Origin of the sequence: Salinicoccus sesuvii (assembly GCF_042648145.1) — a bacterium.
Taxonomy (GTDB): domain Bacteria; phylum Bacillota; class Bacilli; order Staphylococcales; family Salinicoccaceae; genus Salinicoccus; species Salinicoccus sesuvii.
In genome coordinates, this window is the sequence record NZ_JBHRWV010000012.1 from 1 (window position 1) to 57,671 (window position 57,671).

General features: G+C 44.5%; 54 protein-coding genes (1 of these 54 running past the window's edge). 31 read left to right on the forward strand and 23 right to left on the reverse strand.

Features of this window, described 5'->3' with window-relative positions; genetic code table 11:
* Window positions 1-130: 130 nt before the first annotated feature.
* The 4 genes from ACFOJ8_RS12345 to ACFOJ8_RS12360 form a co-directional block, all read right to left on the reverse strand.
* Complete coding sequence (locus ACFOJ8_RS12345; protein WP_380656021.1) at window positions 131-1,810, reverse strand: glycerol-3-phosphate dehydrogenase/oxidase; 1,680 nt, start codon at window positions 1,808-1,810, stop codon at window positions 131-133.
* Window positions 1,811-1,875: 65 nt separating this feature from the next.
* Window positions 1,876-3,387 (reverse strand): glycerol kinase GlpK, encoded by a 1,512-nt coding sequence (gene glpK / locus ACFOJ8_RS12350; RefSeq protein ID WP_380656018.1) that lies wholly within the window; start codon window positions 3,385-3,387, stop codon window positions 1,876-1,878.
* 59 nt (window positions 3,388-3,446) lie between these two features.
* Window positions 3,447-4,265: an MIP/aquaporin family protein gene (locus ACFOJ8_RS12355; protein WP_380656014.1), complete on the reverse strand. Its 819-nt coding sequence runs from the start codon at window positions 4,263-4,265 to the stop codon at window positions 3,447-3,449.
* A 166-nt stretch (window positions 4,266-4,431) separates the two neighbouring features.
* Window positions 4,432-4,977, reverse strand: a complete 546-nt coding sequence (locus tag ACFOJ8_RS12360) for a glycerol-3-phosphate responsive antiterminator (RefSeq protein WP_380656010.1) — start codon at window positions 4,975-4,977, stop codon at window positions 4,432-4,434.
* Between the two features lie 205 nt (window positions 4,978-5,182).
* Here ACFOJ8_RS12360 and ACFOJ8_RS12365 point away from each other — a divergent pair, with 205 nt between their 5' ends.
* Complete coding sequence (locus tag ACFOJ8_RS12365; protein WP_380656004.1) at window positions 5,183-6,271, forward strand: NAD(P)H-dependent flavin oxidoreductase; 1,089 nt, start codon at window positions 5,183-5,185, stop codon at window positions 6,269-6,271.
* A gap of 56 nt (window positions 6,272-6,327) precedes the next feature.
* On the opposite strand, the gene ACFOJ8_RS12370 is transcribed toward ACFOJ8_RS12365, so the two are convergent.
* Window positions 6,328-6,525 carry a YjzD family protein gene (locus ACFOJ8_RS12370; RefSeq protein WP_380655998.1) on the reverse strand — a complete coding sequence of 66 codons (198 nt, stop codon included), beginning with the start codon at window positions 6,523-6,525 and terminating at the stop codon, window positions 6,328-6,330.
* A 478-nt stretch (window positions 6,526-7,003) separates the two neighbouring features.
* Between ACFOJ8_RS12370 and ACFOJ8_RS12375 the strand changes: the two genes are divergently transcribed.
* The 7 genes from ACFOJ8_RS12375 to fabF all read left to right on the forward strand — a co-directional run bounded on the left by ACFOJ8_RS12375 (window position 7,004) and on the right by fabF (window position 15,560).
* On the forward strand, window positions 7,004-8,053 hold the full coding sequence (locus tag ACFOJ8_RS12375; RefSeq protein WP_380655991.1) for an ABC transporter ATP-binding protein: 1,050 nt from the start codon (window positions 7,004-7,006) through the stop codon (window positions 8,051-8,053).
* Entirely contained in the window at window positions 8,050-8,979 is a 930-nt protein-coding gene (locus ACFOJ8_RS12380) for an ATP-binding cassette domain-containing protein (protein WP_380655985.1), read from the forward strand. The genes ACFOJ8_RS12375 and ACFOJ8_RS12380 overlap by 4 nt, the downstream gene beginning before the upstream one ends.
* A 7-nt stretch (window positions 8,980-8,986) precedes the next feature.
* Complete coding sequence (locus ACFOJ8_RS12385) at window positions 8,987-9,949, forward strand: ABC transporter permease (protein ID WP_380655982.1); 963 nt, start codon at window positions 8,987-8,989, stop codon at window positions 9,947-9,949.
* A 15-nt stretch (window positions 9,950-9,964) separates the two neighbouring features.
* Window positions 9,965-11,086 (forward strand): ABC transporter permease, encoded by a 1,122-nt coding sequence (locus tag ACFOJ8_RS12390; RefSeq protein WP_380655979.1) that lies wholly within the window; start codon window positions 9,965-9,967, stop codon window positions 11,084-11,086.
* A gap of 294 nt (window positions 11,087-11,380) precedes the next feature.
* Window positions 11,381-13,246, forward strand: coding sequence for an oligopeptide ABC transporter substrate-binding protein (locus ACFOJ8_RS12395; protein ID WP_380655976.1), 1,866 nt, complete (start codon window positions 11,381-11,383; stop codon window positions 13,244-13,246).
* Between the two features lie 117 nt (window positions 13,247-13,363).
* On the forward strand, window positions 13,364-14,326 hold the full coding sequence (locus ACFOJ8_RS12400) for a beta-ketoacyl-ACP synthase III (RefSeq protein WP_380655973.1): 963 nt from the start codon (window positions 13,364-13,366) through the stop codon (window positions 14,324-14,326).
* Complete coding sequence (fabF, locus tag ACFOJ8_RS12405) at window positions 14,319-15,560, forward strand: beta-ketoacyl-ACP synthase II (RefSeq protein WP_380655970.1); 1,242 nt, start codon at window positions 14,319-14,321, stop codon at window positions 15,558-15,560. Before ACFOJ8_RS12400 ends, fabF begins: the two co-directional genes overlap by 8 nt.
* A 115-nt stretch (window positions 15,561-15,675) precedes the next feature.
* Here fabF and trpS read toward each other — a convergent pair whose 3' ends face one another.
* Window positions 15,676-16,674 (reverse strand): tryptophan--tRNA ligase, encoded by a 999-nt coding sequence (trpS, locus tag ACFOJ8_RS12410; protein WP_380655968.1) that lies wholly within the window; start codon window positions 16,672-16,674, stop codon window positions 15,676-15,678.
* A 297-nt stretch (window positions 16,675-16,971) separates the two neighbouring features.
* On the opposite strand from trpS, the gene spxA reads away from it, so the two are divergent.
* The 3 genes from spxA to pepF all read left to right on the forward strand — a co-directional run bounded on the left by spxA (window position 16,972) and on the right by pepF (window position 20,342).
* Window positions 16,972-17,370, forward strand: coding sequence for a transcriptional regulator SpxA (spxA, locus tag ACFOJ8_RS12415; RefSeq protein WP_380655965.1), 399 nt, complete (start codon window positions 16,972-16,974; stop codon window positions 17,368-17,370).
* A gap of 168 nt (window positions 17,371-17,538) precedes the next feature.
* Entirely contained in the window at window positions 17,539-18,183 is a 645-nt protein-coding gene (locus tag ACFOJ8_RS12420) for an adaptor protein MecA (RefSeq protein ID WP_380655962.1), read from the forward strand.
* 359 nt (window positions 18,184-18,542) lie between these two features.
* Window positions 18,543-20,342, forward strand: coding sequence for an oligoendopeptidase F (gene pepF / locus ACFOJ8_RS12425; protein ID WP_380655959.1), 1,800 nt, complete (start codon window positions 18,543-18,545; stop codon window positions 20,340-20,342).
* Window positions 20,343-20,763: 421 nt separating this feature from the next.
* On the opposite strand, the gene ACFOJ8_RS12430 is transcribed toward pepF, so the two are convergent.
* The 3 genes from ACFOJ8_RS12430 to ACFOJ8_RS12440 are packed head-to-tail and all read right to left on the reverse strand — an operon-like array spanning window position 20,764 to window position 22,523.
* Entirely contained in the window at window positions 20,764-21,555 is a 792-nt protein-coding gene (locus ACFOJ8_RS12430; RefSeq protein ID WP_380655956.1) for a DsbA family protein, read from the reverse strand.
* A gap of 13 nt (window positions 21,556-21,568) precedes the next feature.
* The gene (locus ACFOJ8_RS12435) at window positions 21,569-21,937 is read right to left on the reverse strand and encodes a globin domain-containing protein (RefSeq protein ID WP_380655953.1); all 369 of its coding nucleotides are present in this window, start codon (window positions 21,935-21,937) and stop codon (window positions 21,569-21,571) included.
* Window positions 21,921-22,523 carry a CYTH domain-containing protein gene (locus ACFOJ8_RS12440; RefSeq protein ID WP_380655951.1) on the reverse strand — a complete coding sequence of 201 codons (603 nt, stop codon included), beginning with the start codon at window positions 22,521-22,523 and terminating at the stop codon, window positions 21,921-21,923. Before ACFOJ8_RS12440 ends, ACFOJ8_RS12435 begins: the two co-directional genes overlap by 17 nt.
* Before the next feature lie 119 nt (window positions 22,524-22,642).
* Here ACFOJ8_RS12440 and ACFOJ8_RS12445 point away from each other — a divergent pair, with 119 nt between their 5' ends.
* From ACFOJ8_RS12445 to fabI, 6 genes are all read left to right on the forward strand, one after another.
* A complete protein-coding gene (locus tag ACFOJ8_RS12445) occupies window positions 22,643-22,987 on the forward strand; it encodes a UPF0738 family protein (RefSeq protein WP_380655948.1) in 345 nt (114 codons plus the stop codon).
* Between the two features lie 27 nt (window positions 22,988-23,014).
* A complete protein-coding gene (locus tag ACFOJ8_RS12450; protein ID WP_380655945.1) occupies window positions 23,015-23,638 on the forward strand; it encodes a GTP pyrophosphokinase in 624 nt (207 codons plus the stop codon).
* 28 nt (window positions 23,639-23,666) lie between these two features.
* A complete protein-coding gene (locus ACFOJ8_RS12455) occupies window positions 23,667-24,461 on the forward strand; it encodes an NAD kinase (RefSeq protein WP_380655942.1) in 795 nt (264 codons plus the stop codon).
* Window positions 24,462-24,538: 77 nt separating this feature from the next.
* Window positions 24,539-25,912, forward strand: coding sequence for a magnesium transporter (gene mgtE, locus ACFOJ8_RS12460; RefSeq protein ID WP_380655940.1), 1,374 nt, complete (start codon window positions 24,539-24,541; stop codon window positions 25,910-25,912).
* 10 nt (window positions 25,913-25,922) lie between these two features.
* The gene (locus tag ACFOJ8_RS12465; protein ID WP_380655937.1) at window positions 25,923-27,782 is read left to right on the forward strand and encodes a cation:proton antiporter domain-containing protein; all 1,860 of its coding nucleotides are present in this window, start codon (window positions 25,923-25,925) and stop codon (window positions 27,780-27,782) included.
* A 173-nt stretch (window positions 27,783-27,955) separates the two neighbouring features.
* The gene (fabI, locus tag ACFOJ8_RS12470) at window positions 27,956-28,723 is read left to right on the forward strand and encodes an enoyl-ACP reductase FabI (protein WP_380655934.1); all 768 of its coding nucleotides are present in this window, start codon (window positions 27,956-27,958) and stop codon (window positions 28,721-28,723) included.
* A 104-nt stretch (window positions 28,724-28,827) separates the two neighbouring features.
* Here the strand turns inward: fabI and ACFOJ8_RS12475 are convergent, their stop codons facing one another.
* The 5 genes from ACFOJ8_RS12475 to ACFOJ8_RS12495 form a co-directional block, all read right to left on the reverse strand.
* Window positions 28,828-29,757 (reverse strand): IS3 family transposase, encoded by a 930-nt coding sequence (locus ACFOJ8_RS12475; protein ID WP_380659939.1) that lies wholly within the window; start codon window positions 29,755-29,757, stop codon window positions 28,828-28,830.
* Entirely contained in the window at window positions 29,706-30,239 is a 534-nt protein-coding gene (locus ACFOJ8_RS12480) for a helix-turn-helix domain-containing protein (protein WP_380655931.1), read from the reverse strand. Before ACFOJ8_RS12480 ends, ACFOJ8_RS12475 begins: the two co-directional genes overlap by 52 nt.
* An 80-nt stretch (window positions 30,240-30,319) precedes the next feature.
* A complete protein-coding gene (locus tag ACFOJ8_RS12485) occupies window positions 30,320-30,832 on the reverse strand; it encodes a YjcG family protein (protein WP_380655929.1) in 513 nt (170 codons plus the stop codon).
* 64 nt (window positions 30,833-30,896) lie between these two features.
* Window positions 30,897-31,622 (reverse strand): alpha/beta hydrolase, encoded by a 726-nt coding sequence (locus tag ACFOJ8_RS12490; RefSeq protein WP_380655927.1) that lies wholly within the window; start codon window positions 31,620-31,622, stop codon window positions 30,897-30,899.
* A gap of 66 nt (window positions 31,623-31,688) precedes the next feature.
* On the reverse strand, window positions 31,689-33,248 hold the full coding sequence (locus ACFOJ8_RS12495) for an alanine/glycine:cation symporter family protein (protein ID WP_380655923.1): 1,560 nt from the start codon (window positions 33,246-33,248) through the stop codon (window positions 31,689-31,691).
* Window positions 33,249-33,419: 171 nt separating this feature from the next.
* Here ACFOJ8_RS12495 and ACFOJ8_RS12500 point away from each other — a divergent pair, with 171 nt between their 5' ends.
* Both ACFOJ8_RS12500 and ACFOJ8_RS12505 read left to right on the forward strand, forming a co-directional pair.
* Window positions 33,420-34,520, forward strand: a complete 1,101-nt coding sequence (locus ACFOJ8_RS12500; protein WP_380655919.1) for an AI-2E family transporter — start codon at window positions 33,420-33,422, stop codon at window positions 34,518-34,520.
* Between the two features lie 113 nt (window positions 34,521-34,633).
* A complete protein-coding gene (locus ACFOJ8_RS12505; RefSeq protein ID WP_380655913.1) occupies window positions 34,634-35,368 on the forward strand; it encodes an MBL fold metallo-hydrolase in 735 nt (244 codons plus the stop codon).
* A gap of 66 nt (window positions 35,369-35,434) precedes the next feature.
* On the opposite strand, the gene ACFOJ8_RS12510 is transcribed toward ACFOJ8_RS12505, so the two are convergent.
* From ACFOJ8_RS12510 to ACFOJ8_RS12520, 3 genes are read right to left on the reverse strand one after another with little or no spacing between them, the layout of a single operon-like run.
* Complete coding sequence (locus ACFOJ8_RS12510) at window positions 35,435-36,997, reverse strand: ABC transporter permease (RefSeq protein WP_380655907.1); 1,563 nt, start codon at window positions 36,995-36,997, stop codon at window positions 35,435-35,437.
* The gene (locus ACFOJ8_RS12515; protein ID WP_380655900.1) at window positions 36,994-37,884 is read right to left on the reverse strand and encodes an ABC transporter ATP-binding protein; all 891 of its coding nucleotides are present in this window, start codon (window positions 37,882-37,884) and stop codon (window positions 36,994-36,996) included. The genes ACFOJ8_RS12510 and ACFOJ8_RS12515 overlap by 4 nt, the downstream gene beginning before the upstream one ends.
* Window positions 37,881-38,510 (reverse strand): TetR/AcrR family transcriptional regulator, encoded by a 630-nt coding sequence (locus ACFOJ8_RS12520; protein WP_380655895.1) that lies wholly within the window; start codon window positions 38,508-38,510, stop codon window positions 37,881-37,883. The genes ACFOJ8_RS12515 and ACFOJ8_RS12520 overlap by 4 nt, the downstream gene beginning before the upstream one ends.
* Before the next feature lie 122 nt (window positions 38,511-38,632).
* Here ACFOJ8_RS12520 and ACFOJ8_RS12525 point away from each other — a divergent pair, with 122 nt between their 5' ends.
* Window positions 38,633-39,424, forward strand: coding sequence for a M23 family metallopeptidase (locus ACFOJ8_RS12525; protein WP_380655892.1), 792 nt, complete (start codon window positions 38,633-38,635; stop codon window positions 39,422-39,424).
* 116 nt (window positions 39,425-39,540) lie between these two features.
* Here the strand turns inward: ACFOJ8_RS12525 and ACFOJ8_RS12530 are convergent, their stop codons facing one another.
* A complete protein-coding gene (locus ACFOJ8_RS12530) occupies window positions 39,541-39,948 on the reverse strand; it encodes a hypothetical protein (RefSeq protein WP_380655888.1) in 408 nt (135 codons plus the stop codon).
* A gap of 81 nt (window positions 39,949-40,029) precedes the next feature.
* On the opposite strand from ACFOJ8_RS12530, the gene ACFOJ8_RS12535 reads away from it, so the two are divergent.
* From ACFOJ8_RS12535 to galU, 4 genes are all read left to right on the forward strand, one after another.
* A complete protein-coding gene (locus ACFOJ8_RS12535; RefSeq protein WP_380655885.1) occupies window positions 40,030-40,818 on the forward strand; it encodes a gluconate 2-dehydrogenase subunit 3 family protein in 789 nt (262 codons plus the stop codon).
* Window positions 40,818-42,551, forward strand: a complete 1,734-nt coding sequence (locus ACFOJ8_RS12540) for a GMC family oxidoreductase (RefSeq protein WP_380655882.1) — start codon at window positions 40,818-40,820, stop codon at window positions 42,549-42,551. Before ACFOJ8_RS12535 ends, ACFOJ8_RS12540 begins: the two co-directional genes overlap by 1 nt.
* Window positions 42,552-42,562: 11 nt before the next feature.
* A complete protein-coding gene (gene tatC / locus ACFOJ8_RS12545) occupies window positions 42,563-43,432 on the forward strand; it encodes a twin-arginine translocase subunit TatC (RefSeq protein ID WP_380655879.1) in 870 nt (289 codons plus the stop codon).
* Window positions 43,433-43,558: 126 nt separating this feature from the next.
* Window positions 43,559-44,446: a UTP--glucose-1-phosphate uridylyltransferase GalU gene (gene galU / locus ACFOJ8_RS12550; RefSeq protein WP_380655876.1), complete on the forward strand. Its 888-nt coding sequence runs from the start codon at window positions 43,559-43,561 to the stop codon at window positions 44,444-44,446.
* 58 nt (window positions 44,447-44,504) lie between these two features.
* On the opposite strand, the gene tatC (ACFOJ8_RS12555) is transcribed toward galU, so the two are convergent.
* The 3 genes from tatC (ACFOJ8_RS12555) to ACFOJ8_RS12565 form a co-directional block, all read right to left on the reverse strand.
* Window positions 44,505-45,323 (reverse strand): twin-arginine translocase subunit TatC, encoded by an 819-nt coding sequence (gene tatC, locus ACFOJ8_RS12555; protein ID WP_380655873.1) that lies wholly within the window; start codon window positions 45,321-45,323, stop codon window positions 44,505-44,507.
* Between the two features lie 84 nt (window positions 45,324-45,407).
* Entirely contained in the window at window positions 45,408-47,126 is a 1,719-nt protein-coding gene (locus ACFOJ8_RS12560) for a GMC family oxidoreductase (RefSeq protein WP_380655870.1), read from the reverse strand.
* Between the two features lie 18 nt (window positions 47,127-47,144).
* Entirely contained in the window at window positions 47,145-47,918 is a 774-nt protein-coding gene (locus ACFOJ8_RS12565; protein WP_380655867.1) for a gluconate 2-dehydrogenase subunit 3 family protein, read from the reverse strand.
* Window positions 47,919-48,013: 95 nt separating this feature from the next.
* Between ACFOJ8_RS12565 and ACFOJ8_RS12570 the strand changes: the two genes are divergently transcribed.
* Window positions 48,014-48,445, forward strand: a complete 432-nt coding sequence (locus ACFOJ8_RS12570; RefSeq protein ID WP_380655864.1) for a hypothetical protein — start codon at window positions 48,014-48,016, stop codon at window positions 48,443-48,445.
* 124 nt (window positions 48,446-48,569) lie between these two features.
* Here ACFOJ8_RS12570 and ACFOJ8_RS12575 read toward each other — a convergent pair whose 3' ends face one another.
* Both ACFOJ8_RS12575 and ACFOJ8_RS12580 read right to left on the reverse strand, forming a co-directional pair.
* Window positions 48,570-49,715 (reverse strand): CapA family protein, encoded by a 1,146-nt coding sequence (locus tag ACFOJ8_RS12575; RefSeq protein ID WP_380655861.1) that lies wholly within the window; start codon window positions 49,713-49,715, stop codon window positions 48,570-48,572.
* Window positions 49,716-49,823: 108 nt separating this feature from the next.
* Entirely contained in the window at window positions 49,824-51,017 is a 1,194-nt protein-coding gene (locus ACFOJ8_RS12580; RefSeq protein ID WP_380655858.1) for an MFS transporter, read from the reverse strand.
* Window positions 51,018-51,176: 159 nt separating this feature from the next.
* On the opposite strand from ACFOJ8_RS12580, the gene ACFOJ8_RS12585 reads away from it, so the two are divergent.
* The 6 genes from ACFOJ8_RS12585 to ACFOJ8_RS12610 form a co-directional block, all read left to right on the forward strand.
* Window positions 51,177-52,664 carry a UDP-N-acetylmuramoyl-L-alanyl-D-glutamate--2,6-diaminopimelate ligase gene (locus ACFOJ8_RS12585; RefSeq protein ID WP_380655855.1) on the forward strand — a complete coding sequence of 496 codons (1,488 nt, stop codon included), beginning with the start codon at window positions 51,177-51,179 and terminating at the stop codon, window positions 52,662-52,664.
* Window positions 52,651-52,890, forward strand: a complete 240-nt coding sequence (locus ACFOJ8_RS12590; protein WP_380655854.1) for a YueH family protein — start codon at window positions 52,651-52,653, stop codon at window positions 52,888-52,890. The genes ACFOJ8_RS12585 and ACFOJ8_RS12590 overlap by 14 nt, the downstream gene beginning before the upstream one ends.
* A gap of 10 nt (window positions 52,891-52,900) precedes the next feature.
* Window positions 52,901-54,457 carry a peptide chain release factor 3 gene (locus tag ACFOJ8_RS12595; RefSeq protein WP_380655852.1) on the forward strand — a complete coding sequence of 519 codons (1,557 nt, stop codon included), beginning with the start codon at window positions 52,901-52,903 and terminating at the stop codon, window positions 54,455-54,457.
* A 255-nt stretch (window positions 54,458-54,712) separates the two neighbouring features.
* Window positions 54,713-55,510 (forward strand): TerC family protein, encoded by a 798-nt coding sequence (locus ACFOJ8_RS12600; RefSeq protein WP_380655849.1) that lies wholly within the window; start codon window positions 54,713-54,715, stop codon window positions 55,508-55,510.
* A gap of 44 nt (window positions 55,511-55,554) precedes the next feature.
* The gene (locus ACFOJ8_RS12605; RefSeq protein ID WP_380655847.1) at window positions 55,555-57,069 is read left to right on the forward strand and encodes a S1C family serine protease; all 1,515 of its coding nucleotides are present in this window, start codon (window positions 55,555-55,557) and stop codon (window positions 57,067-57,069) included.
* Window positions 57,070-57,276: 207 nt separating this feature from the next.
* On the forward strand, window positions 57,277-57,671 hold the start of the coding sequence (locus ACFOJ8_RS12610) for a TrkH family potassium uptake protein (protein WP_380655844.1). It continues 967 nt past the right edge of the window; 395 of the gene's 1,362 nt are visible here — the first part of the coding sequence; its start codon is at window positions 57,277-57,279; its stop codon lies off the right edge, out of view.

The window sequence follows — 57,671 nt, forward strand, 5'->3', positions numbered from 1 at the left end:
ACAATCGCCATCTTTTCTTCGAAACTGCGATGTCTGGCCATTAAAAAACCTCCTAAGTTTACAGATTTTTTATTTCATCTGTAAACTTAGGAGGTAGCAGCTCAAACTTCTGCGGGCATTATTTAAATATCTAGGCGTTTTCAAGTGCTAAGCCGGTACCGCCTTTGACTTGGAGGTAAGCTGTTTCAAGCACTTGGCTTTCTTTCTCGCGTGTTTCTTCGTCCCATTCAAGAAGATCGCTCATCACATTGATGACAGCATCTTTATACTTTTCGACATTTGCGATATTGAAGTAGAGATCTCCTGTCCTTCTAACGAAATAGTCGCTTGGATTTGCTGCCATTTCATGCTGAATGCTGTAGATAACTTGGGCGTGGACGTCTTTTGGCAAGCTGTAGTACTCGGATGCAGTACCTAGGCTACCGATGATTTCGTATAGTCGTTCAACGTTGCTACCATAGTGTCTGGCAAGTCTCTGTCCATTTGTGATAGATAGTCCGTATGATGGTGCACGTTCCGCCATGCGAGTAACGAAGTCATCAAAGCCTTCACTACCACCAACATCCCCACCTGAAATCGGCTGGTTTTTAGTATCGGCTTTTTTAAATTTCAAACCATATTCTTGAGATAGACGTTTCGCAACCAGATCAACAATCTCCTGTGCCATGTGGCGATAGCCTGTAAGTTTACCGCCGGCAATGGTAATCAAATCACTTTTAGATTCCCAGATTTCGTCTTTCCTTGAAATCTCAGAAGGGTCTTTGCCCGCTTCATGAATGAGTGGTCTAATACCTGCCCATGTTGATTCAATGTGGGACTCATCAAGGTCGAGCCCTGGGAACATGTTGTTCGTCGTATCAAGCAAGTACTTACGATCCTCTGCTGTTGCGACAGGGTTTTCCTTGTCTCCTTCGTAATGCGTGTCGGTTGTCCCCATATACGTTTTACCATTTCTAGGAATGGCGAAAATCATACGGCCATCGGACTTCGCATCGAAGTAGACTGCTTGTTTGAGTGGGAAATCTTTCTCATCAAACACAAGGTGAACACCTTTGGATAAAAATAGCTGTTTTTTACCTTTTTTAGCTTCAGCATCATGGGAGCGTACCTCATCGACCCATGGTCCGGTCGCATTGATCACGCGGCGGCCAAGAATCTGATGCGTGCCGCCATCAATTTGATCTTCAGCATGTACGCCGACAACTTTACCTTGATCGTAAATGAATCCGACTGCTTTGACGTGATTGATCGGATCGGCACCAAACTCCGCTGCTTTTTTCATGACTTCAATTGTCATTCTAGCATCGTCTGTCTTATATTCAACGTAATAGCCGCCACCGAGTAGACCATCACGTTTAACGAGCGGTTCTTTTTCAATAACATCATCTATGCTCAGCATTTTTCTATGTTCGCTACGTTTTACTTCAGCTAGCATATCGTAGACACGTAGACCAATGCTTGTTGTAAATTTTCCGAAAGTCCCACCTTTATGGAACGGGAGTAGCATCCATTCAGGTGTCGTTACGTGCGGTCCATTTTCATAAACAATGGCACGTTCAATGCCTGTTTCACGTACAACACCAACCTGGAACTGCTTCAGGTAACGCAAGCCACCGTGAACCAGTTTTGTGCTGCGACTACTTGTACCTTCAGCGAAATCCTGCATTTCAACAAGTGCAACCTTCATCCCTCGCTTGGCAGCATCCAGAGCGATCCCCGCTCCAGTGATTCCTCCACCAATAACAACAATGTCATAGTCGACTTTCTCCATATGTTGTAATTGATCTTTTCTAGTTAATGTGTTCAGCATTGAAATACCTCCTAGTTTTTTGAAAAATAAAGGCCGCACGAAGGGGTCTTTATTATGAAACGACTTTATTTATCTCTACTTTGTTTAGGCTTGAATGCTTGAGTTGCCTTTACAGCAACCTGCCAGCCTTCATAGAGGGCGTCTCTTTCTTCTTTTTCCATCTTCGGTTCGAATACACTATCTGTTTCGCTAACTTTTTTCAATTCATCAGTGGACTGCCAGAACCCAACCGCAAGACCGGCAAGGTATGCAGAACCGACAGCTGTCGTCTCAAGTACTTCAGGACGCTCGACCTTTGTATCTAAGAGGTCGGATTGGAACTGCATCAGGAAGTCATTCGCTGTTGCGCCGCCGTCGACACGCAGTGTTTCAAGCTCAATGTTACTATCTTTTTGCATGGCGTCGAGAACATCCTTTGTCTGGTAAGCAAGGGATTCGAGCGTGGCGCGCACAAAGTGTTCTTTTTCAGTACCACGACTAAGCCCAAATATAGCACCACGTGCTTCGGAATCCCAGTATGGTGCACCGAGTCCAGTAAATGCAGGCACCATGTAGACACCATCAGTGGATTCGATACGGTTCGCGTATGCTTCTGATTGAGAAGAATTGTTGAACATGCGCAGTCCGTCACGCAGCCACTGGATTGCTGAACCTGCAACAAATATGGAACCTTCCAGCGCATATTTCACTTCACCATCGATACCGTAAGCGATAGTCGTCAAAAGACCATTTTCACTTTTTATCGCTTCTGAACCAGTATTCATGAGTAGGAAACACCCTGTGCCATATGTGTTTTTAGCATCGCCTTCTTGGAAACAAGTCTGGCCGAAAAGTGCAGCTTGCTGGTCACCAGCAATACCAGCAATCGGTACGTTGCGACCAAAGAAGTGAGAAGTTGTTGTTTCTCCGTAGACTTCGCTTGATGATTTAACCTCAGGCAGCATTGAAGCAGGGACTTCAAGCAGATCGAGGAGTTCCTGATCCCATTTAAGATCGTAAATATTGTACATGAGTGTCCGGCTGGCGTTTGTATAATCCGTGACATGTACAGCCCCTTCAGTGAAACGCCAGATGAGCCAAGTATCGATTGTTCCGAAAATCAAGTCTCCGTTCTCAGCCTTTTCACGTGCACCATCTACATTATCTAGAATCCACTTAACTTTCGTACCGGAGAAATAAGGATCGAGCAATAGTCCGGTTTTATTGCGGAATGTTTCTTCGTGACCTTGTGCTTTCAAATCATCACAAATTTCTGCTGTCTGACGGGACTGCCAAACAATAGCGTTGTAGATCGGTCGGCCAGTGTTCTTATCCCATACGACAGCTGTCTCACGCTGATTGGTAATACCAATCCCTTCGACTTGCTCCGGTCGAACATCATTTTCTGTCATAACGCCTGCTACGACAGCGAGAACAGAACTCCAGATTTCGTTTGCATTGTGTTCCACCCAGCCTGATTGTGGGAAATACTGCTTAAACTCGGCTTGATTCGTCCCAACAATATCGCCATCTTTATTAAAAAGAATAGCACGTGAGCTCGTTGTCCCTTGGTCGATTGATAGAATGTATTTTTCCATGTGTATTTATTCCCCTTTATTAATAGATTGAATCAAATGAATTCGATGACCCTATTACCTTAAATAAGTTTTGAAGCTTTACCCTTAAGCACACTTTTATTAAGAAATACCCCTAACACTACTACTAAAACGGTGAAGATCAACGCGATGACCAAGAAAATGTTGGCATTACCAGTAAATATGGCGTTGTAAACTGTTGCACCAAGCACACCGCCCGCGAGTGGTCCAAGTACTGGAACAACAGCGTAAGCGAAGTTTGATTTTCCTTTACCCGGAATCGGCATGATGAAGTGTGCGAGTCTTGGACCCAAGTCACGTGCCGGATTGATCGCATAGCCGGTTGCCCCGCCGAGGCTAAGACCGATGGCTGTAATCAAGAAACCGACGATCAATGGATTTAGACCTTCTGTAAAATCATTCGCGCCGATGAACAGTAATCCCATGACCAAGATAAATGTACCGACAATCTCACTGATGAAGTTGGATACGTAATTGGGGTATGCTGGACCTGTTGCGAACACACCAAGTTTCGTTCCCTCATCTTCTTCTGCTTTAAAGTGTGGCATGAAGTGCATCCAGACTAGAAAAGCACCGAACATCGCGCCAAGGACTTGTGCGATGATGTATGGTAATACCATGCTCCAGGCAAACGTACCGGCAAAAGCAAAGCCGAGCGTTACGGCCGGGTTAATATGTGCGTCAGAGAACTGTCCGACTGCATAGATTGCGAAAGTTACTGCAAATCCCCATCCAAATGCAACGACCACCCAGTCGGCACCTTTTGCAAGAGAACCTTTCAGGTTGACGTTGGCGACCACGCCGCCCCCAAATAGTATAAGTATGGCGGTACCGACGAATTCTGCAATGTAAGCATTCATTGCAAATCACTCCTTTGTTTGTTTGATGGCTAATAAAACATTAAAAAACCCCGCACTGGTAGCCATGCAAAAGCTACAAATGGGGGCTCTATTTCTCCGTGTCCTATTAACTTATCTACAATGCTAACTTATGATGATAGCGCTGTCAACACTTTAAATTTACTCTTTAGTGATTGTCGGAACTAAACCAAAGGTCCGTTTTGCTAGTTGTTACGTACTTAGCACCGGCGGCGAGAGCGTCTTGTACTTCGCTCTGTGTTTCGATCAGTCCGCCTGCAATGACTTCAGCATTCACTTCTTGTTTAAATAAGTGAATGACTTTTGGTACTACACCTGGGAGTATCTCAATCAGATTTGGTTCTGACTGTTTAATCAGTTCGATGCTTTTCTCAATGGCTGACGAGTCGATGACGAATACTCTGAGTATCGTTTCCATGCCAAGCTGGTTGGCTTTCTTAATGACACGTCCGCGCGTTGAGACAATACCGGTCGGTTTATATTTTTGATGAACGAACTCAAGGGAGGCTGTATCAACAGAAAGCCCTTTAATTAAGTCCAGATGCAGGTAGACCTCAAATCCATGGTTTTTAATGGTTGTCAGATGGCTTTCTAGATGGCCAATATGCATATCTAGAACAACGCAAGATTTATAACGACTGCCAATCAATTTTTCAAAATCTTTCATCGAACGAATCGCGGGAAGGATGTTCATTATATTACACCTTCGTTTCTAATTTATTCTTTTGATTCATCATAGAGCATTAGTGTAGCGTTGTATAGTCATTGGAAATTCGGGTATAGATAGTCACAAACGTAACCATCTGATATCTTGAAATGTATAGGAATGGTTGTATCAGTTACATATTACCATGAAAAAGAGGCGTGTCCGAAAAGATACTCGGGCAGGGGGGACGGATATGAAAACATCACGTAATAACGATATGCTTAAAAATCTGCTTGGTATTGAGCATGCCATCATACAGTCACCGATGGCAGGAGGCATCACAACAGTTCGTCTCGTTAGTGCAGTAGCGAAATCAGGAGGACTGGGAATGATTGGCGCAGGTGGCCTTGCACCTGAAGAATTACGTAAAATAGTGCGCAAACTAAAGAAAAAGAATATCAGCGCTTTTGGAGTGAATCTTTTTGTGCCATGGAAATTCAAGACAACTGAAGAAGAGATCTCAGATGCATATAAAGCGTTGAAACCATTGTATGACAAGTTTGACCTTAAACAACAGGTTGTGGAACCAGTTACCTACGAAATGGTTGAGAAAGCATTCAACGAGCGAATTGAAATTGTAATTGAAGAACAAGTGCCAGTATGTTCGTTCATCTTTGGTCTTCCATCCCACCAACAGATCGAAAGACTAAAAGAAGCGGGTGTCATTCTGATTGGCACCGCAACGACGGTGAAAGAAGCAGAGACAGTGGAGCGTGCAGGCTTTGACGCAGTGGTACTTCAGGGCGTAGAAGCGGGCGGCCATCGGGGATCTTTCCTGGCAGCTGTGGATGACAGTCTGATTGGTCTGATGAGTTTGATCCCAGAAGCTGCAGATCATCTGTCGATTCCAATAATCGCCTCAGGGAGCATTATGGACGGCCGTGGTATCGCTGCTGCTAGAATACTTGGTGCGGCAGGTGTCCAACTCGGCACGGCATTCATTTCTACTGACGAGAGTGGCGCGCATACCATCCATAAAAATGCCCTTTCAGCCGATAGAGATACACCTTCGGTCCTAACAAGTGTATTTACGGGTCGCGCCGCACGTGCGATTAAAAATACGTTCATTACAGATATGTCGAGACAAACACAAAAGCTGGTAGATTATCCCGTACAACGCAGTCTGACCCAGCCTATACAAGATGCTTCAAAAGCAGACGGTAACATAGATTATGGAATGCTGCTTGCAGGGCAAGGGAAAGCTAGAGCTAGATATATTTCTGCCAGCGAGTTGATTGAGCAATTGGTTGCTGAAACGCTGGATCTCGGGATGACAATATGACCATGTTCCTAAAATAAAAAGGGTCCCGACCAACATGGTCGGGACCCTTTACGTTATTAATGATTATGCTGAACTTCTTCATTATCTTCTGGTTTCATAATGAGATCTAAGATAACGAGCGCTAATGTAATGAGCACCGCAAGTAGTACGCCGCTCCACACATTGTAAGGGCCCCCGCCGCCAAGACTGTTCAGTACAAAGTTAACCATTTGTGTTAGCATTAGTGCCCAGATAAAACTAATAAGATACCGCATGGTCCTGCCTCCACTACAAAATTAGATAAATTAATAATAACGTAAAACGTTTTCGATGTATAGTGCTAATGCTATTAAATAAAATTATTGGTATTGTTCTTTCTAAAAATCTCGCTTTATTTGAAAACGCTTACAAAATATACATGTATATACCGAAAGTCAGTTGAAATGACTTATACATTAGTGTATATTTAGTTCCTATAAAAGCTTAAATATTGTTGCAATTCAAAAAACGTATGTTGCAAATTAATTTTCTGACGATTACAATATACTAAGGTGAATTTATATGCAAACGGTTGGAATGGTGATCTAGATGATCCTTGGTTGTTGCACATTGTGCATGCAATTATTGAATGGATAATAAGTACATAAGTGACCATTATTCATCACTGTATAATTGAGGGTAAAGCGTGAATATCGTAGTACGTTAGTTATTGTCTTGATAATTACGAATCGAGGAAAGAATGGGTGAAAACAGATGTCCGAAAATTTGATAGAAGTAAATAATCTGACAACCTCTTTCAAAATTGGCACTAAGTATTTTCCAGCGGTCGACGATGTATCTTTCAGCATCAAGCCGAATGAAGTACTGGCGCTTGTTGGAGAGTCAGGTTCAGGTAAAAGTGCCACGGCCTTCTCGCTGATGGGTCTTCATAGAAAAGCTCGAATTGAAGGGGAAGTCAAGTTCCAAGATCAAAATCTATTGAAAGTCAATGAAGGAAAGATGAATAGAATACGTGGAGGCGATCTGGCTATGATTTTCCAAGATCCTATGACAGCGCTCAATCCACTGATGAAGATAAAGCAACAGATTGTCGAAACACTTAAGATACATAACACGAAACCGAAAAGCGAAAGAGACGCTTATGCAGTAGAACTTTTGGATCGTGTAGGTATACCGAGACCCGAGCGGGTTGCGGAAGCATATCCCCATGAGTTGTCCGGAGGCATGCGACAGCGTGTTGTTATTGCAATCGCGATCGCGAACCGTCCCAAACTGCTGATTGCTGATGAACCGACAACAGCACTCGACGTAACCATCCAAGCTCAAATCTTGGATCTCATAAGAGAGTTGCAGGACGACTTGAATTCAGGTGTACTTTTAATTACACACGACCTAGGAGTCGTTGCTGAAATGGCTGATCGTGTAGCAGTCATGTATGCCGGACAGATTGTTGAAGTTGCACCGGTTAGGGAACTTTTTAAAAATCCAAAGCACCCTTACACGCGCTCACTTTTGAATTCGTTGCCGTCTGAAGATATGCTCGGTAAAAAGCTTCATGTCATCCAGGGTGTTGTACCGGCACTAAACAAGATGGACCGGACGGGATGCCGTTTTGCACCGAGAATTCCGTGGATCAGCGCATCCGCCCATGAAGAAAATCCTCAGCTAAGAGAAATTGGGGAGAACCACTTTGTACGCTGTACATGTTATCAGCACTTCACGCTCGAAGGTGAAGAGGAACCTGACATCGGCGTCGAGGAATATCAGATTGAAACTGGCGTCGAAGGAGGAACTGTAAGATGAACCTATTGGAAATTAAAGATTTAAAAGTTCATTATCCAATTAAGGGAGGGTTCTTCAACACGGTCAAAGATCATGTTAAAGCTGTAGACGGGGTCAGTATTAGCATCCCTGAAGGAACGACCTATGGATTGGTAGGAGAATCAGGCTCTGGTAAAACGACGACCGGTAAAGCCGTAATGGGGTTGAACCCTGTTACTAGCGGGGAAATCTATTTCGACGGCAACCAGTTGAACACAAAAGGGAAGTCAGTCGATGTGAGGGACGATATCCAAATGATCTTCCAAGATCCATACTCTTCACTCAACCAGCGTAAACGTGTATTTGATATCGTTTCAGAGCCGATCAAAAATTATCATAAGCGCACTAAAAGTGAACTTGTTCCTGAAGTACTTGCTTTACTTGATAGGGTAGGATTGCCGCCAGGTTCCCTTTATAAGTATCCACATGAATTCTCAGGAGGACAGCGTCAACGGATTGGCGTGGCGCGTGCGATTGCGTTGAATCCGAAGCTGATTATTGCAGATGAACCTGTATCCGCACTAGATGTTTCAGTACAAGCACAAGTGCTCAATTTCATGCAGGATATCCAACAGGATCTAAATTTAACAATGATGTTCATTGCTCATGATTTAGGCGTCGTCAGACATATGTGCAAACATATAGGAATTATGTATCAAGGACGTCTGGTAGAAGAAGGTAGAGCTGAAGATATCTTCAGTAATCCTCAGCATATCTATACGAAAAGACTGATTGCAGCCATTCCGGACACCAATGTGGATGACATAGAAAGTAACCTTGCCATGAGACAAAAAGTCAAGGAAGAGTATGATCAAAACTTCGTCGATTATCTCGACGAAGAAGGCAGAGCTTTTCCACTGCAGTCCATTTCAGAGACGCATAAAGTCGCATTGCCGGTGAAAGGTTGATAAAAACATGCTGAAATTTACTATAAGAAGATTATTAATCACATTTCCACAGCTTGTCGTATTGAGTGTACTTGTATTTATACTTGGGTCCCTGATGCCTGGCGACGCGTTGTCAGGGTTGATCGATCCAAATATACCAGCAGAAGCCATTCAAGCTAGAAGGGAAGCGCTCGGCTTAGACAATCCATGGTACATTCAATACAGGGATTGGATATTTGCGATGTTCCAAGGTGATTTCGGAACATCGATATTTCACCAGCGCCCTGTTATGGACGTAATTGGCGACCGCCTATTGAACACAGTATGGCTTTCACTTTTCTCAACAGTACTGATTTATCTATTAGGTCTACCACTCGGTCTTGTATCCGGCCGCTATAACGACTCACTGCTTGATAACGCAATTACTGGTTACACATACCTAGGTTTTGCGACACCTCAATTCATATTTGGACTTGTCATTCTATGGGTGTTCGGCTACAACCTCGGCTGGTTCCCAACAGGCGGTTCTGTAGCACCAGGTATGGCTCCAGGCAGTCTGGATTACGTACTTAGTAAAATCAATCACCTTGTACTACCAAGTTTTGCCATTGCACTGATTGGTCTAGTCGGTACCGTCCAATACTTAAGAAGCGGTATTATAGAAACGAAACAAAAAGATTTCATCATATTAGCACGTGCGAAAGGTGTCAAAGAATCTGCCATCTACAACCGACACGTTTTCAGAAACTCAGTACTGCCAATCGCAGCATTCTTCGGTTATGAAATTGTTGCGCTTCTCGGCGGTTCAATCTTCATTGAAATGATTTACAGTTATCCGGGAATGGGCAGGTTATTCCTCGATTCAATATCTACACGTGACTTTAGTGTGGCGAATGTCCTAATCCTGCTTTATGGTTTTATGGCTATCGTAGGCGCACTGTTGTCGGATATTATTCTGAGCATCGTTGATCCTAGGATCCGTATCAAATAAGGAGGGGCGTATAAAGTGAGTAATAGAAATGACTATAATCAGAATTCTGACGCTGGACGTACAGAAGAAGCACGTGATCAAGAAAGGCGTCTCCGTCAAAAGGAACTAGATCGACGTAATACAGAAAGTGACGACATGGCAAGGGACGGAGATCCATTCGAAGCCAGATCAAACGATGATCATGTGTACGAAAAAGGGGATATGGATATGAGCATCAAAGCTGATATCCCCCATGGCGCAGCAGGTCACGGTGCCCTTGATTCAAAAAATCTGCCACGGAGTACGCCGGGGTGGAGAATCATTATACAAGAGATCATTGCAGACAAACTTGCGTTATTCTCACTGATTCTGTTTGTACTCATCACAGCATATGTGTTTGGTCTGACAATGTTCCTCGATAGACAACAAATTGTTTTAGTGGATTTGTTCGCCATCAACCAGGCGCCAGATGAGACTTTCAGATTAGGTACAGACTACGGGGGTAGGGATATCTTCGGGCAATTAATCATTGGAACGAGAAATTCACTTGCGATTGGAATTCTTGTCACTCTGATGAGCGTTGGTTTCGGTATCGTCTATGGTGTCGTCTCAGGTTACTTTGGTGGTCAAGTCGATAACGTCATGATGCGTATAGTAGACTTTTTCATGGTCCTGCCTTTCCTTATGATCGTAATCGTCTTTGTTACAATTACGCCATCTTACGATATTTTCACATTTTCCTTTATGATGGCTGCGTTTCTGTGGACGGGTACAGCAAGGCTTGTACGTTCGCTTGCCATTCAGGAGCGTGAACTTGATTACATCAATGCATCTAAAACACTAGGTAGTTCCCACGGCAAGATTGTATTTACACAACTCATGCCTAACTTGATTGGTATTATCATTGTAAACGGCACGTTGTCACTGGCTGCAAATATCGGTATAGAGTCCGGACTATCGTTTATCGGATTCGGTTTCCCAGAAGATTATCCATCGCTTGGGACACTCATGGCTTACGCTACTAACTCTCAGACCCTGCAGCATAGACCATGGATCTGGGTACCAGCAGCGATTATGATACTTGTACTCATGCTATGCGTACGCAATATCGGAGAAGCAATGAGACGTGCAGGAGATGCCAGACAGCGCCAAGCTTAATTTTAAGGCTCCATACAAATGGAGCCTTATCAATGAAATAAATTGTAAGCGTTTGCAGTGAAATAACGAAATTTTAGGAATAATTAACAATTAAGTGTCAAAATACAATTTAATTAAAATTTATTATGAATATGCCGTTGATATTTCAGATAATTATGATAATATTATGCGTAGATGTATAAATATTATATTTCAACTCGGTGATTTTCTTACATAATTTGGTACTAAGTTTCAGCCTTAAACTGAACTTAAGTATATATCAGTTTAAAATATTTTATAAAGGGAGGAAGTATGATGACGAAATTTTCGTGGTCAAAGTTTATGTTCTTCGCAATGCTCACTCTAGTGTTAGCACTAGCAGCATGTGGCGGAGAATCATCTGAAGAGGAAACAACGGATGAATCTTCTGGTGATGCAAGTTCTGATGAAAGTTCTGAAGAAACAACTGAAGAAGAAACAGAAGAAGGGTCTAGTGATTCTGCTTCTGGTGATGTATACAACTATGAGGACTTTGGTACAACAACCTCAAACGATGGTGAGCCAATGGAAGGCGGCACACTTAACGTTGGCTTAAGCTCCGACACACCATTTGAAGGAACTTTGAACTTCAACTTCTATCAGGGAAATCCTGACTTTGAAGTAATCAGCTTGTTCGACGAGCCAGTATTCTCAATGGATGAAAACTTCCAGTACACGAATGATGGTCCAATCGAATTTGAAGTAAATGAAGATGACAACACTGTCACGTTCACACTCAAAGACGGTATCAACTGGCACGATGGTGAACCTTTGACAATCAATGACTACGTGTACGCATATGAAATCATCGGACACCCAGAATACCCTGGGATTCGTGGCGCGACTGACGGTTTTACTCTAATTGAAGGTTATAACGACTACAAAGCAGGCGATGCTGATTCTATCTCCGGTATCGAAGTAGTAGATGATCAGACTGCAGTATTTACTTATACTGAACTTGCACCGTCTCTTACTGCGGGTGGCTTCTGGGCATATGCACTACCTGAGCACCACTACGAAGGTGTAGAAGTTGCAGACATGGCTGAAGCACCTGAAACACGCGAGAACCCAATCGGAATTGGTCCATTCCAAGTGGATTCCATTACGCCAGGGGAAGCAGTAGTAATGACTAAGTTCGAAGATTACTGGAGAGGTGAACCAAACCTTGACGGTGTTACACTCAGCGTTGTATCTCCATCTTCTGTAGCAAATGCTATGGAAACAGGCGATATTGACTACGCGATCAACTTCCCAACTGACCAATATCCAGATGTAGAGGATATGGAAGGTGTCGAATGGTTGGCAAACATTGAAGGAGCTTACACTTACATCGGTTTCAAACTGGGTGAGTGGGACGAAGACGAAGGGCGCGTAAATTACATGCCTGAAGAAATGAAAATGGGTGATCCAGAACTTCGCCGCGCTATGTGGCATGCGATGGACAACGACGCTATTGGAGAACGTTTCTACAATGGTCTACGTTGGAAAGCAACATCACTCATCACACCTTACCACGCAGATTGGCACAATGCTGATCTAGAAGTACCAGAATACGATCCTGAAGAAGCGAACCGTATTCTTGACGAAGCTGGGTACGAAGATACAGATGGTGACGGTTTCCGTGAAACACCAGAGGGTGAGCCACTTGAAATCAACTTCGCTTCCATGTCTGGTGGCGACACTGCTGAACCACTTGCTAACTACTACATCCAAGCTTGGAGAGAAGTTGGCCTGAATGTACAGCTTACTAATGGTCGTTTGATTGAGTTCAATACTTTCTATGATATGCTTGAAAATGACGATCCAGGAGTAGATATCTATCAGGGTGCTTGGGGCGTAGGTTCTGATGTTGATCCGTACGGCCTATACGGTCCAGACGTTGATTTCAACTATCCACGTTACGAGTCTGAAGAGAGCACTCGTTTGATGGAAGAAGGAAACTCTCCGGACGCATTCGATGTAGATACAAGACAAGAAATCTATAACGATTGGCAGGAATTGATGGTTGAGGAAATGCCTGTAGTACCAACACTTTACAGAGCGTTCGTAGTACCTGTAAACGAAAGAGTTGTAAACTACAGCATCGAACTTGGCTATGACGAAGAAACACTTCCTTATAACTGGGGCGTTACAGAAGAGTAAAAGCAAGAAGACGAAAGCATCCATGCGTATGGCATGGATGCTTTTTTTGTTGTGTGAAAACGTGTGATGTGATAAATTAGTACCTAGTGATAATATGAGATTATAAGGTGTGATCAAATGAAACAAGTCGGCGTATTGGGCTTGGGGACATATGTGCCTGAGAAAGTATTTACCAATCATGATTTTGAAAAGATTCTTGATACTTCGGACGAATGGATTACAGAAATGACGGGAATTAAGGAACGCCGTTATGCAGAGGGTATGGAAACGAGCGATATGGCATATGAGGCTGCCAAGGAAGCGATAGAGAACTCGGGAGTGGACAAATCTGAAATCGACTTGGTTATTGTAGCAACCTCAACAGGCGACCATCAGTTCCCGACGGTAGCAACAGTCTTGCAGCATAAACTCGGTCTGCGCCAAGTGCCTTCGATGGATCAGCTTGCAGCTTGTACAGGGTTCATCTACGGCATGGTGACTGCCCAACAGTTCATCCAAACAGGCACCTATAAGAAAGTACTTGTTGTCGGTGCGGATAAGTTATCTAAGATCACCGATTTTTCAGACCGTTCCACAGCTGTACTGTTTGGAGATGGCGCTGGAGCTGTAGTTATGGGTGAAGTTTCGGAAGGATATGGCATGCATTCATTTGAGCTCGGCAGCAATGGTGCTGGTGGCTCATACTTATATGATGAAGAAGAAACAGGAAATATAAAAATGAATGGTCGAGAAGTCTATAAGTTTGCTGTTAGACAGATGGGCGAATCGAGTGTCAATGTGACTGAAAAGGCAGGACTTGTTAAAGATGATATAGATATGCTGGTGCCTCACCAAGCAAATATAAGGATTATGAATGCGGCGCGTGAACGTATGGATTTGCCGAAAGAAAGAATGAGTACTACGGTCGATAAATACGGCAACACCTCGGCGGCTTCGATACCATTGAGTATCCATTATGAGATTAAAAATGGTAAAATAAAGTCAGGAGATACTCTTGTTCTGGTCGGCTTTGGCGGCGGCCTGACATGGGGTGCAATCTGCCTGACATGGGGAGACAATAAGGAGGAAACTCATGGATAAGAGAAGAGTAGTAATTACGGGTATCGGTGCGTTGACACCAATTGGCAACTCTGCACCCGAAATGTGGGAAAATGCATTGAAAGGCGTCAACGGCGTCGACAAAATCACCCGCATAGACAATAGCGACTATAACGTGCATGTTGCAGGAGAGCTCAAAAACTTCGACATCGAAGACTACATGGACAAAAAAGAAGCACGTCGCATGGACCGTTTTACGCAGTATGCGATGGTAGCTTCAGATGAGGCTGTTGCTGATAGTGGGCTTAAGGTTACTGATGAAAACCGTGAGCGTATTGGCGTGTGGATTGGCTCAGGTATTGGTGGTATCCAGGCACTAGAAGATGGATTCAAAGTGCTCTATGAAAGAGGCCCTCGTCGCGTGAGTCCTTTCTTTGTTCCAATGATGATACCTGATATGGCAAGTGGCCAAGTATCTATTAAGCATGGTCTCAAGGGACCGAATGGTGCAACGGTCACTGCTTGTGCAACGGGCACAAACTCAATCGGTGAAGCATTCAAGTTTATTGAACGCGGCCAAGCCGACGTAATGGTATCCGGTGGTACGGAAGCACCGATTACGAGAATGGGTGTGGCAGGTTTCCAGGCCAATAAGGCACTTACCACATCTGATGATCCAAACAGAGCTTCTCGTCCATACGATAAGAACAGAGACGGATTTGTTATTGGAGAAGGCGCAGGTATCGTTGTACTTGAAGAACTCGAGCATGCTAAGGCACGCGGTGCGAAGATTTATGGAGAGATTGTCGGCTATGGTACAACAGGCGACGCCCACCACATTACAGCGCCCGCAGAACAAGGTGAGGGCGGTGCGCGTGCGATGATTGAAGCGATGAAAGATGCAGGCATTGAGCCTGAAGACATTGGCTACGTCAATGGACACGGTACGAGTACACCGTACAACGATATGTTTGAAACGATGGCTATCCGAAATGTCTTTAAAGATCATGCATATAAGTTGCTTGTCAACTCCACAAAATCCATGACTGGCCACCTCTTAGGAGGAACCGGTGGAATGGAAGCGATCATTACAGCGCTCAGTCTTAGAGACGGTAAAGTTCACCCGACAATCAATCTGGAAACACCAGATCCTGAATGTGACTTGAATTACGTTACAGAGGGTGCAGTCGAAGCAGATTTGAAATACGCCATTTCAAACAGTTTCGGTTTCGGAGGGCACAATGCCAGCCTTATACTGAAAAAATATGACGAATAAATAAAAACCTGTTTCCTCTCTAAGGGAGGAAGCAGGTTTTTTAGTCATTGTAGTACGGTCTTACCGCTAATTTTCGAAAAAAGAACCGGGATTATCCCAGTTCGTCTGTTACTATTTATCTGCGCTTTCTACCAAGTCCCATAGCGCGTTCCATTTTTTCCACCATTTTATCTGCTTTCCTAGAAGCTTTCATCGCACCGCGATCCAGGATGTCATCGAGTTCTCCACTTTCCATATAATCGTTCACTTTTTCTTGGAAATCGGTTAGGAATGATTCGACAACTTCGCCTAGCTCGGATTTGAAAACTCCGTAATTGCTGTTTGCATATTGCGTTTCAATATCTGCAATACTTTTCTCAGTCAGTGCCGAATAGATGGTCAGCAAGTTGGATATGCCCGGTTTTTCCTCTTTGTCGTACGTCACTTCAATACCTGAATCGGTTACTGCGCTGCGAATCTTCTTAGCAGCTGCCTTCGGATCGTCTAGAAGTGAGATGAACCCCTTTTGGTTATCATCACTCTTTGACATTTTCTTCGTTGGATCATTTAAGCTCATGATACGTCCGCCGACTTCAGGGTGTTTGACTTCAGGAACAGTCAATATGTCATTGTATTTGGAATTGAAGCGCTCTGCCATGTTACGCGTCAGTTCAAGGTGTTGGCCCTGATCTTCACCGACAGGAACTACATCGGTACCGTAGATCAAAATGTCCGCAGCCATTAAAGATGGATAGGTCAGAAGGCCGACACTGATACCATCACGCTGATTTTGTTTTCGTGCCTTATCCTTGAACTGCGTCATACGTTCCAATTCTCCGATATAACCGATGCATTGCATCATCCATGCAGCCTTTGCATGGGCGGCCACTTCACTTTGTACAAAGAGCGTGATCTTTTCTGGATCGAGCCCGGAAGCCAAATATATGGCTGCCAGTTTGCGGGTATTTTCCCTCAATTTTAATCTATCTTGCGGGACAGTTATGGCATGCTGATCGACAATGCAGAAATACGCATCGTATTCCTCTTGCATCTCCACAAATTGCTTATAGGCGCCGATATAATTTCCTATTGTCGGTATCCCACTTGGTTGAACGCCTGAGAATAAAGTTTTCATTTTTATAGTCACCTTTTTATTAGTCATTACTCATATGATAATAAAATTTTAACTGGCTTGCAATACAGGATAAATAAGTGCAAGACGGAGCACAGTAAAATTTTTCTAAAAATTTGCGAGATTATTACATAATTCTCATTTAGTTTTAATCTTCGTGCTGTATATTATGCATTGTAGATAAAGTTTATATCGAAATGTATCAAGTTTCACAAAAATGGCACCAATTTAGTTTGGCTAACTGTAAAAATGGGTATAAACTATTATTACAAATCTTTATGAAATTGGAGTGTGAGTTGTATGGTAACACTTTTTACTTCTCCAAGTTGCACATCATGCCGTAAAGCGAAAGCATGGTTACAAGAACATGAAATTCCTTACACTGAAAGAAATATATTTTCTGAACCGCTTGGTCTCGATGAAGTGAAAGCAATACTCAGAATGACCGAGGATGGTACGGATGAGATTATTTCCACGAGATCTAAGACTTTCCAGAAACTTAACGTGGACATCGACAGCATGCCGATGCAGGAACTTTACACATTGATTATGGAGAACCCAGGTCTTCTTAGGAGACCAATTATTATGGACGAGAAACGTTTGCAGGTTGGTTACAACGAAGATGAAATTCGTCGCTTCCTTCCTCGTACTGTAAGGACGTTCCATTTGAACGAAGCAAAGCGCCTTGCTGAACTCTAGGCGCCTTCACTAAATGATCAGTCATATACTTAAACACCTTGATGCCCGCGGATTGAAATCCACGGGTATTTTGGCGTATAATGACATAACAATTCTAAAAGTGGTTTTAGCAATTCAGAATAAGGTATAATATATATAAGAATCATGCTTGAGAGAGGAGTGAGAAGTATGAGGATTGAAAGAATTGATGAATCAACAATCAAGTTTTTCATTACCTACCAAGACATCGAGAAACGTGGGTTTGATAAAGAAGATCTATGGATGAACCGTAAACGTGGAGAAGAGTTCTTCTGGTCCATCATGGATGAAGTGAACTACGAGCAGGAAGAAGATTTTTCAATGGAAGGACCGCTATGGATTCAAGTCCACGCCTACGACAAAGGAATCGAAGTGGTTGTTTCCAAATCTCAGGATGATAAACCATTCTCAACGGAGCAGACGCCTATGGATATAAATAATAATGATGTTGAACAGTTCCTCGAAAATATTGCGACAGACTCTGAAGAAGTAACACCAGTCACAAAAGAACCAGTCATGGTTAAATTTGACGAATTCGAAGATCTAATAAAGTATACGCATGAAGTGGAAGTTGATGAAACTGTCTACGAAGATTTGCTCATAGTATACAAGGACGGATATTATTATCAAATTTTCTTCGATTACCGCATGGATTTCATGGACATGGAACGTATTGAAGCCAAACTTCTCGAATACAGTTCTCCTGCTGAGATATCCAGTATGGTAGTAGAGGAATATGGTAAAGTTATCATGGGTATGAATGTAAGAAATAAAGTAAGAAAGTTTTTCAAATAAAATTAAATAATTTGCATATAAAATAAAAATCTCCTTTTCATGTCATGTGAAAAAGGAGATTTTTGTTACCTATTTATTGAATCCATTAATAGTACAGCTATGATAATTTCGAAAGAAGCGAAAGGGTATGTACCAAAATTAAAGCGAATAGCATGCTCCTGTTATCTTGTCGGCGACCATCTTTTTAGCTCCATGTTTATTTACAAAGCTACTATTAGGGAAACGGAGTTCAAAAAACGGATTAAACCTACTTCTTCAAAAGCGTATATATCGTTATGTATTTCACAATAAGTTTCGATACTTGAAATTTATGAAGAATATTGAGAAAATTACATTATCAAAAAAGTGGAGGGAAAATCATGTCTAAAGTCATTACACGTGAACAACAAGAAGAGAAGTATACATGGGATCTTCAAACAATTTTTGAATCAGACGAGGCGTTTGAAGAAAAGTACAAAGAATTGGAAGGCCGTCTTGGTGAAGAGGTACAGTTCCAGGGGAAAATCGATTCATCCGAGGCTCTGGCAGCTGCTCTAGAAACCGAACGAGCAATTAGTGACGAGATTGGTAAACTGTTCGTCTATGCGCATCTAAAGCATGACCAGGACACATCGAATGATACATACAGTGCACTGGAGTCGAAAGCCCGTACACTGGTAGTTAAATTCAATACAGCCTGGAGCTTCCTCATCCCTGAGATCATGAAAGTCGATCAGGAAACGTTGGAAACATGGCGTCAGGAAGAGCGACTCTCCGAGTTTTCATTCGATCTTGAGAAGCTCAACAAAAAGCGCGAACATGTTCTCAGTGACAAGGAGGAAAGGCTTTTGGCCCAGGCTGGGGAAGTCATGTCAAATCCGACATCCACTTTTGGCATGTTCAATAATGCTGACCTTGAATTCCCAGATGCAGTGGATGCAGAAGGCAATACCCACGCATTGACGCAAGGTACTTATATCGACTTGCTCAAATCAAGCGACCGTACGCTTAGACAGTCAGCATACGAAAATCTCTATAGTACTTATGGTGCATTTAAAAATACATTGAGTCAAACGCTACAGGGTGTAGTCAGTACACACGTATTCCAAGCTCAAGCACGTGGGTATGACTCTGCGAGGCATCAGGCACTCTCAAACAACTTTATTCCTGAAGCAGTATATGACAATCTCGTAAAAACGGTAAACGATCATTTGCATCTGATGCATCGCTATACTGAACTACGCAGAAAGCAGCTGGGTCTCGATAAGCTCAAGATGTATGATGTCTATACGCCGATGATTAAAGACGTGGAATTTGAAATGACTTATGAAGAAGCAAAAGATTGGATGCTTAAGTCTCTTGAACCGATGGGAGACACATATCTCAATATCATTAAGGAAGGCCTTGATAGCCGCTGGGTTGATGTCTATGAGAACAAAGGTAAGAGAAGCGGTGCCTATTCCTCAGGAACTTACGGTACTAATCCGTTCATACTGATGAACTGGCAGAATAACGTTAACAACCTGTTTACTCTGACCCATGAGTTTGGCCACAGTGTGCATAGCTACTACAGTAGGCAGAGCCAACCATCCAACAAGTCAGGTTACTCCATTTTTGTGGCTGAAGTGGCCAGCAATTTTAATGAAGCACTGCTTGCCGACTACATGTTTAAAAATCTAGAAGATACGAAGAAGAAACTCTATCTGTTGAATGAACAGTTGGAAGGGTTCAGAGGTTCCGTCTTCAGACAGACAATGTTCGCAGAATTCGAACACAAAATCCATTCCATGAAAGAGGCAGGCGAACCGCTTACTGCAGGAAGTTTAAACGCAGTATACGGAGATCTGAACCGCAAATACTTTGGTGATGCGGTAGAATACGATGAATATATTGATGTGGAATGGGCAAGAATTCCTCACTTCTATATGAATTACTATGTATATCAGTACTCCACAGGTTACGCTGCGGCGGCGAGTCTATCCAAACAGGTACTTGAAGGGGATACTGACGTTGCTGAAAGATATATTAATGAATTTCTTAAAAAAGGATCATCAGACTATCCAATCAACGTACTGAAAAATGCAGGTGTCGATATGACAACAAGTGAACCTATCGAAAATGCAATGAAAGTGTTCGAATCACAGCTCGATCAGTTTGAAGCACTACTAGAAAAACTTTAGAAAACTAAATTCCTCCCGATGGATTTTTATTCATTGGGAGGAATTTTCTGATAATATATATAAAATACATGTCTATATTTTATATACATGATTTAAATGGAGACGTTTTCATTTTGACGGTATTGTGAAGACGTACTCAAAATATTGTTTGAGCGCGTTCAGCATGGTATATTTTATACATGAAATTTTTATCACTAAAACATACCCCTTTGTTTATATAGTGAAAAATTTCTCCCATCCCCTTTGTTTGAGCAGCGCACTATAGAAGGTGCGCTGCTTTTTTTATTTTAAAATTTTGGTATATATATACATTTTTAAATATTTGTGATTCCAGAAGTTCTTATTTCTATCATTATAGTGTTTCATAATAAAGGCGACATCAGCATTGCTGATGTCGCCTTTATTATGAAGTATAGAAATACTATCTTCCAAGTACTGATGTGCCACCTCGTATTTGATAATACATGCCATCTTCCGTTTCAAATTCTTCCACTAGCCGTTGTAGACGCAATTTCTTAAGTTCATTCAATAAGAGGCCTGTCCGCCATTCAAACACTGTCTTCAGTTCATGAAAACTGACTACTTCATAGGATTCGATATAGTCCTGTATGCTCGGTAGAGGATGCTTCTCTATCTCCATGTCGATGAGTTCGTTGATGATGTAGGTATATATATGATAGGGATAAACACCTTCTACTTTGACGCCTTCAGCTTCAATGTCACCAGAGAAGAAGATCATGGCTGGTAGTGCTTCGATATCCATTTCACGGTAGACCATGAGATCTCGTTTAAGCAGACTACGTACTTCTTCCGAATGGGCATCAGCCATAAATGCATGAACATCAAGGCCCGCAAGTCTGGCACTTTCTTCCATGTGCTGAATGGTACATATATTTTTTGTCGGCACAATCCGATTCAAAACATAGCGTATGAATGCACGGGCTTTATTACGCCCCTGTACCTCTGCTGCTTTATAAGCAAGTGCGATGTTATCGATATCTGATGTGGATTGAGCTTGGCATTTCGTCAGCACTTGCAAAGAAGGGGCCAGTATTTTCTTGATTGTGACATGCCCGCGGTACTCCAGCTGTAGTTTATTTATAATCGGTTCCAGCGCACGGCAATCTTCTGAGAAAGGATCAAAGAAGTAGAAGATTTCGATGTGATGGGATGTCGGTTCGAGTACGAGTGACTGTGTGCCAGTTCTATTCATATTCTCACCCTACTTAATCTATTGAATTCACCATATGGTTTGCTGTCAGTGTGTACCGTGCCATGATGAACGTTTTCAAGTCATCTTCAAGCGCCACATCATCCATCGCTTTCTCCATATTTTCGAGCCATGCGTCTCGCGCTTCCGGTGTAATACGGAAAGGCACATGACGCGCTTTCAGCATTGGATGACCGTACTGTTCATTATATAGGTTAGGTCCGCCAAGAAACTGAGTCTGAAATAGTTTCTGTTTGTATGCAGTCTCAGTCAAGTCGTCAGGAAAAAGATGGTTAATACGCGCATCTTCTGCTACGTAGCTATAGAAGATATCAATCATGCGATGCAATTTTTCTTCTCCGATATCCTTATAGGGTAGTGGCATAGTTATCACCCGAGCGAATACTTTCAAGCTTATTGTAGAAACGTTCGACTTTGGTCATTTCCTCACGTCGTTCTATACCGTATTGTTCCAGCAAGTCTAGAAACCGTGTTTCTCCCTTGTCGTAATGATCCACTTCGTACTCCAATTCAAAGTCTTCAGTATCGAGATAATTATTCTTATCGAGTACAAGTAGTCCTTCACGATAAGGGACTTCCATACGTTCTGTGGATAGTGCACCGTAGATCTTGAGCTGTGTGGTATCTATATTAAACCGTTCGAGCTCGCCAAGAATCAGTTCTGGCACTTCGTCTTTACGAATATTACGATCGAAGTTTAGATCGCTTTCAACTTCGCCGTGGTATTCCATGACCCCTCTATTTGTGGGCTCTTTTAGTGTCATGATCTGCTTGCCGCCCGTATCCCTGATTCTGAGCAGAAGTCGATGGTGTTTCAAAGCGAGATCCGGGGTATCTATATAGAAGTTGGTCTGCACGAAGGATTGTGCACTGCTGAATAGTGCATTGTGCATACGCCCATACTCTTCACCGGTCAAAAGGTTTTTAAATTCGATTTCTAATTCTTTCATCAGATCCACTCCTTAATCATTATTATCTATAATTTGAAATGCAGTGTAAAGTAAACAGTTTATGTCGTTATCAAATGACAGATACTATGGTAGAATAAATGGCGCAAGGAGTGAAAATAATGGACATATATGTAACTGAGATAAAGCACGAAGACAATGCATTGAAATGCTACGCAGATGAAGATACAACTGGGCTACAAGCAGCGTCCCGTATGATCGTCGACTCTGATAATATGGCATTCATTTACCTTCTAGACGACGGCGAACAATATAGACGTGTGCATTTCGTTAAAGAGACGTGGTCGATGCTGAAGAAACATCACGAGGCTGAAATCATTTTGAATACGGATGTGATTCTAACCGATTTCTGGGATGAGTTGGATTATCTTGTCGACAACATCGATGGTAATAACAATTACGGCGAAGCATTTGAAATGGCAGTCAAAGAAGAGTTCACACATTAGAACGGATTTAGGACTGGAGTGTAAGCGATGGAACAGTGGGAGAAGTTTCTTTCACCTTACAAGCAAGCTGTCGAAGAACTTAAGGTGAAGCTGAAAGGCATGCGGCAGGACTATGAGCTCAGCCGTCAGTCCTCTCCGGTGGAATTCGTGACAGCACGAGTGAAACCGGTACAGAGTATCATTGAAAAAGCTAGTGCACGCAATATCCCATATGATCGCCTTCAAGAAGGTATGTATGATATTGCTGGAGTGAGGATCATGTGCCAGTTTGTGGATGATATCGAAGTTATTTGTTCGCAGATTCGCAATCGTGCTGATATGAAGGTAGTTGAGGAGCGCGATTATGTTGCCAACACTAAAGAAAGCGGTTATCGCTCGTATCACCTGATTGTAGAATATCCGGTCGAACGTCTGAGTGGTACAGTTAGCATTTTGGCAGAAATCCAGATCAGGACACTATCGATGAATTTCTGGGCGACGATCGAACATACACTGAACTATAAATACAGCGGGGAGTACCCGCCTGAAATAAAGAAGCGCCTCCAGAATGCAGCGGAAGCGGCATATCTTCTCGACCAGGAAATGTCCGAGATCAGAGAAGAAATTCAAGACGCGCAGAAGTACTACACGAAAAAACGCCATATGCGCTAACACGCGGACTATAGAAAGGGGCGGCAGTATGAAATTTTTCATTATTTCCAAAGGGGACACCAAATCAAATGCTTTAAAAGATAAAATGATGAACTACATGTTGGACATGGGCATGACGTCAGACCAAGAGGCACCGGAAATCGTTATCTCGGTGGGGGGCGATGGTACACTACTCCAAGCCTTTCATCGTTATCAGCATCTCCTCGATCATACGGCCTTTGTCGGTGTACATACAGGACATCTCGGATTTTATGCAGATTGGCTGCCCCAAGAAGTTGAGCGCCTAATCATCGCCATACAGAGCGATGAGTTCCAAGTGATAGAATACCCGCTGCTCGAGACGGTGATCCGTTACGAAGCGGAGGGTACAGAGACACGCTACTTGGCGCTCAATGAAGCGACCCTTAGGACCGATAACGGTACGACTCTAGTGATGGATGTTGATATAAGGAATCAACACTTTGAGCGGTTTAGAGGGGATGGACTATGCATTTCCACACCATCTGGCTCGACAGCCTACAATAAGGCACTTGGTGGGGCACTTATCCATCCATCAATCGAAGCGATACAGATTACAGAGATTGCATCCATCAATAACAGAGTATTTCGTACAGTCGGTTCTCCGCTCGTTTTACCAAAGCACCATACATGTCAGGTGTTACCGGTGAACAGCGAAGTCTATCAGATGACAATCGATCATATCAATCTTGTGCACAAGGGCGTCAAGTCCATCCAGTTCAGGGTGGCAGATGAAAAAATGAGATTCGCCCGTTTCAGACCTTTCCCATTTTGGAAAAGAGTGCACGACTCCTTTATTTCTTAGACTTCAAAGCACTGTCGAAGTGCTTTTTTAATTGTTTTATATAATCTAGAATCAGAATATACGTAGGTGGTGGCATCATGGCTGAAATTGTAGAAAAAACAGAAATCGAGCTGGAGTACGAGTCATTGCTCGTTCATTTGAGGGAAGATCATATCGACACTTTCCGGGACGTGTTTTTTGATCTTCACAATTATGAGCAAAGTGAATTCTATCTTGGACTTGAAGAGACCGACCGGCAGAAAGTCTATCAGTTCCTCAGTCCAGAAGAAGTGGCGGAATTCTTCGACAGTCTCGAACTGGATTCTGAAGAATACGAAGGACTGTTTGATGCTATGGATGCGCGCTATGCAGCGGAGATGCTCGGGGCTATGCAGTACGATAACGCCGTCGATATTCTGAGTGAGGTCTCAAAAGAGAAGCTTACTTCGTTCCTGACTTTAATGGAGCGGGAAGATGCACAAGAAATACGCAAGCTCATGAACTATGAAGAGGACACTGCCGGTGGTATCATGACTACTGAATTTGTCAGTGTCACTTCACTGATGACAGTACGTGAGGCTATGCGTCACTTGAAAAATATGGCGCCCGACTCTGAAACCATCTACTATGTATTCGTTGTGAACAAGGATCGTAAGCTTGCAGGTATCCTCTCGCTCAGAGAACTGATTATTGCAGATGACGATGCCTATATCGGGGACATCATGGTTGAACGTGTCGTCTCCGTACTTGTATCAGAAGACCAAGAAGAAGTAGCACGCATTATGCGTGATTACGACTTTCTGGCAATGCCGGTTGTTGATTACCAAGATCATCTACTCGGTATTATTACAGCCGATGACATCATGGACGTCATTGACGAAGAGGCGAGCGAAGACTATTCCAGACTTGCAGGTATGACAGAGATCGAACCGGCTTCTGACTCTTCATTCTCCACAGCGAAGAAGCGGCTGCCCTGGTTGATTGGGCTCACTTTCATGGGAATGATTACAGCGGCCCTGTTGACCACTTTTGAGGACACACTTGCACAGGTTGCGGTACTTGCAGCCTTCATCCCAATCATCGGCGGAATGGCCGGAAACAGCGGTACGCAGTCACTGGCCGTTTCCGTGCGTGGTATTGCGACAGGGGAGATAAAAGACACGAGCAAGATGAAGCTCGCCCTACGTGAGACTGGTTCAGGACTGATTACAGGATTAGTGTGTGGTCTTATATTATTTGGTATCATCAGTCTCTTGTATCAGTCACCAATTCTTGGTATTATCGTCGGAGTGAGTCTGCTGATTGCCATGACTTTGGCGACACTGCTTGGTACTCTGGTACCGCTCGTTATGAGCCGTTTGAATATAGATCCAGCAGTTGCCAGCGGCCCATTTATTACAACTGCAAATGACATCATCAGTATGCTCGTGTATTTCTCACTCGCGAACGCATTCATGTCTTATTTGCTATAAGGAGAACATAATGGAACATGGACCATCCGTAGTATCATTGGCAATTGTCGTGTTGGCAGCATTGCTGACACCAATTCTGATTAATAGATTAAAAATAAGTTTCCTGCCGGTGGTTGTAGCAGAGATTATCATTGGGGTCATTATCGGTAAATCATTTCTCGACATCGTCGATGCAAGTGATCCGTGGCTGAATATACTCTCAACCCTCGGTTTCATATTTCTGATGTTTCTCAGTGGGCTGGAAATCGATTTCGATGCATTTACGCAGAAGTCTTCTGGTCAAAAGAAGTCTAAAGTACTGAAACGTCCATTGCCAAATACGCTCATGCTGACTGTCGGATTATTTCTTGGAATTCTTGCACTGAGTTTTCTGTTCGCTTTCACAATGCAAGTTTTTGGTGTATTTGATGACGTATTTTTACTTGTTATCATCATCTCTACCATATCACTTGGCGTCGTTGTGCCGACGTTGAAGGAAGCGAACCTGATCACTACGCAGATGGGTCAGATTATTTTGCTTGTCGCTGTCCTTGCGGACCTTGCAACAATGATCATGCTGGCTTTTTATTCTCAGCTCTATGCAGATTCAAGCCAACCAATCTGGCTAATGTCGATATTGATTGGATTCGCTATACTGTTCTATCTTCTTGGAAGAGTTATGCACCAGTCCCATCTCATCAGGCAACTCAACAATGGTACGATGCAGATCGGTATCCGGGGTGTCTTTGCACTTATCATCATGCTCGTGGCATTGGCTGAAGGCGTTGGAGCGGAGAACATTCTCGGCGCCTTCATCGCTGGCTGTATCGTGAGCTTACTGAAGCCAGAACAGGATATGGTACACAAGCTAGATTCGTTCGGCTATGGTTTCTTTATCCCGATTTTCTTCATCATGGTGGGTGTAGATCTCGATTTGCCTTCACTTTTTTCGGATAACCGGGTCTTTATTCTGATACCTGTTCTGCTTGTTGCATTCTTACTGAGCAAGCTTCTGCCGGTTGCCGTACTACTGCGTTATTTCGACTCTAAACGGGTCACTGCTGCAGGTTTCTTATTGACATCGACTCTGTCGCTTGTCATTGCAGCGGCAGTCATCGCAGAAGAGATCGGCATGATTACAAACGCTGAGAGCGGCATGTTCATATTGAGTGCCGTCATTGCATGTATCATCACACCTGTAGTCTTTAAACAGCTCTATCCTAAGGGGGAAAACGAAGAGCGTACAATCAATGTCACAATCATCGGTAACAATCAGCTAACAGTACCTGTTGCACACAGCATTGCCGGTGGACTCTATCACGTAAAACTCGTTTTCCACAAGAACTATACAGATGCGCGAGAAAAGAACACTGAAAACCTGAGCTTCCACGAAATTCCTGAGTATTCCGAGGAATGCCTTGATGCCATCAACGCTTTTGATGCGGACGTCGTTGTCCTTGGAGCGAACGATTCCAATATTAACTGGCGTGTGGCACAGATGGCCGAATCGCACGGAGTCGAACGTATCATATATCGTGTAGATGATCCTGCACAGGAAAATGCGGTCAAAGATAGTGGTTTCGAGCTGTTCTCCACGATGCTCAGTTCAAAAACCTTGCTGCGTGGTCTGATCGAATCACCAAATATGATGCAGCTCCTGTCTGATGAGGAGACGTCCATTTATGAAATAAAAATGAACAACTACCGCTACGACAATATGATGCTCAGAGACTTCCCGTTCACTGGGGATATCATCTTCCTGAGAATACTGCGAGGTCAAGAATCTCTTGTACCTCACGGTGATACTCAACTGTTTGTCGATGACCGGATCTTCATGACCGGCTCTAGAGAATACGTCGAGGAACTAAAGCGTGAACTTGAGCTCTACTAATTGAGGCGTGCACTCCTTTTCATGGGGTGTGCGCTTTTTTTGACGTGTAAATCGCGTAGGAAAATATCTTTTTTGTTGCATTTCAATTTGAAAAAATGTAGATTAGGAGTAGGTACTAATAACAAACTATAATTGCGGATGCACGCAATGAGTTGAAGAAGGAGTATATACTTATGAATCTCGAAGGTAAAACTTTTGTCATCATGGGCGTTGCCAACAAGCGCAGTATCGCTTGGGGCGCAGCACGCGCACTCGATCAGTTGGGGGCAAAACTTGTGTTTACGATTCTGAACGAGCGTTTCAGACGTGAGCTGGATAAACTCCTCGGAGAGCTTGAAGGCAACCACGACATCATCGTTGAATGCGATGTAACGAATGACGAACAGGTTGAAGCTTCATTCAAAGAAATCGGTGAAAAAACTGGTGGAATTGATGGCGTACTGCACGCGATTGCATTTGCAGGTAAAGACGAACTTCAGGGCGGTTACAGTGAAACGACAAGAGAAGGCTTCAAGAATGCCTTAGATATCAGTGCTTATTCACTGGCTGTTGTTTCAAAGTATGCTAAAACAATCATGAATGAAGGTGGAAGCATCGTAACGATGACCTACCTTGGCGGCGAGCGCGCAATGCCAAACTATAACGTCATGGGTGTGGCAAAAGCAGCCCTCGAGTCCAGCGTACGCTATCTGGCACTTGATCTCGGAGAGTCCGGCATCCGTGTCAACGCAGTATCTGCAGGTCCAATCCGTACACTCAGCTCTTCAGCAGTCGGCGATTTCAAATCAATTCTCAAAGAGATTGAAGAACGTGCGCCACTTAAGCGTAATGTTGACCAGATTGAAGTGGGCAATACAGTTGCCTTCTTACTAAGTAGTTTCTCAAGCGGTATCACGGGTGAAGTACTTCACGTTGATTCCGGATATCATATCATGGCATAAGTGATAAAATGCAAAAGCTGATTATAGCTTTTGCATTTTTTACTAAAGAATATGAAAGAACCCGTACTCTCCATGTAGTGAACCCATAAAGTTGAACTTTTTGATTAAGCAATATCTTCGAAGGTATGTCTTCTGTAATTTACAGGAGACATACCTTTTAATTTTGTTTTAATTCTATCATTGTTGTAAAAATCGATATACTGATGAATTGCTGCTTCCAGTTCCGTATAAGTCGCGAATGCTTGTCCATAAAACATTTCCTGTTTCAACAGCCCAAAGAAGTTTTCCATCGGTGCGTTGTCCAGGCAGTTCCCTTTTCTGGACATGCTCTGAAAGATTTTGTGCTTTTCAAGGTATGTGACCCACCTTTTATGTTGATAGTGCCAGCCTTGATCAGAATGGACAGTCATCCGATAATCCAGGACCGGGCGACGCTGGACTAACGCTTCCAAAGGGGCTAAAGCGATGTCGAGTGTCGGTGAACGGTCGATTGTGTAAGATAGGATTTCTCCGCTGTATACATCCATGAACGGTGAGAGGTAGAGTTTTTCCCCTGTCGCTGAAATGTTGAATTGCGTCACATCCGTTAATACTTTTTGATAGGGGCGATCCGTATTGAACCGGCGCGTCAGTTTATTCCCGGCAATTTTACCGACTTTCCCCTTGTAGGACTGATATTGGCGGTTTCTGTGTTTGAATTTCACACAAAGCAGCTGGTACTGACGCATCAGACGCAATACTTTCTTATGATTCACCACCCAGCCCCGCTGCTTCAAAGCCAGGCACACCCGGCGGTAGCCATATCTGCCTCTGCTTTGGCTGACGATCTCCCTGATCTGTTGAACAATCTCCGTGTCCTTCCCCTGTGCTTTGGATAAACGGTCATTCCAATACTTGAATACACTTTTAGCGATACCTGCGGCCTCAAGCAGCTCTTTGAGCATATACTGGCCGGTCTCCCTTAGCTCTATGATCGCGCTTACTATTTCTTTGTTCGTTTGTCTCGAGCTAAGGATTGTAACTTTTTTTCCAATGCGATGGCGACTTCGAGCTGACGATTCTCTACTCTTAACCGTTCAAGCTCTGCCCGTTCGCTTTCATTCAATGACTGGGCGGTCTCTTTTTCAGGTTTGGATGGCTGCCTGCTCATGGATTTGGATGGCCTGCCTTTCGGTTTGGATTCTAAACCCAGCATACCATATTGATCATATCTACTCTGCCACTGGGCAACGACAGAGGCGTTCGGAATGTCAAAGGCAACCGCTGTCTCCCGGTAGGACAGCTGGTGTTTCAACCGGTGCTGTAACACTGCTAACTTAAACGCTTGCGTATACTTTGATTTCCGCATCCCCGCTGTGAGCCCCTGCACCCCATTTTGATTGAACTGTGTCACCCATGTCCGAAGTAGTTTCGAATCTATTTTATACTTTACTGATAATGGCCGGTAACCTGAATCGCCATTCAAATATTCGTGCACCACTTTAATCTTGAAATCTATCGAATGTTTTCTATGCATACAAAAGCACCCCTAAAGTTGAATTTTGGAGTTCAACTTTAGGGGTGCACCTCACCATGAGTACGGGTTCATATTATTATCTAGCCTTCACCAAGTCGGTATGTCTCATAAACTTGCCATACACCGTTCTCCAGTTGATAGAGTAGGCTGATCTTATCCAGTGTTTCTTTGTGTTTGATGCCGATCATGCTCAAATGTCCAAAAATATCTTCATACTCCTGGGTCGTTTGTCCCTGAGCAATGGTCAAGTGCGGTACGAAAGGATGCTTATTCTCACCATGGAAATCACCTGTGTTTAGGGCATCATGCAGTGACTCGAGCGCTGCATTTTTCTCTACTTTAAAATAGATGACAAGGGAGTTCGGTGAGAAACTGGATACTTTCCTGATTTCGATTTCAGTAGGCTGATGTTGCTTCGCCACATCGCTCAAGCGTTTTGCAATCTCTTCCTTGTCCGACTCATCTGCTTCAAAACTCTCTTTGATCGTAATATGCGGGGGAATGAGTGCATAATGTGTATCGTATCTTTTTCTGTATTGATTTACTTTATCCTGGAGTTCTTTGGATGGGAAAATTGCTACTCCGAACTTCATCGTGATTCCTCCCTATCTATTATATTTTCAATTATAGCAAATTTCTTACTAGTTGGCATAGTCATCACCCGAGAAAATGTTTCAACACCGATTCGAGCTCAGGCTTCCAAGATTTCCATACATGACCACCTTCAAGTTCACGGTACGTATATTCGAGCGGCTCGGAAGTTAGATATTCACTTAGCTCGCGGTTTGGTGTAAGGAAATCTGCTTGCTCCTTTGAAATAGTAATGAAGTCGTCTTCTTCGAGTCCAATAGTATGATAGAGGTCGAGGTGCATGAGTGACATCTGGGACTGGAAGCGCTCGATGAAGGCATCATCAACATACGGGCTGAATGCTAGCGCCTGCGAAAATGTAGCCGGATAGGCTGCAGCAACAGAAAAGGCGAAACTGCCTGCAAGTGAATCTCCCATGAGTGTACGGGATGTCCCAACTTTGAGTGTTGGGAAATTCGTATCGACCCAGCTGATTAGCTCTCTGGCGACAAATGCGACAAAGTCATCGTGATGCGCACCGTTAGGACTGAAATAGTCATTACGCCACTCTACACTCGGATAAGGGACGCCAATGATAATGGCACGTTCGACTGCTTCTTTTTCCCGGAGGCGTTCATATATTCTCTCCACCTGGCCATATCTGAAGAAATCTTGCGAGTCGAATGTAATGATCACCTCGTGCTTATATAGATCTGAAAATTGCTTTGGCAAATAGTACTGTATTTCATAAGTCTCTTTGAGTATTTCCGATTCTATCTCGACAGTGTGAATCTTGCCTGGTTGCATTTCCATAAAAAAACCCCCTCCTGGCTAGTTTACCAATAAGGAGGGGGATTCGAAACATATATTCACAATATATCAGCGCTTGAGATTTTCAACATCCGGGTTGTGTGCTGCTTCTTCTCTAAGGCGTTTAGGATAGTCATTATGCCAGAAATGAGCTTCTTTGACTGTTGACGGGTCTGGTGTGTAGACTGCATACTTGCCAGATCCCTTCTCTTTCTTCTGACGCTCAAAGTCTCTCAGTGCTGCCAATGCTGGCTTCTGCAAGATTAGAATAGCGATAACGTTGAGCCATGCCATGAGCCCGACCCCAAGGTCACCCATATCCCATGCCAGTCCTGCTGAGTTCACAGTACCGTAGAATACGGAGACAATCAGGAGCACACCGAGCAAAATCTTCAGAATCGGCCATTTACCATGCGTCAAATAGACAAGGTTTGTCTCAGCAATGTAGTAGTAGGCGAGTATTGTCGTATAGCAGAAGAAGAGCAGGGCGAACGATATGAAATAAGATCCGAAACCGACAAAATTAATATCAAAACCATCCTGGCCACTGAATACTTTATCGAGGCCTGCTTGCGTATACGCGACTGTGCCACCTGGGTTTTCTTCACCATCTGGAGATAACTGATAGACACCACTATCGACTATAAGGCCGTCATTGCCGTCTGAGACGTTGTACATGCCAGTCATCAGGATCATCAATGCTGTTGCTGTACAAACAAACAGTGTATCCACGTATACGGAGAATGCCTGTACAAGCCCTTGTTTAGCAGGGTGGGAAACTTCAGCTGCACCGGCTGCATGTGGTCCCGTACCTTGACCGGCTTCGTTGGAGTAGATACCGCGCTGAACACCGATTGCGATCATGGCCCCGATGATACCACCAAATTGTTGCTCGAGACCGAATGCACTGCGGAAAATAAGACCGAACATTGCCGGTACTTGTTGGATATTAAGGATAACGACGATAATTGCAACACCGATGTAAATGAGTGCCATGAAAGGCACAACCGCTGAAGCTACGTTTGCAATGGAACGAATACCACCAAAAATGACGAGGCCGACCAAAATAACAAGTATAATACCGATAATCCAGTGTTGAACAGGGAATGAGTTAGTCATGGATCCTGCGATTGAGTTGGACTGGATTCCTGGAAGCAAGAACCCGGTCGCTAGAATCGTCACCAGCGCGAAGATGATGGCGTAAGTCTTACCCAGCTTTCCGCCAATTCCTTTTTCTATGTAGTATGCTGGGCCCCCGCGATACTGTTTATCTTCGTTCTGCTTATAAATCTGAGCGAGCGTTGACTCGATGAAAGCACTACCTGCACCGAGGAATGCAATGAGCCACATCCAGAAGATCGCACCCGGACCTCCAATGAAAATAGCAGTCGCGACCCCGACGATATTACCTGTGCCGACACGTCCGGATAATGATACCGCAAGTGCTTGGAAGCTTGAGATACCTACTGGCGATTTTTCCCCTTGGAACATAAGTCTGATCATTTCCTTGAAATGTCTGATCTGGAAGAATCTCATTCTTAAACTAAAATAAAGACCGACAGCGAGTAGACCGTAGACGAGCGGACTACTCCATACCCATCCATTTAAAACATCAACAATTGCCTGCATCTTATTTCCCCCTTTTACACTTTGTAGATAATTAACATTTTTTAAAGAAGATTCTGACAACATTTATCATACTTTGACTTTTATGATTTGTCCATATAAATTTAAACACTAATGTATTTTTATGATACACTGTATACACCCTTAAAAATGGCATAAAAGGAGCAGTTGCATATGACAAAGAAAGTCTGGTTCCAAACCGGCGTGGCCATCATCATCACACTTTTGATCATCATGCTCGTTATACGAGTGAAGGTCATCTTCGAACCGGTATTTACCATCGTTACAACCATATTCGTTCCCTTGCTGCTCGGTGGATTATTATATTATATAACTGAACCCATTCAGCGTTTCCTTGAAAAAAGAAAGGCTGGGAGACTGACCAGTATTCTAGCAGTCTTTATTATCATACTGCTCGTGATTACAGCGCTTGCGATGATTATCATCCCGCTAGTTACGCAGCAAGTGCAGAACCTTATCAGTCGTGCGCCACTGATTCAGAACGAAATCCAAGAATTTTTCAATATTGCACTATCTTACCGTGATCGATTGCCCATCGATACTGAGCAATACATTCAAGATGCGGTAGATCGCGGATCGCAGATGTTATCCAATTTAGCGAGTAACGCATTTACTATCGTAACAAGTACTGTTAGTGTACTGATTACGCTGATTCTTGTACCGTTCTTCTTCTTCTTTATGCTGAAGGACCATGAGAAATTTATCCCATCTATGGTATCGCCGTTTAGAGGAGCGACAAAGCAGTTTATGACTGAGCTACTCTATGATATCGACCGCACACTAAGGGCCTTCATACAGGGCCAGATGCTTGTGAGTTTCATACTTTGTATCATCCTGTACATTGGATATACCATTGTCGGCCTAGAATACGCTTTGTTACTTGCATTATTTGCGCTATTTATGAACCTGATCCCTTTCCTTGGTCCATGGATTGCATTTCTGCCTGCTGCTTTGCTCGCAGTCATACAAGACCCGTATCTTCTAATATGGGTATCGCTCATCACATTGATCGCTCAGCAGATTGAAAGTAACTTGATTACGCCAAATGTTATGGGTCAGACACTGAAACTGCATCCTCTGACAGTCATAACGGTCGTACTTGCTGCCGGGAATATTGCTGGATTTATCGGCATCCTGATTGCGATACCGACCTATGCAGTGATAAAGACCATCATTCAAAATATCTGGAGATACCGCGGCAACATCAAAGAAACGATGTTCACTACAACAAGTGAGGGCGGATCTCTCAAATAAATCAAAAGTGGAGAGCATCTCCACTTTTTTTATTGGCATAGAAAATGGCTCCTTGCTTGTATGTGTTTAAATCTGGGTATGTGAAGTAAAAGAAGATCAGAGGAGATGATGCTATGAAAGTCATCATTGTAGGAATGTGGAACAGCTTTCCTAAAGGACCTGAACCGACTTCCGGCTACCTGATCCAGAAGGACGGGGTTTCGATTCTCCTTGATGCGGGCAGTGGTATTGCCTCAAGTGTCCAGAAGTATGTATCAATTCATGATATCGATCATATTTTCTTATCTCATTACCATCATGACCATTCTGGAGATATCCAAGCTTTTATGCTTGCTAGGAAGATGGCCAGACAGCTTAGAAGAGTGGATCGAAACCTCAAGGTGTATGGTCCTGAGAATGGTCCCCTCGTAAAAACCATAAGACGCGCGAAGTACAGCACGTTCATGCCTGTGCGAGCGCAGAAGAATTACACAGTAGGTCCTTTCCATATCGATTTTCATCGCAATGACCACCCAGTGGAAACCTATGCCATCAGGGTTACCGACAACGAGGGAGCTGTATTCGTTCATACATCCGACTCCAGTTATCTAAGCAGCCTTATGCGGTTCGCATTCGGCGCAGATATACTCGTCATCGACTGTAAACTTTACGAAGGTTTCGACGGTCGTGTGGATGGACACATGAATGCCGAGCAGGCCGGGCGGCTTGCATCGAAAGCTGATGCCCAGCTGACCATTTTAGCCAACCTACCACATCACGGGGAGCTTGAAGTGCTGCTCGATAGTGCCAGACAACATCCTACAAACACAATCAGGCTAGCAGAAGCCGGCATGAAGCTCGAGACTTAAAAACAAGCATCTGAACAAAGGTTCAGATGCTTGTTTTTAGTTTGCGTATGTGCGTCGAATTGTTTCTCAAGCAGTATCTCTTCTCCTGAAAAGTATCATGCCGATACCGGCGAGTGCGATGGCGATAAAGAGGATGATACCCCATGGTGTCCATGCCATTTCTTCTGCAGGCAGTGCCGAAAGGTAATAGAATGGTGTCACTAGAAGCCAGCGGTCATCAAGACCAAGTATCAGTCCGAGGTAATTGATGAAGAATGTGGCGAGCAGGTAGAACCAGACAATAAAATGCATCCGGGCACGCCAACCAATGAGCAACATGGATAGACCAACAAACACGGCAACACCGGCACTGTAGTTGAGTGCAGCAAAAATGTAATCTCGAGCTGACATATTGATATCTGCAACCGTCACGCTTGCACTATACATGCCAAATAGTGCAAGTAGGATCCCGATTGCCCCAATAACTGTGGCATATAAACCATGACTGATTAGCATACTGGTTCGACCTATGCCTGCGGAAATGAGCCACTCCAAACGGCCATGCTTCTCCTCCCGCAGTATTCGTCCTGTAATCATGAGCGCCGGTATCACCCCGATAATGGCAGTGACCATAATAAGGACACTGATGAACTGGTCAATGGGATTCCCTCCGCTGTCAGCCAGACTGTCAGCCAAGAAAGCATTTTCGCTGATGAATACATCGAGATCACCGAATATCGAACCATAGGACAAGCCAATTAGGGTCATACCGGTGAGCCAACTTAGAACAAGCATCTTCGTACTACTTGTCATAAGACGTGGGTAGGAGCCAATAGAGCGTGACTTTCTATTCGTGTTCGAGGCAAAATACGCATCTCCAAGATCCCTTCTAGCAAATACTCTCCACGCAAACCAAGTGAAGATAATAATCAACATAAAAGGCAGTAGCCACGTTGCTTCGTTGCTAGCGAATGGTTCGAGTCTAGTGAGCCAGCTGTAAGGAGATAGGAATGAGAGTCCAGGTTGCACCACATCGGTGATGGCACGATATAAATAGAGCATCAGCAGAATAGAGAGCGCTGTGCCGAATGTCCATTCCGCACTTTGGAAGAGTTGGGCAAAAATAAGTGTCAATGTATAGAACATCAGACTAAACATGCTGGTGCCGATGGCGTAAATCGTACATCCTAAAAGCGTGAAGGAATCACTTGGTGACAGATAAGTACCGACCAGTATGATTAGTCCGAGCAATACGTTCATACCTACACCGACTAGCATTTGGACCAGGAATATCGACTGGCGTGTAACTCCGGCACTGTTAATGTATTCGATCAGTCCTTCATCCTCCATACTGCGACTGAGGTTATTGGCGATTGTGATGCCAAAAAGTCCGTGAATAACGGCCATGAAAACAAGCATCTGGTGACTGAACATGACAGCAATTGTATAAGCGCCTTGTGGTACAGGTCCGATCATGGCAATCATCGCAGGATTATCGAGCGTCTGCATAAGTGCCTCGCGCTCGGATGCGCTGCTATACAATCCTTCAAACGCAAAAGGAACGATTACAGTAATTCCACCAATACCAACGATCCAAAGCATGACGCGGAACCACACTTGCTGAAGTATCAAACCGGTAAAAGCGTTCATGACAGTTTCCGGCGATCTTCGTAATAGCGCATGAAGATATCTTCAAGTCTCGGTGGCAGTGTCTCAAGATGGTAGGGCCGGTAGTGAGAGAGCTTTGCTAGATAGTCTTCAATTGAATCGTTGTCGATGCGCATATGCGTACCGTCATCCGTTTCCATATAATGATGCACATAGGGCAATGCTTGTAGTTCGCTAAGATCTTGCGTGGATTTGACGATATATTCGGTGCGTGTAATGTGACGGAGCGTTTTGAGAGGACCAGTTTCGATAATTTCGCCTTCGCGAATGATAGCGATACGATCAGCCAGTTTTTCGACTTCGGATAGTACATGACTCGATAAAAGAATGCTACGGCCTTCCGATTTTGCATGCATGAGTTGTTCGTGAAAAACACGTTCCATCAGCGGATCGAGACCAGTCGTTGGCTCATCGAAGATGAGTAGATGTGCTTCTGATAGAAATGCGCAGATCAGCGCCACTTTTTGGCGATTCCCTTTTGAGTATGTTTTGCACTTCTTTTTGGAGTCAAGACGGAATTGCGCGATCAGATGCTTCTTCTTCTCTATATTAGTGTATCCTCTCACTTTCATGAAGAAATGGATCACTTCCTCCCCTGTGAGATTGCCCCATAGATTTACATCACCAGGTACATAAGCGATATTTTTTTTATAGTGTGGATTGCCTGAGAGCGGCTCCCCGTCCATTAAAATTTCTCCGCCATCTGGAGAGAGCGCACCGATGATCATACGTAATGTTGTCGATTTACCAGCACCATTGGGACCGATGAAACCGAATATCTCATTTGCATTTAACTCGAATGAAATATCTTTTGCAGCAACAGTTGTACCAAATGTTTTGGTCAGATTTTTCAGTTCAAGTACTGTCATTTTTCTGCCTCCTTATAGTAGAGTCGACGCATTGCATCGAGATAACCACCAAATGTCTCGAAGTAGGCATCGATGTGATCAAAATTGACGCCACTGGCTTCTAATGATTGTTCCATCTCCTTGATGTAACCCTCAAACGTCCATCCGATCATCTTCATAGCTGTTTCATTGTCTATATCTGTACGGAAGAGCGTCATGTCGACGTTGTCATACATTGAACGCATACTCCATTTCCTCAGCTCCTGCATTTTTGACTGATAGGCTGAGAGTGGTCCTTCCGCATAGTACATATGGGTAACAAATTCGGCAATCTCGGGATACTCTGCAAAATAGCGGTGCTTGGTTCGGGACAGTCTATCAAGTCTTTCAATGAAACCCTCTGGTTTTGTTGTAAATCTTGTCATGAGGTGTGTCGTAAAGTGGTCATACGCGAATTCCGCGATATTCAAATAAAGTGTTTCTTTGTTCCCGAAATAGTAGTATAGGAGCCCTTTACTTATGCCGGCAGCATCGACGATACGATTGGTGGAAGCTGATTTATAGCCATGCGCAGAAAACTCAGCCATAGCTGTAGTCAATATGTGATACTGCTGATTCTCATCTAGATTCTCAAAAGCTCTGTTCATGATTTTCCTCCTTATACTGACCACTATGGTCAGTATTATTTTATACTTATTGACCATAGTGGTCAATAACTTTTTACGCAATTTATTCGATATATGAGGTATCACTTTAAGGAGGGGTATTTATGAATCCAATCGAATATCTTGTCAGCCAGGGATTTAGGATAACATCGGATCCATCTAAATATGAAAGCGGCGTATGGGGTAAACGTGACTACACCGTTGATGGTTATAACTATGATACATATTGCGGTGGCTTCCACAGGGCATATGATCTCGCTAAGGCACATCTCGCACCGGTTCCGTCCGTGTGTGACGGGGAAGTGGTCGCAGGTACGAATCGAATGGGTAACTTCGGTGGGACAGTGGTCGTGGCGAATAGAGCGCTCGGTATACAAGTGATTTACGGTCACCTCGACCGTAACTTGAAAGTGCGTATCGGCCAAGCGGTGCGTCAGGGGGATACTGTCGGTCTTCAGTCGAGTACAAACTACGACAATGTAAAAATGGCAAGTCACTTGCATATCCAGTTCCAGCCCTACGGTTACATTTCAAGTGAGCGCGCTTTCGTTTGTAGCGGTGTCAATCCGCTGAAAATCGATATTGGTGGGAAGTCCTATCACGCTGCATGGTTGTGGCATGGACACTTTAAGATAAATCAACGCATACGTATCAGATACCATCCATCAACCAGTGGGACCATAAATGGCGTTTTATCAGAAAATACAGAGGTTCGTTTTGACAAATTACTTGTTAACGAAGGATTGTGGTGGATACGTATCTTGTTCAGAAACGAGCTAAAATATATTGCCATCGGGAGGAGACGGAATGGCATCAACTTCAGACAAGCAGAGCGGGCTGGAGAGTTATGGGGAAGTACTAGAAATCTAGATACGTCGAGAGGGAAAGAAAAATAAGAAAAGATTGGAGGATTAGTAGATAAGCGCAATATATATTAATTAAATAAAACCGGATGCCCACCCAAGTGGTCATCCGGTTTTATTCATGCAAAAAATACAATTCGGAGGGAATATTACTGCGCTTGATTGGCAGAATTGGATGAAGTCGTCAAATCTTGGTCAAGTTTATATAGCACTTGATTGATTTTAACTTGGTTAACTGCCTCAACGATGAAGTAAGCTATAATTGTATAAACGACAATAGCACCGATTAGAAGTACATTCTCCTGCATCACGCTGATAATAAGCGCTGGTAGGAAAACAAGTGCTAGGTAAATGATCAACATGCCGAGACGATTGGCGTGGATAGTACGTTGCGTATCTCGAATGGAATCTGCGTAAAGGTCGTTCACTCCAACAAGGTCAACCTTGCGTGAATCCTGATAAACATTAGTGATTTTCATACGTCCATCATAAGGGTCCTGCTTATAGCGCAAGTCCATATGCGCATTGTTCCATGTCAGATAATTAAGAAAGCCCATAATTTTTCACCCCTTCACTAAATATGAATATTCTGATACTATTATATAGGAAAAGATAATCAAATTAAAGGGGTGCTTATGATGGCAGATAAAAAGAATAGTGAAAAACAGTTTTCGCGTCGTGATTTTCTGAAAACGACAGGCGTAGCTACTGGTGGTATTATAGGCGGCTCCATGCTCGGTGGACTGGTCGGATTCAATCTGGATTCCCCGACAGAAGAACCTGAGACGAGTGGAGATACTGCAAACCAAGGTGCCGAAGAAGGCGATTCTGGTGAATATAATCCGGGGAGAATGTTCTTCTCGAACGATGCAACTTTCGATACGATATCACAAGCCATGGAAAGGATATTTCCTGAGAATGATATAGGACCTGGGGCGATTGGACTCGGGGCACCATTCTTCCTCGACATGCAACTTGCTGGTGCCTATGGTAATAATTCGAAGGAATACATGCAAGGTCCTTTCAGTGCAGGTGAGCCTACACAAGGATATCAGTCAAGACTAAATCGTGCCGATCTTTTCACACTGGGCATTGAAAGGTTAGATACTGAATCAAACGATATGTTTGATGACAACTTCCGCAACTTAGATGACGACCAAAAAGATGAAATTATAACACGCTTCCAAGAAGGCGAAGCGGATATGGGTGTTCCGGAAGATACAGCAAAACCGGTGGACTTTTTCAACTTGTTGCGTTCAGCTACGCTCGAGGGTGTATATGCCGATCCAATGTATCGCGGCAATAGAAACATGGAAGGCTGGAAAATGAAACAATTCCCAGGCCACCAACATGCTTACATCCAAGAAATTCAAAATGATAGCTTTATGGAAATTGAACCACAACCAATGTACGGGGGGAATCACTAATGGCGACAGAACTCGATAAAGTAGACGTATTGACCGTTGGTGTCGGCTGGACAGGCGGAATCATCGCGGCAGAAGCAGCAAAAGAGGGATACTCAGTAGTCGGTCTTGAAAGAGGCAGAGCACGCGATACTGAAGATTACCAAAATATACACGATGAATATAAATATGCAATACGCTATGACTTGATGCAAGACGTATCAAAAGAAACAGTGACATTTAGGAACAATCGCGAACAAACCGCCTTGCCAATGCGCCAGCTAGGATCTTTCCTGCTTGGTGAAAATCTTGGTGGAGCAGGTACACACTGGAATGGTCAAACATGGCGCTTCCTGCCATACGATTTCCAGATCCGTTCAATGTCTGAGGAGCGTTATGGTAGTGATAGCGATCTACTTGGTGACGATGATGGATATCAATACCAAGACTGGGGTATTACTTACGATGAGCTTGAACCGTATTTTGATCGATTTGAGCAAACTGCTGGGATATCGGGTGAAGAGAATCCACTGGCTGGGGAACGCTCCAATCCTTATCCAACACCGCCAATGATGAAAACGCGTACACTTCAAATGTTTGAAGAAGCGGCGACCAATATGGGCTATAGTCCAATCATGATGCCATCAGCAAACTTGAGTGAGCAATACGAAAACCCAGACGGTGAATCTATCGCAGCGTGTCAGTATTGCGCTTTCTGTGAACGATTCGGTTGTGAGTACGGTGCCAAATCTTCTCCGGAAGTAACAGTGTTGCCAACTGCTAGAAAAACAGGTAATTATGAAGTGCGTACACACTCCAATGTCGTTGAAATACTGACAGACGAGGATGACGATTCACAAGTCACAGGGGTACGCTACGTTGATACAAGAACGGGCGAAGAATTTATCCAGCCCGCTGACGTTGTCGTTCTGACGAGCTATATCTTCAATAACTACAAATTGCTCAGAGTATCTGACATCGGTGAACAATACGATCCAGAAACTCAAGAAGGTACGCTTGGTCGCAATTATTGCTATCAGATTTTTGGTAGCGCAACAGGCTTCTTTGATGAACAGTTTAATACCTTCATGGGTGCTGGCGCGCTCGGTATGGCATTTGATGATTTCAACGGCGACAACTTTGACCACACTGATCTTGGCTTCTTGCATGGCGGTAACATGGCGCTCACACAAACGGGTAGTCGTCCGATTAACTCCAATACAGTAAGACCAGGTACACCTTCATGGGGTAGTGAGTTTAAAAATGATTCGATCGAAAACTTCACACGTACTTTGACAGTACAAGGCCAAGGGGCAACGTCGCCGCATCGTGACAATTACCTAGATATAGATGAAACTTACAATGACGTGTATGGTGTACCGTTGGTAAAATTGACTTATAATTATCATGATCAGGATGTTGAACGTCAGAAATATCTTACTGAAAGAGCAACTGAAGTCATGGAAGAAATGGGTGCGACAGAAATTTCTTCTTCTGGTGAACTTACAGATTATGATATCGTTCCTTACCAGTCCACGCACAACACAGGGGGGACTTTAATGGGAGATGATCCTGAGACAAGTGTTGTAAACAACTATCTACAGCACTGGGATCGTGATAATCTTTTTGTTGTCGGCGCAGGAAATTTCGCGCATAATAGTGGTTATAACCCGACTGCGACAGTCGGAGCGCTGGCGTATCGCTGTGCTGAAGGTATAATCACATTCCTTGAAGATGGTGGTCGCCTAGAAGAATAGGTGGTTTATAGATGGTTCGTAAGCAAGACCCGGATCGCAATTCTAAAAACAAAGATACAGGTAAAGTGAAAGAGATAGATAAAACTACCACATCTACCGGCAGTTCGAAGGTTGAAAAGCCGACTGAGGATGTAGACACGGGTAAAGCAGATCAATTGGAAGAGGATCCGTTCGAACCTCTCGTCGAGCAACTTGAGAGTCTACGTAGTCTGCTCATCAAGTCGGCAGTAACTTTCGTTTTATGGTTCTTAATCGTATTCGCGACAGTACGCTGGTGGTTTCCGGTCGTATCAATGGGTGCTGACATGGTCGTATTCGGGCCATTCGAAGTCATTCGTTTCTACATCCGGACCTCAGCAGCGATGAGTCTTGGACTGAGTATCCCGTTCATCTGCTGGTTCTTATGGCAATATGTCAGTTCGGGAATGATTGAAAAGAAGAATCCCCAGCTACTCAAAGGTTCCATGGGGTTCATGTTCGGTCTTTTCCTAGTGGGTATTGCGTTTGGATATTTTGTGGTCCATCCACTCAGCTACTTCTTTTTGATACAGATGGGAGAACGAAACTTCGATGTACTGGTGACAGCAGATGAATATATGTCATTTCTGCTAATTACGACAATCCCATTCGGATTGATCTTCCAGCTGCCTTTGATCGTTCTGTTTCTTAATCATATAGAGGTGCTCGATTCTACACTTATGAAGAAGTCTCGAAAGTTTGCCTATTTTGGACTGCTTGTTCTCACGGCAATCATTGCACCGCCTGATTTCTTTACACATATCATTACATTGCTTCCGATGATTGGGCTTTATGAGTTCAGCATCATCTTGGTTAGACGCAAGGAGAAGCGGGCTGACAAGAAAAAGGAACCGGAAGCATAAGGAGGGCCAGTAGGCCCTCTTTTTTTCTGTATACAAATAAATTTGAAGGAAAATGAAGTCTGATTGCATATGAATAGCCTTTTTTTTGCTATAGTATGAGAAAAGAGACAAAAGGGAGAATGAGACATGCAGAAAGTCAGAAAAGCAGTGATACCAGCGGCCGGTCTTGGCACACGGTTTTTGCCTGCCACGAAGGCTATGCCAAAAGAAATGTTGCCGATCGTCGATAAACCGACCATCCAGTACATTGTGGAGGAAGCGGTAGCTGCTGGTATCGAGGACATCATCATCGTCACAGGCAAGCACAAGCGGGCGATAGAGGATCATTTCGATCACCAGATTGAGCTAGAAATGAATCTCAAGCAAAAAGAGAAATACGAACTACTCGAGAAAGTCGAACATGCCACGGGGCTCGCTAATATTTTCTATGTCAGACAGAAGTCCCCACAAGGTCTTGGACATGCGATACATACAGCGAAGCAGTTCATAGGTGAGGAACCATTCGCTGTATTGCTCGGGGATGATATTGTGGATAATGGTACAGGGACACCAGGAATCGGCCAGTTGATGGAACAGTATGATCAGTGTCAAAGTCCAATCATTGGTGTAAAGCAGGTACCAGCTACTGAAACGTCGCGCTATGGAATTGTAGAGTTTGATGAACAAAAAGACAATCTTTATCACCTTTCAAATATGTATGAAAAACCTGATCACGGGATCACCGATTCTACACTTGCCATTATGGGACGCTATATCCTCACACCAGAAATATTCGAGCACTTAGAAAAAGGTGAGGTCGGTGCAGGAGGAGAGATCCAGTTAACGGATGCCATACATGCGGTTATTCAATCGGGTGGCGATGTCCATGCAGTAGACTTCGAGGGCCGGCGGTATGATGTCGGTGATAAGGCGGGATTCGTCGAGACAACGATTGAGTATGCGCTGAAATCAGATATGAGAGAGGCATTGCTTGATTTCATGGAAGAGACATTAAAAAAGAACGGCAGAGAATAGGTGACTGATACAAATTAAAGGCGGTATGCTGACCGATGTCAGCATACCGCCTTTAATTTTATTCTTGTGATACTTTTGCTTTCTTAGCTGCGCGCCGTTCACGTATTCTGACGATATATATACTGATTTCATAAAGAATGAACATTGGTGTAACTGTAATGATATGCGTAAAGAAATCAGGTGGGGCAATCAATGCTGTAATGACAATAAGGCCGAAGTAGACATACTTCCTGATAGAGCGCATCAATGTCGAATCTAGGAGTTCTATATAGTGCAGGAACAGTACGACCACCGGCAACTGGAAAATAAGTCCAAAAGGCATAGTTGAAAGCAACAGGAAAGACATATACTCATCGGCTGTCACCAGTACATCGAAGTTTCGCTCTCCCATTTGAATCAAGAAGAAGTAGCTGATTGGATGTACAACAAAATATCCGAAAGATAATCCAGCCAAAAACAGCAGGAACATCAACGGGAAATATGATTTCAGAAACTGTGTCTCTTTTTCAACAAGACCTGGGCGCATGAACTGCCAGAAGAAGTAGCAGATAAACGGCAGACTGAGTCCAATACCAAGTGCACCGGAAGTCCGGATGTAGAAGCGGATGACTTCAAATGGTCCCCTGACAATCAGCTCATGGCCTTTAGTCAGGTAGGGGAACCAGTACTGAATGGTCAGAAAGATCAACATGAAAAAGAGTACGAAAGTGACGACAGTCTTTATGAGGGTGCTTCTTAAATCGTCAAGATGGTCGATTAGTGTGCCGTCTGGTGTTTCTATCGTGACTTTATGACGCGCCTTCGTTTCTTCAACGCCGTCTTTAGCGACTTCCTTCAGCGTTTCTTTTCTTGTATTTTTAACTTTGTTTTTAGTCATATTGCTCACCTATCGTCCATTATAAACCTAAGAGGCATACACGTAAATCGTATATGCCTCTAGTTTCAATTATTATCGAACGATTTAGGACTCAACGAGTGGGCCATTGTCGTCCAAATACTTTTCAATACCTTCAGCTGCACGGTAAGCAAGTGCGCCTACTGTACCGGTAGGGTTGTAGCCACCGTTGTGAGGGAAGTTCGATCCACCGATGACGAATACGTTGTCTTGATCCCACATCTGCAGATAATTGTTTACAACACTTGTTTCAGGGTCAGCCCCCATAATTGTTCCGCCAACAATGTGGTCATTGTGTGCAGGCAGGATGTCAAAGTGCTCATCCAACACACTTCTATTTTTCGCGACTGGATTCATCTGATCGATGATTTCCTCAATGCGGTCTCCAATGTAAGAGTGCGCACTTCTATCGTGATCAGTCACGTCATATGTGACACGAAGTAGTGGACGTCCGTAGTCGTCTTTATATGTCGGGTCTAGGGAGAGATAATTGGTTCTGTGCGGCAATGTAATCATCTGTGCCCAAGCGCCTGCGGAGCGGTTGTACGCTTTAACAGATTCTGCCTTGAATTCTGCACCCCAGTTCTTCTCGACAGTATCCGGTACGTCGTTTTCAAGAATCGGACGTTTACCTTGTTGTTTCATGGAGATAGATCCACCATGAATGAAATCAAGGTCAGAGTGGTCGAAGTTATCGTTGTTGTAGTCGTCCACTGTAACACCAAGGGCACCAGCACCCATTGAAAGGTTGTATTCAGTGTCGAAGAAACCAGTCACTGATGGTGTAATATGCAGGCAGTAGTTTTTACCAACAGCACCTTCACCTGTTTCTGGATCATATGGCGTGCCAAGATCAGAGTGAAGCAACAATTTAGTGTTGTTTGTCGTGTGGCTCGTGATGACAACAACGTCTGCTGGCTGGATGAACTCTTCATGTGTTCTTGTGTCGATGAAGCGTACACCAGTTACTTCTCCATCTTCTTTCACGATATCTACAACATTGGCATGCGTACGCATTTCGAAATTGTCATGCTGTTTCGCAACTGGAATCGTTGCAACGATTGGAGAAGATTTTGCGCCCCACTCACAGCCAAACTTTTCGCAGAATCCACAGTATTGGCACGCATTGATTGTCATGCCATCAGGGTTCGTATAGCTCTCTGACATATTTCCAGCTGGGGTTCTAAAAGGGGTCGCGCCAGCTGCTTCACACGCTGCTTTGAAATCTGAAAGCAGAGGTGTCATTTTCATCGGCGGTGTCGGGTAAGGCATTTTTCTTTCAGGTCCCATTGGGTTCTGTTCACCGCTGACACCTGCTGTCAGTTCGTACTTTTCGTAGTAAGGCTCAAGCTCTTCGTATGTGATGCCCCAGTCTTGTATGAGGTAATCATCGGACAACTTATCTTCTCCGTACTTTTCATCGGTACGAGATTTGATTTCAAAGTCATACGGATTATAGCGCCATGTGTCACCATTCCAGTGTACACCACCACCACCGACATCTGTACCGATGAGGAAAGCACCAAACCGGCGCATCGGAAGCGCTTCTTCGTCCAGATTGTTTCTGTATGTGATGGTTTCTCTGGAAAGATCCTGCATCATTTCGTGCCCGACAACATAGCGGTATTCATCATGGGCAAGTAGATAGTCTTCTGTCTTCTTCTCAGCACCACGTTCAAGACCGAGCACATCCTTACCTGCTTTGGCCATTTCAGCAGCAACGATACTTCCTGCCCATCCCAGACCAACTACAACAACTTCTCGTTTTTTTAATGTTTGTGCCAATGGAATTGCCTCCTAAAATTAATGCGAAATATGCGAAGAGAGTGGCTGTGGATCTTTTTCCACAAAGCCTTCGGTTTCGATTTCGTCGTGGTAGCTCATGTATGCGCCCGGGAATTTCTTCATTTCCCAAGCTTCCATAGATTTATTGCCACCATAAAGTGGATCTGCGTATGCGCCGGAAAGTGTCGCTAGACGAAGTTCTTCAAAGAAATCGTTTGATTTTATGCCCATCATGTCCAGTTCGTTGTCCTGCAACTCAGTCAGAATTTCATCCATCTGATCGCTTTCAAGATCGAAGAAGGACACATCGTGGCGTGAAACAGCTTCCTCATTCATAACGCGTATACCTTCCGCAAAAATATCGCGTCTGAGAAGAGCATATTGCGGGCCTTGGTAGTCTGTTCCTTGCTTGAATGGCCCTTTCATATACTCGCGTGCATTTGAGCCATAACCGCCTGCAAGCTCGTGGTCGATGAACCATGCCACACCAAGAGAAGTCGCCCCAGGTCCATTATCATCTTCAGGGAAGATACGTTCTGCTGCAGCTTCGATTGTTTTAAATTCGTCCGTATGCTGGAAGTACTTGAAGGCTTGAGTGAAATTCTCTTGCTCGCTACCTGCTGGTTGTTCGGCTTCCTGATCTTGGACTTCCGTTTGCTGAATATCAGTTGACGTATCGTCCTTGAGCAGAGATCCCAAATATGTTCCAGTGACTAGTGACCCTGTCGCAACACCTGACATCTTAAGGAAATTACGTCGTGAAAAAGATTTTTCTGTTTCCTGGTTAGACATATCTTCACCTCTATATTAGAATAAGTTGGTATGTTTAAGTTCTTTTACAAAATTATATAGTAAAGCATAATGGCCAATTGCACAAGGAGGAAAAAATGAGTATCCCTTTAAGTCAAGTTACAAAATACCTTTTCAAGCCGCACCCCGGTGTCGATATCAAATATCTTGAACACGATATCAGCGGTGAGACACAAGTTACCGAATTTCTGACACCGGGTCAGCTGGAGTCACTGGATCCAAAAGCAAAGCAAAACCACGGCAAGTTTCTCGAAGACATCAACGAGGCGGTTCGCAGTCAGATTCGTACATCCAACTTCTATCGCCTTACAAGTATCGCATTGCTTATCGTCTTTATCATTCTGCCGGCGCTTTTGTTGTTCTTCCTCGGCGGCAGCCACTGGGCAGTCATCGGTGGTGTTTACTATGCGTTCTTCGCTTATCTCCTCGTTGAAGCCTATATCCAGGCCAACAGGAACTATTTCGAATACACGCTGTATGACAAGTTTCAAAAAGAGTATGTGAGTTAACTGAAGTGGCACTTTAGTGCAGTATAAAGAAAGGGCATGCACTCTGAATTCAGAGTGCATGCCCTTTCTTGATGTTTAATTTTTGATTCACAAAAGAGTTAAATTTGAATGCAATCTAGTGGGATCAGTCCAGGTAGTCTACGATTTCGAGCGTATCCGTATAGGACTGCATATGCTGACTGACCTCTTGATAAACATCTGCTGCATTTTCTAAGCCAAACTTTTCGGCGTCAGCGAGCGGTACAAGTTCGAAATCCGAATACTCATTGCTGTGGACATAGGTTGGCATGAATCTCACACCCTGAATTGTTGTTTCACCGCCATTTAAGCGCTGTGTAATATCAAATTCCAGAATGCCGCCAAGTTTTGTATCGAGATCCTGCTGTGCGCTAAAAAAGTTGGCAAGAGAGTAGGCGATGATTGTTTCTCCACCATCTTGCCGCTCGTAAATATCAATTGGCTGTAGTACGTGCGGGTGGTGACCGAGAATGATATCGGCACCGGCTTCTGCGATTTGTTCAAATTGAATCACGTGATCTTCGCGCGGGTAGGGGGCGTACTCGACGCCTTGATGCATACTGACCACAAGGACGTCGACCGCATCACGCATCGCCGACATATCAGAAAGTATTACATCTAGATCAATAAAATTTACGAGATACTCTTCACCTTGAGGTACCGGTATGCCATTTGTACCATACGTATAGGCGAGGAACCCAATCTTGATGCCATCGACGTCCATAATGCGTTGGCGTGAGGCATCTTCCGCGCTGATATTCGCCCCAACATATTCAATGTCCTTCTCTTTTAGAATATCTACCGTTTTCTCGACACCTATTGTGCTACGGTCGAGTGTATGATTGTTTGCGAACGATACAATATCTGCGCCGAGATAGTTGAGCAGATTAGCGGTTTCGAGCGGAGCGTTGAATGACGGATAACCGGAGAGTCGCAATGCCTCGCCACCGATAGGTGTTTCCTGATTCAAAAATACGAGATCCTGTTGTTTGAGATAAGGGGCTACTTCATCGACCCTTGAAATGAAATCGTAGCCGGATTCAGTTGCCACGTCCTCGTAAAGATGATCGTGAATTAAAACGTCGCCACCTGCTGCGAAGGTAATGGCCTTTTCAAAGTAAGAATCGATAACATGATCGATTGTCTCTTTAGGCACTGGAGTGAGCGGCTTACTGTACGTCTCGTGAACGGCGGAATCGCTCTCTTGTCCAAACGGCCAGCTGAGTAGCACAAGCATGAGTAGTTTTATCATTATGTCCCCCATAAAGCAGTGTATTCATTTTGAATATACACTTAAGCTCATTTTTAAAATTTCAAAGATCACGCGGAGTGACAGACTGTCTAATCGCCTTCTGCCACATTACTTTACAACGCGTCTGTTAATCGTATAGAGTACGGCGTAGTAGAAGAAGAGAACCAGAAAAATAATACCGCTCGCCATCAGCGTTGCTGTAACACTACCGAAAAGGTCGGCCGTGAGCCCGCCGAGCATCGGTCCGATCATGGCACCAATGCCTTGTATTGAGCTGATGACCCCCCAGGATTCCTCTTTCTCATTGTCAGCAATCGAACTGGCAAGGAATTTATTCCAAGCCGGCAACATGATACCGTAGGACAACCCGATGAGACTCGCAATAATGAAGATCAGCCATACAGTTTCGAGTGTACTGAACCATATGACCCCAAGAGCATATACAAGAAATCCACCGACGATAATGATTCGGGTTAATTTTTCCGTGTGGACATCGAGTGTGCGGCTGAGTACAGTCATGCTGAATGCGACAAGGCCAAACACAAGCAGGATGAAGAATGTATATTCGAAATAGTTCAGTTCAAGCAGTGACGTGATGTATGTCGGTAGTACCGGCAGCAGCATGCCGACACCGAGTCCTTGGAGCATGATGCCGGGCATGTTTTTCATATGACGGCGTAAAATGAGCCATGTTTCCTTAAGTGGCAGCCTGCGCTTGCGACGACTCGCAGCCTCACCTGTTTTCGACTGGACTTTGTAGTCGCCAGGCATGATGAGGAAGACGATGAAATTGACCAGGAACACAGCGCTCATCGCGTAAACAGAAGCGGCATCAAAGATACCGATCAGGAAGTTCATGATGACCATGCCGATACCAAGTCCACAGAGCCAAGAGAAGAATATCAATCCCATTTCACGGCCCCGCTTTTCCTCTCTCACATTGGAGAGCGCAATGATCCATATCGGGCACACACTGATACCAAGCAAGCAGGCAGCGATGAGGAGGACATAAAAACTCTGATCGAACATGACAGTGACCATAGCCCCGATGCCGACGACATAACTTAGGAACATCGTCCACCACGCGCCAATCTTGCGCATGATGAAGCCTAGCCATATGTTTGTGACGGCATCAAATACATAATGCATCGTAATGACGATGGAGGACAGCCCGATGGAGATGATACCGATGGTCGGTAGGGCTGGAAGGTAGCTCAATATGAACATACCGCGTACAATCTCTGTTAAGCAGAGGATGAAAGCGAGTTTAAAAAATCTCTTCTTGTGATCGTTCGTATTCATATTGTCACCTTTATCACGCAGTGTAGACTACAAAGCGCGTATCCCGTAGATTATAGTCGTATGTTTCGATCATACAAATCGAAATGAAGCCTGTCAATTCCTACTATTAAAGCCCTCCCTTATATTGTATAATATAAAAGTTGAAAGGTGGCATGGAACATGAATTCGAAGACTCTGATTTCCCTTTTGAAAATAAAACAGACATATGGCAGTTTCCCGGAAACTGTCTCAAATATTACAGTGGATTCACGCGAAGTGGATGAGGCTTCCATTTTCGTAGCGATTAAAGGCCACCAGCGGGATGGATTCGATTTCGTTCCACAAGCAATCGATTCAGGATGCCGATTCATTCTAAGCGACCGATATGTGGCGCTACCTGAGAGAATCGGTTTGCTGGTTGTAAGAGACCCCGGCAAAGTGGCGGCACTATTTGCTGAATATATATATGAATTCCCGCACGAAACGCAGACGATGATCGGGGTGACCGGAACCAACGGCAAAACGACTGTCGCAACGATGATACACAACCTAAGCCGGGCACTTGGTAAGAATAGTGCGTACTTAGGGACGAATGGCTTTATGCTTAATGAAGATCGCTATGATAGCGCCAATACCACGCCGGAATCGACACGTCTACACAAGCGCCTTTACGAAGCGCATGAGCGGGAAACAGAAGTGTTTACGATGGAAGTGTCTTCCCATGCGCTTAAGATCGGCCGCACATACGGCATCGAGTACGATATCACTATCTTCACCAACCTGACCCAGGACCATCTCGATTTCCACCATACGATGGAAGAGTATGGCTACATGAAGGGGCTCCTGTTCTCGCAAATGGGGCAGAATCTAAAAGACCGCAAGTATCTCGTACTGAATGACGACGACCCATGGTCGGAACGATACAGTGCCATGACGGCCCACGAAGCCATTACTTATGGTATGACAGATCGCGCTGATTTCTGGCCATCGGATATCGAAGGAACGCTTGAGGGATTCAATTTCACCCTCAATACACCAGAAGGACCATTCCGGATTGAATCTCCGTTCATCGGTCATTTCAATATACAGAATCTGATGTGCGCCATCATCAGCGAATGGCTGCAAGGTTATAAACTGCCCCGCATCGTCGGTGCGGTGGCGACGATGGCACCGGTGGAAGGCCGCTTGGAAGTCCTTGATAAGACATTACCTGTCGACATTATCGTTGATTTCGCGCATACACCGGATGCATTAGATAAAATCATTGATACAATCGAGCCTTTCGTTACCGGGCGCATGATTTTCCTTGTCGGCATGACGGGTGAGCGTGATTTGTCGAAGGCCGCTGAAATGGGTCGAATTTCGACGCGTGCCGATGTGGCCATATTCACACCGGACAATCCGGCAAACGATGATCCGAAAATGCTCGTCGACGCACTGGCCAAAGGAGCGGCTCACGGTAACTATCATTCATTCATCGACCGGACCGAAGGCATCGAGTACGCGATTGATATTGCCGAGCCGGGGGACACGATTGTTCTAGCGTGCAAAGGCCGCGAGCCTTATCAAATCATGCAGAACTACGTCAAAGTACCGCACCGTGACGACTTGATTGCTTTAGACCGTGCTTACCGCAAATACCGGGGGGACGACTATGCGACAGATTGAAACGCACGTTGAAGGTCGCCCTATCTTGGCCTTCATCTATACGCATGACACGCGCGAGACGTACATCGTCAGCATACCGGATATCAATTTCAGCATTGAATACGACCGGACACTCCCGGCAGATGAGCAGGTGGATCTGATTGTCATCCATCTGTTTAATGTGATGGATGAAGCATCATGCGAAAGTGTTGCCCGCGATATTACCGAAGCAACCTCTATAAAGTAAGGAGAAAATTATGGATTTGACTCATGAAATAGAAAAAAGAAAGACGTTTGCCATCATCTCGCACCCGGATGCCGGGAAGACGACGCTGACTGAGAAATTGTTACTGTTTGGGGGCGCCATCAGACAGGCCGGAACAGTCAAAGGGAAGAAAAGTGGCAAGTTTGCGACATCCGATTGGATGAAAGTCGAGCAGGAACGTGGCATCAGTGTGACCAGTTCCGTCATGCAGTTCGATTTCGATGGATATAAGATCAATATTCTAGATACACCGGGACACGAGGATTTCTCAGAAGATACGTATCGTACATTGCTTGCCGTTGATTCCGCCGTCATGGTCATCGACGCCGCCAAAGGCATCGAGCCACAGACACTCAAGCTCTTTAAAGTTTGCCGGATGCGCGGCATTCCGATCTTCACATTCATCAACAAGCTCGACCGCATGGGTAAGGAGCCGTTCGAACTGCTTGAGGAGATTGAATCGACACTTGAAATTGAAACGTATCCGATGACTTGGCCAATCGGTATGGGCCAGAGTTTCTTTGGCATTATCAACCGTAAGGATCGTACCATCAATCCATACCGTGAAGAAGAAAAATTGTCACTGACTGACGACTATACGCTTAAAGAAGATCATGCCATAGAGGCTGATGAAGCATTTCAGACCGCCATCGATGAATTTATGCTGGTAGAAGAGGCGGGAGATGCCTTTGACCTTGAAAAGATAGCGACTGGGGACCTAACACCGGTCTTCTTCGGTTCTGCACTTTCGACATTCGGTATCGAGGAATTTCTCGATACGTATGTCGACTATGCACCGATGCCAACCCCAAGACAAACGAAAGCGGAAGCGGAAGTCGAACCGACTGACGAGAATTTCAGTGGCTTCATCTTCAAAATCCAAGCAAATATGGATCCACGCCACCGCGACCGTCTGGCGTTCCTGCGCGTCGTCTCAGGCAAGTTTACACGTGGCATGGACGTGACATTGGCACGTACGGGTCGCAAAAGTAAATTGAACCGTGCGACAATGTTTATGGCGGACGATACAGAAACCGTCAATGAAGCTTACGCGGGTGATATCATCGGACTGTATGATACCGGCAACTTCCAGATCGGTGATACACTCTACCACGGTAGTAAGGTAGAATTCGAAGAGCTGCCGACGTTCACCCCTGAACTCTTCATGAAAGTATCCGCAAAGAATGTGCTGAAGCAAAAGCACTTCTATAAAGGCATCGAACAACTTGTACAAGAAGGTGCCATCCAATACTACAAAACACTCCATACGAACCAGCCGATACTCGGAGCCGTCGGTCAGTTGCAGTTTGAAGTATTCGAGCACCGGATGAAGAATGAATACAATACCGACGTCATCATGGAACCTGTCGGCAAGAAAATCGCACGCTGGATTGAGAATGAAGAAGCGATCACAGACAGCATGAATAGTGCGCGGGCCAATCTGGTACTGGACCGTTACGATAACCAAGTCTTCTTGTTTGAAAACGAGTTTGCCATGCGCTGGTTCAGTGAGAAATATCCAGAAATAAAACTCTATAATTTACTGTAGAGATAATACTTTACTTTTAAGATGCAATCGTCTATATTGTTAACAAGCAATTAAATGAACACACCTTTTCATCGGAAAAGGGGAGTAACGAATGGGGCGACCCATCAATGTATCGTCATGACGGATAATTCCCGGTACATTGAGCAATACATCGTATTGTATCGTGAGACCTTGACCGGCATACCTGCCACCAGTGCAGGTATGTCCGGATCAGGGTCTTTTTGTGTTCATGGGACAAATAAGGAGGAATAATGAATGGATTTCGCTATTTTCTTGGAGTATGCATGGGTGCTTGTCGTACTCGTAGTACTTGAAGGTCTGCTTGCAGCAGACAATGCCGTCGTATTGGCTGTTATGGTCAAACACCTGGATAAGGACCGGCGTAAAAAAGCGCTCTTCTATGGGCTGCTTGGTGCATTCATCTTCCGCTTGGTCGCCATATTATTGCTCGTGTGGCTCGTACAGTGGTGGTGGATGCAAGCAGCTGGAGCGCTCTATCTGTTCTACGTCTCAATCTCACACCTCATTAAGCTAAAGCGGGGTGAGAAGGAACCAGAAGAGCCAACAGCCGGTACTGAAGGTATCGTGCTCGATGAAGCAAAGAATAAAGGCGGAGGATTCTGGTTCACAGTGTTTAAGGTGGAACTTGCCGATATCGCGTTCGCCATTGACTCTATCTTGGCGGCTGCGGCCATTGCACTCGCATTACCTGAAGTGGGTGGAGATTTCTTCGGTATTAATGCGGGACAGTATACAGTCATGCTGATTGGTGGTCTCATCGGTGTCATCATCATGCGTTTCTTCGCCACTTGGTTTGTCGAACTACTCAACAGAAAGCCTGGACTCGAGGTCGCTGCATTCATCATCGTCGGCTGGGTCGGTGTCAAGCTTGCGGTATTGACACTTGCACATGATGCCATTCATATCATCCCGCACGACTTTCCGCACTCTGTTACATGGAAGATCATCTTCTGGTCAGTGATGGTCATTATTATCGCAGCCGGATGGTTCTTAAGTGGCGATCATGGTAAAAAAGTGGAAAGTAATCAATAAAGGTTCTATAATGAGGGGCACAAATAGATTAGGAGGGGTCGCCTTTGGAGAGATCACAGAAACACATCATTCCTAAAGATCAATATCGCCGGAATAGACGTGTGTTTTCAGGCAGAAGTCCAGAGCAAGATGAACTGGATCAAAGACCACAGGATACTACAGAAACGATTTCATCAGAAAGACACGACACAACGGAAGCATCGACGGATGCAGCTCGGTCACAGGAATTTGGAAACGAGAAGAGAACCGATGCGGTCGAGGACTATGGACCTGGTGAAGCGGGCTATAGAGACGGTAGTGCCCCAGCAAGTATGGGTGCCACACGGAGCGGTTCCAATCGGGGGGGTGGTGACAACTCTGGAGGCGGTAGAAGAGGCGGTTGCCTAAGCAGCCTATTGTTGCCATTTGTAGCAGGTCTGATTGGTGCACTCGTAATGCTGTTGTTATTTAATCTATTTAATGGCAACGACAACGGGTCGACCCCTGACGGTGTCTCCCAAGAGGACAACCAGGAGATGGAAGAGATCAAAGGTCAGCTTCAGGAGCAAAGCGGCAACGAGGACAAAGAGATTTCTGATACGACCGCCGCCATACAGAAAGCAAAACAATCGGTTGTTTCGATTGTTAATCTCCAAGAAGCCGGCCAGATCATTCCAGGCTATCAGGAAGCTGCTGAAAGTGAACCTGAAGAAGTGGGGACAGGGTCCGGTGTCATATATAAACTGACAGATGAATACGCCTATGTCGTCACAAATAATCACGTAGTCGATGGTGCAGAAGAACTGCAAGTTAATCTTGAGAACGGCGACCAGCTGAGGGGCGAACTGATCGGTAGCGATGTATGGACGGACTTATCGGTGCTCCGTATTGAACGTGGCAATATCGACCACGCCATTGATTTCGGTAACAGTGAAGAACTGCTCGTTGGTGAAACAGCAATCGCCATCGGCTCACCACTCGGCCAAGCGTTCTCAGGTTCCGTATCCCGTGGTATCATCTCAGGCCTGGACCGTAGTGTACCGGTCGATATCGATGGAGATGGCAACTATGATTGGGAAGCGAGCGTCCTCCAGACGGATGCAGCCATCAATCCTGGTAACTCAGGTGGTGCGCTAGTCGACCAGGCAGGCAACTTGATTGGAATCAACTCCATGAAGATCAGCATGCCGACAGTCGAAGGCATCGGCTTTGCCATTCCGGTGGATGAAGTCGAGCAGATTGTCGCGCAGCTCGAAGAGAACGGTGAAGTACAGCGTCCTTATCTAGGTGTAATGCTTCAGGATCTCTACACGGTGCCTGCAGAAGTGCTGGTCAACCAGATGAATTTACCGGATGACGTCAATTCCGGTGTCATCGTCAGCAATGTCGAAGAAGGCACACCTGCTGCAGAAGCGGGTATGGCGTCACTTGATGTCATCACTTCATTAGACGGAGAACCGGTCCAGAATATGCTCGAATTGCGGAAGTATCTCTATTACGAAAAAGCACAAGGTGAAACGCTTGAAATAGAATACTACCGTAACGGTGAACTCAACACAGTCACAGCAACACTTGAATAAGTAGTACTAGACGCTTCCTCAGGACCCACGCTCGGCAAGAGCAGTGGGTTTCTGGGGGAGCGTTTAATATGCTTGGATGGCAGGGAGAGCGGGTACTATAGAACTGATTCGAAACTTACCTTGACATGCATGTTCACGGTACGTGATAATGAGGTGTATTTTTGAAAGCACCGAAAGCATCGGTTGCATTGGAAAGAAGGGGACGCAATGTTTAAGTGGTTGGAGAGGTTCCTGGATTCCCTCACTCCACAGCGGGGCATACTGTTATACTATCTAATTGCATTATCTATAGCGAGTGCTGTACTGAGCCTTCCTGTACTCTATCGCGGGGATAAGGACACGGCCTTAATCGACACGATTTTTGTTGCCGCATCGGCACTATCGGTGACTGGGCTGACATCAATCAACATATCCGAAACATTCAACACGGCAGGATATGGTGTCATCATGCTCATCATGAACCTCGGGGGTATCGGCATCATGGCGATGGGAACGATGGTGTGGGTACTATTCGGCCGTCGCATCGGACTAAGGGAGCGCATGCAGATCGCAGTCGATAACAACCAGTACAAATATTCAGGCGCTGTCAAACTGGTACTCGA

What these genes read in the sequence shown, in the direction of transcription:
- ACFOJ8_RS12345 (WP_380656021.1), bottom strand. Translation starts at nt 1,810, where the DNA reads ATGCTGAACACATTAACTAGAAAAGATCAATTACAACATATGGAGAAA.
- glpK (WP_380656018.1), bottom strand. Translation starts at nt 3,387, where the DNA reads ATGGAAAAATACATTCTATCAATCGACCAAGGGACAACGAGCTCACGT.
- ACFOJ8_RS12355 (WP_380656014.1), bottom strand. Translation starts at nt 4,265, where the DNA reads ATGAATGCTTACATTGCAGAATTCGTCGGTACCGCCATACTTATACTA.
- ACFOJ8_RS12360 (WP_380656010.1), bottom strand. Translation starts at nt 4,977, where the DNA reads ATGAACATCCTTCCCGCGATTCGTTCGATGAAAGATTTTGAAAAATTG.
- ACFOJ8_RS12365 (WP_380656004.1), top strand. Translation starts at nt 5,183, where the DNA reads ATGAAAACATCACGTAATAACGATATGCTTAAAAATCTGCTTGGTATT.
- ACFOJ8_RS12370 (WP_380655998.1), bottom strand. Translation starts at nt 6,525, where the DNA reads ATGCGGTATCTTATTAGTTTTATCTGGGCACTAATGCTAACACAAATG.
- ACFOJ8_RS12375 (WP_380655991.1), top strand. Translation starts at nt 7,004, where the DNA reads ATGTCCGAAAATTTGATAGAAGTAAATAATCTGACAACCTCTTTCAAA.
- ACFOJ8_RS12380 (WP_380655985.1), top strand. Translation starts at nt 8,050, where the DNA reads ATGAACCTATTGGAAATTAAAGATTTAAAAGTTCATTATCCAATTAAG.
- ACFOJ8_RS12385 (WP_380655982.1), top strand. Translation starts at nt 8,987, where the DNA reads ATGCTGAAATTTACTATAAGAAGATTATTAATCACATTTCCACAGCTT.
- ACFOJ8_RS12395 (WP_380655976.1), top strand. Translation starts at nt 11,381, where the DNA reads ATGACGAAATTTTCGTGGTCAAAGTTTATGTTCTTCGCAATGCTCACT.
- ACFOJ8_RS12400 (WP_380655973.1), top strand. Translation starts at nt 13,364, where the DNA reads ATGAAACAAGTCGGCGTATTGGGCTTGGGGACATATGTGCCTGAGAAA.
- fabF (WP_380655970.1), top strand. Translation starts at nt 14,319, where the DNA reads ATGGATAAGAGAAGAGTAGTAATTACGGGTATCGGTGCGTTGACACCA.
- trpS (WP_380655968.1), bottom strand. Translation starts at nt 16,674, where the DNA reads ATGAAAACTTTATTCTCAGGCGTTCAACCAAGTGGGATACCGACAATA.
- spxA (WP_380655965.1), top strand. Translation starts at nt 16,972, where the DNA reads ATGGTAACACTTTTTACTTCTCCAAGTTGCACATCATGCCGTAAAGCG.
- ACFOJ8_RS12420 (WP_380655962.1), top strand. Translation starts at nt 17,539, where the DNA reads ATGAGGATTGAAAGAATTGATGAATCAACAATCAAGTTTTTCATTACC.
- pepF (WP_380655959.1), top strand. Translation starts at nt 18,543, where the DNA reads ATGTCTAAAGTCATTACACGTGAACAACAAGAAGAGAAGTATACATGG.
- ACFOJ8_RS12430 (WP_380655956.1), bottom strand. Translation starts at nt 21,555, where the DNA reads ATGAATAGAACTGGCACACAGTCACTCGTACTCGAACCGACATCCCAT.
- ACFOJ8_RS12435 (WP_380655953.1), bottom strand. Translation starts at nt 21,937, where the DNA reads ATGCCACTACCCTATAAGGATATCGGAGAAGAAAAATTGCATCGCATG.
- ACFOJ8_RS12440 (WP_380655951.1), bottom strand. Translation starts at nt 22,523, where the DNA reads ATGAAAGAATTAGAAATCGAATTTAAAAACCTTTTGACCGGTGAAGAG.
- ACFOJ8_RS12445 (WP_380655948.1), top strand. Translation starts at nt 22,643, where the DNA reads ATGGACATATATGTAACTGAGATAAAGCACGAAGACAATGCATTGAAA.
- ACFOJ8_RS12450 (WP_380655945.1), top strand. Translation starts at nt 23,015, where the DNA reads ATGGAACAGTGGGAGAAGTTTCTTTCACCTTACAAGCAAGCTGTCGAA.
- ACFOJ8_RS12455 (WP_380655942.1), top strand. Translation starts at nt 23,667, where the DNA reads ATGAAATTTTTCATTATTTCCAAAGGGGACACCAAATCAAATGCTTTA.
- mgtE (WP_380655940.1), top strand. Translation starts at nt 24,539, where the DNA reads ATGGCTGAAATTGTAGAAAAAACAGAAATCGAGCTGGAGTACGAGTCA.
- ACFOJ8_RS12465 (WP_380655937.1), top strand. Translation starts at nt 25,923, where the DNA reads ATGGAACATGGACCATCCGTAGTATCATTGGCAATTGTCGTGTTGGCA.
- fabI (WP_380655934.1), top strand. Translation starts at nt 27,956, where the DNA reads ATGAATCTCGAAGGTAAAACTTTTGTCATCATGGGCGTTGCCAACAAG.
- ACFOJ8_RS12480 (WP_380655931.1), bottom strand. Translation starts at nt 30,239, where the DNA reads ATGCATAGAAAACATTCGATAGATTTCAAGATTAAAGTGGTGCACGAA.
- ACFOJ8_RS12485 (WP_380655929.1), bottom strand. Translation starts at nt 30,832, where the DNA reads ATGAAGTTCGGAGTAGCAATTTTCCCATCCAAAGAACTCCAGGATAAA.
- ACFOJ8_RS12490 (WP_380655927.1), bottom strand. Translation starts at nt 31,622, where the DNA reads ATGGAAATGCAACCAGGCAAGATTCACACTGTCGAGATAGAATCGGAA.
- ACFOJ8_RS12495 (WP_380655923.1), bottom strand. Translation starts at nt 33,248, where the DNA reads ATGCAGGCAATTGTTGATGTTTTAAATGGATGGGTATGGAGTAGTCCG.
- ACFOJ8_RS12500 (WP_380655919.1), top strand. Translation starts at nt 33,420, where the DNA reads ATGACAAAGAAAGTCTGGTTCCAAACCGGCGTGGCCATCATCATCACA.
- ACFOJ8_RS12505 (WP_380655913.1), top strand. Translation starts at nt 34,634, where the DNA reads ATGAAAGTCATCATTGTAGGAATGTGGAACAGCTTTCCTAAAGGACCT.
- ACFOJ8_RS12510 (WP_380655907.1), bottom strand. Translation starts at nt 36,997, where the DNA reads ATGAACGCTTTTACCGGTTTGATACTTCAGCAAGTGTGGTTCCGCGTC.
- ACFOJ8_RS12515 (WP_380655900.1), bottom strand. Translation starts at nt 37,884, where the DNA reads ATGACAGTACTTGAACTGAAAAATCTGACCAAAACATTTGGTACAACT.
- ACFOJ8_RS12520 (WP_380655895.1), bottom strand. Translation starts at nt 38,510, where the DNA reads ATGAACAGAGCTTTTGAGAATCTAGATGAGAATCAGCAGTATCACATA.
- ACFOJ8_RS12525 (WP_380655892.1), top strand. Translation starts at nt 38,633, where the DNA reads ATGAATCCAATCGAATATCTTGTCAGCCAGGGATTTAGGATAACATCG.
- ACFOJ8_RS12530 (WP_380655888.1), bottom strand. Translation starts at nt 39,948, where the DNA reads ATGGGCTTTCTTAATTATCTGACATGGAACAATGCGCATATGGACTTG.
- ACFOJ8_RS12535 (WP_380655885.1), top strand. Translation starts at nt 40,030, where the DNA reads ATGGCAGATAAAAAGAATAGTGAAAAACAGTTTTCGCGTCGTGATTTT.
- ACFOJ8_RS12540 (WP_380655882.1), top strand. Translation starts at nt 40,818, where the DNA reads ATGGCGACAGAACTCGATAAAGTAGACGTATTGACCGTTGGTGTCGGC.
- tatC (WP_380655879.1), top strand. Translation starts at nt 42,563, where the DNA reads ATGGTTCGTAAGCAAGACCCGGATCGCAATTCTAAAAACAAAGATACA.
- galU (WP_380655876.1), top strand. Translation starts at nt 43,559, where the DNA reads ATGCAGAAAGTCAGAAAAGCAGTGATACCAGCGGCCGGTCTTGGCACA.
- tatC (WP_380655873.1), bottom strand. Translation starts at nt 45,323, where the DNA reads ATGACTAAAAACAAAGTTAAAAATACAAGAAAAGAAACGCTGAAGGAA.
- ACFOJ8_RS12565 (WP_380655867.1), bottom strand. Translation starts at nt 47,918, where the DNA reads ATGTCTAACCAGGAAACAGAAAAATCTTTTTCACGACGTAATTTCCTT.
- ACFOJ8_RS12570 (WP_380655864.1), top strand. Translation starts at nt 48,014, where the DNA reads ATGAGTATCCCTTTAAGTCAAGTTACAAAATACCTTTTCAAGCCGCAC.
- ACFOJ8_RS12575 (WP_380655861.1), bottom strand. Translation starts at nt 49,715, where the DNA reads ATGATAAAACTACTCATGCTTGTGCTACTCAGCTGGCCGTTTGGACAA.
- ACFOJ8_RS12580 (WP_380655858.1), bottom strand. Translation starts at nt 51,017, where the DNA reads ATGAATACGAACGATCACAAGAAGAGATTTTTTAAACTCGCTTTCATC.
- ACFOJ8_RS12585 (WP_380655855.1), top strand. Translation starts at nt 51,177, where the DNA reads ATGAATTCGAAGACTCTGATTTCCCTTTTGAAAATAAAACAGACATAT.
- ACFOJ8_RS12590 (WP_380655854.1), top strand. Translation starts at nt 52,651, where the DNA reads ATGCGACAGATTGAAACGCACGTTGAAGGTCGCCCTATCTTGGCCTTC.
- ACFOJ8_RS12595 (WP_380655852.1), top strand. Translation starts at nt 52,901, where the DNA reads ATGGATTTGACTCATGAAATAGAAAAAAGAAAGACGTTTGCCATCATC.
- ACFOJ8_RS12600 (WP_380655849.1), top strand. Translation starts at nt 54,713, where the DNA reads ATGGATTTCGCTATTTTCTTGGAGTATGCATGGGTGCTTGTCGTACTC.